This is a genomic window from Sulfitobacter sp. TCYB15 (assembly GCF_040435955.1).
In the GTDB taxonomy this organism is placed as follows: domain Bacteria; phylum Pseudomonadota; class Alphaproteobacteria; order Rhodobacterales; family Rhodobacteraceae; genus Sulfitobacter; species Sulfitobacter pontiacus.
This window is the reverse complement of record NZ_CP159193.1, coordinates 573731-629338: the sequence shown is the minus strand read 5'-3', so window position 1 is coordinate 629338 and position 55608 is coordinate 573731. Positions and strand designations below refer to the sequence as shown.

The following is a 55608-nucleotide window of genomic DNA, read 5'->3' as shown; positions in this document are numbered from 1 at the left end:
CGGGCCCGCAAGCTGACCGAGACGACCAAACGCATGATCGCCTCCCCCGCCTATTTCGAGAAATACGGCCGCCCCGAAAAGATCGACGATCTGAACGATCACAAGCTGCTGCATTATTCCAACCAGTCCAGCGGAAATATGTGGAAGCTGACCTCGCCGTCGGGCGAAAAGCGTCAGGTGCGCACCGCTGGCTGGCTGTCGGTGAACGATGGGCAATCGCTGCTGAACGCCGCCATCTCTGGCCTTGGCATCGCCTACCTGCCGAGCTTTCTGTATGCCGACGCGATGGAAAAAGGGCTGGTCGAAGACGCGATCCCCGATCTCCCGCTTGAGACCCAAGGCATCTACGCCGTCTATCCTCCGGGCCGGTTCACCCAGCCCAAGGTGCGCGCCTTCATTGATTTTCTAGCCCATACCTTTGCCGAAAAAGGTCCAACGGACTGGTAACACGAGATCACCAACTGCCCTCGGTGAACTGAGCCCATATGTGGCTGCCCCCGCTCCCTTTTCAGGGATGCGGGGATTTTTCTGTTCGGGGTCAGGGCGCGGGTAAAAGCACGGCCTCGACCCGTCGATTGGCGTCGCGCCCCGCTTTGGTCTGGTTAGACGCGATTGGCGACAGATAGCCCATGCCCTGCGCCTCGATCCTGTCGCCCGCGATGCCATGCGCCGTGATCAGCCGCCGCCGCACCGCCGCCGCGCGGCTTCGCGACAGGGCAATATTGTTTTGCAGCCCGCCGACGCTATCGGTGTGGCCCACCAGAACAATCCGCAGATCGGGCTGGTCTTTCAACACCGCCGCCAGATTGGCCAGCGCATCAAACTCCCCCTGCCCCAAGGCCGCGGTGCCGGTGCCGAAATCAAGCGCCGCCAGCACCACATGGCCGGTATTCTGCAACGCCGCAGCCATCTCTGACTGGCTTTGCGCGGGGGTATCGGGGGCCAAGGTCCGGGTGTCTTCCGCCACCTCTGGCACCGACGGGCTGGACGCCTGGCCTTGCGCATCCGCCTCAACGATCTGCAGATAGGCAGAGGTATCGGTTGTGCTGACCAGAAGGGTCGCAACGGCGTCAGGTGATTGCAGCGACCCTTTGACGGCGGTGACAAACTGGTACTGGCGCAGATCGACATACATGTTCGGCGCGGGCAGTGTTTCGATCGCAAAGCGGAAATCGAAACCGCCGCAGACCTCGGCGCTGCAATCCAGAACGATCCTGTAGCCTGCGTCCTCTAGCTGGGTGCGCAGGGGCCGCATAATCTGTAGGGGCGTGAGGCCCGGAGCCTCTAACCGCCAGGCAGAGCGCGCAACCGCGCCTTCGATCTTGACGCTGGCAAAGCCGCCGTCCTCAAAGGCAGAGGTCGGGGCAAGATAGCTGTCAGGGTCGGTATCGCGGGTCACGGTCTGCCGCGCCGCAGCGGGCAGCGACAGGTCCAGCGCTTGGGCCGTGCCCGCCAGTAAAAGCCAGATCAGCCCGGCACGCCAGAGGATCATCTGAATTGCGCGTGGTAAGCGTCGTTCGGTTTCATTTCGGTCGCGCTGGCGACGCGGTTGGTCATATTGAAGAAACCCGTGACCGACGCGATGTCAAAGATGTCGCGGTCGGAAAAGCCCACATCGCGCAGCGCCTGACGGTCCGCCTCGGTGGTTTTGGCGCTGGCGACGGTCAGACGTTCGGCAAAAGCCAGCATCGCCGTTTGCCGCGCATCCAGATCAGCCACGCGCCAATTCATCACCATCTGTTCCCCAAGGATCGGATTGCCCGACAGTTGCCGCACAGCCGCGCCATGGGCCGTCAGACAATAGTAGCATTTGTTCACGGAGGACACGACGACCGCAATCATTTCGCGTTCCAGCTTTGACAGGTTCGACGCGCCCAGCATCAGGTCGTTGTACATCGCGGTAAAGGCGTTCAGCTTGTCGATGTCAAAGGCATAGGCCTGCAGCACATTCGGCACCATCCCCAGCTTTTCCTGACAGACATCAAAGTATTTCTGCGTGTCCTCGGGCAGCGGATCGACCATCGGCAGGTTCAGGGCAGTGGGGGCATCATGCGCCATGGGGCGGCTCCTTCAGTCAGGGGATTGACGGTAATGATAGTGCCCTACCAGATCAAAGCCCAGACCCTGATACAGGCGGTTCGCAGCCGCGTTCGCCTTTGTGCAAAGAACCGCCACCTGCGTCGCCCCATGCGCCTGCGCCCAGAAACCGGCGCTGCGCATCAGCCATTTAGCGACACCCTGCCCGCGCTGGTGTTCCAGCACCTCGACCGCATGGACCATGCATACGCCATCATGCAGCGCGGCAAAGGCGACGCCACCGGGCATCTCGTTCCAGCGGGTCAGGATCGCGGTTTTGGTCGCGGCGCGGTGCATCACGTTGATCCGTTCAGGGCCCACGCCGCCCTTGGCCCAAATCTCTGTCATGATGGCCAGCGGCTCCCATATCTGGAAAGCGGTCACCCGCGGCATCGGCACATCGGTCAGCTTGCCGACCGGCGCGATATAGACATTCACCGGATCGACGATGTCATACCCGCGCGCGGCCAGTTCTGTATCCAGCGTGTCGTCGCCGTCGCGGATCATGAAGATTGGGCGCTGGTCCATGGCGTGCATCGCGGCCTCGGCCTGACCGATATCCGCATTGGGTTCGGCCATCGTCGCGGCAGAGACGCGTTTGCCCCCGCCCTGCCCGTCCCGCAGGGTCCAGCCGGTTTCGGTCCAGATTTTCACGGCGGGCCATGTGTGGTCGATGACCTGATAAAGCTGCGCCAGATCGGTCACGGGAACACCTGCGCGAGCTTTGCCATCGCCGCGTCGACCTCGGCCTGATCATTGCCACGGATCACGATATGCGCGCCGTATTTGCCGTCTTTCTGGAAAGGGTAGGACCCGATAGAGAGGTTGGGATAGCTATGCGCCAACTCTCCCAACGGTCCGGCGATGTCGCCCTCTCCCCGTTCGATGCGATGGGTGGCGCTGATCAGGGGAGCCCCGCCGGTCAGGGTTGGCAGAACGCTGGCGACCATTGCCTCGAACACGGCGGGGACACCGGCCATGACATAGACGTTTTCCAGCTTGAACCCCGGTGCCGCCGACACCGGATTGTCGATCAGCGTGGCATCATCGGGGATACGCGCCATGCGCAGACGGGCGGTGTTCAGCTCTGTCGCGCTTTTGGCGTAGTGGTCGGCCAAAATGGCGCGGGCATCCTCGCGCACGTCGATATGCTTGTTGAACGCAGCGGCGATGCAATCGGCAGTGATGTCATCATGGGTCGGCCCGATGCCGCCGCTGGTGAACACGCTGTCATAGACGCGCGACAGTTCCTGCACAGCGGCAATGATCGTGCCGTTTTCATCCCCCACCACACGGACTTCTTTCAGGTCGATCCCGACGCTGGTCAACTGCCCCGCCAGATGGTGCATGTTTGAATCGCGGGTGCGCCCCGACAGGATCTCATCGCCGATGACGATCATCGCAGCAGTGGGGTTGGGCATGGCTGTCTCCTTGAGGGGCCGTTGATTGAGGTATAGGTCACCCCCCATGCGCTTTCAAACCGAACTTGTCCCCGCCCGCCTGATCCGCCGCTACAAACGGTTTCTGGCCGACTGCCAGCTTGAGGACGGGACCGAGGTGACGGCTCATTGCGCCAACCCCGGGTCGATGATGGGGCTGGCCACACCGGGCATGAAAATCTGGCTTGAGCCGAACGACGACCCCAAACGCAAGCTGAATTACGGCTGGCGGCTGGTTGACCACGAGAACGGGCATTTCACCGGCGTCGATACCGCGCTGCCGAACCGTGCGATCAAGGCCGCGTTAATGGATCGGCAGATCGCCCCGTTCGCGGGCTACACGACCGTGCGGCCCGAAGTGAAATATGGTGAAAACTCGCGCATCGATTTTCTGCTGGCCGAGCCCGGCCTGCCCGACGCCTATGTCGAGGTGAAATCCGCCACCCTGTCGCGCCGCGAGGGGCTGGTCGAATTCCCCGATAGCGTGACCAAACGCGGCGCAAAGCATCTGGGAGAGCTGGCGCAGATGGCACGGGACGGGCACCGCGCCGTGCTGCTTTATCTGGTGCAGCGCACCGACTGCAGCGCCTTTAGCGTGGCGGCCGATATCGATCCCGCCTATGCCGCCGCTTTTGCCGACGCCCGCGCCGCGGGGCTGGAAACCCATGTCATCGGCACCCATATCAGCCCCCTCGGGGTCAGCGTTGCGGGCGCAATCCCCCTAATCGACCCGCCTGCACTGGCTCTTGGGGGCCAAGCGGGTTAGACAGCAGCAAATTCATATGACGGAGACAGCGGTGATGAACGAACACCGAGGACGCCAGACCAAAGATGGCATTCGCATTTACGACCCCTCGGATTTCGCGGGGATGCACGCGGCGGGCAAGCTGGCGGCGCAAATCCTTGATGACATCGCCGAACATGTGTTTGTCGGACAAACCACAGGTGCCATTGACGGTGTGATCACGCAGATGATCGAAGACGCCGGCGCGAAGTCTGCCACCATCGGGTATAAGGGCTATCAACACGCCAGCTGTATCTCGCTGAACCATGTCGTCTGCCACGGCATCCCCGGTGACAAAAAGCTGAAGGATGGCGACATCCTGAACATCGACGTCACCGTAATTGTCGATGGCTGGTACGGAGATAACTCGCGCATGTATGTCGCGGGCAAGCTGTCGCGCAAGGCAGAGCGGTTGATCAACGTGACCCATGACGCGCTGATGCGCGGGATCGAGGTCGTGAAGCCCGGCAATACCTTTGGCGACATCGGCCACGCGATCCAGACTTTCGCGGAATCCCACCGGATGAGCGTTGTGACAGATTTTTGCGGTCATGGGCTGGGCCGCGTGTTCCACGCACCGCCAAACGTGCTGCACTATGGCCGCCCCGGCACCGGTGCCGTGCTGGAACCCGGCATGTTCTTTACCATTGAACCGATGGTCAATCTGGGCCGCGCAGAGACCAAGGTCTTGGCCGATGACTGGACAGCGGTCACCCGCGACAAATCCCTGTCAGCGCAGTTTGAACACTCTATCGGCGTGACCGAAACCGGATACGAGATCTTTACCGAATCCCCCGCCGGTATGTTCCACCCGACCTATAGCCAGGGCTGATCCTCAGCCCCGGCGCTTGGCCAGCTTCAGCTCGATCACGGCCCACAGCACGCTGCCTGCATAGGCAAAGCAGCAGATCACCAATGTGGCCCAGGGGAAGCTGACCAGGCAGGCGATAAAGCCGGTAAAGAAGATCAGGAAATAGGTCACGTTGGCGCGCGAGAAGCTGACCGATTTGAACGACCACGTGGGGATGCGGCTGACCATGACCCAGCCGACCAGCACGATATAAAGGCTGGATACCACGTCGGGCAGCGCGGCACCGGGGCCGAAGGCATAGGGCAGATAGATCGGCAGCATCACCAGCATCGCACCTGCGGGCGACGGCACGCCGGTGAAATAGCCGCCATCGTCCAGCGGGTCTTTGGTCCGGGAATCAACGTTGAACCGCGCCAGCCGCATGACGCAGCAGATCGCAAAGACCAGCACCGCCAGCCAGCCCGCGCGGTAGGAATCCTGCAGCCCCCAGAAATACACCACCAAAGGCGGGGCAACGCCGAAGTTCACAAAATCCGCAAGACTGTCGAGCTCGGCCCCGATCTTGCTGTTGAAGCCCAGATAGCGCGCGGTGCGCCCGTCCATCCCGTCAAGGATACTCGCCAGGGTGATCAGCGCCACAGCCAGCGCGATATTCCCCTCGGCGGCGAAACGGATCGCGGAAATACCGGCACAGATCGCGGCAATGGTCAGCATGTTGGGCAACAGCTGCAGCAACGAGAATTCGGTTTTCGTCTTATCCGGCGCGACGGGGGGCTGATCGGTCATCTCAGGAAAGCTCTGCCAGCACGGTTTCGCCTGCGACCATCGTCTGGCCGATGCTGACGCGCGGGGTGACCCCCTCGGGCAGGTAGACATCGACGCGCGACCCAAAGCGGATCAGACCAAAGCGTTGACCCGCCTGCGTATGCGCGCCCTTCTTGGTGAAACACACGATACGACGCGCCACCAGACCGGCGATCTGGACGGCGGCGACCTCGCGGCCGTCGGCCATCTTGATGCGCAGGCTGTTGCGTTCGTTATCCTCGCTCGCCTTGTCCAGCGAGGCGTTGAAAAACTTGCCGGGGCGGTAAGCGATTTCGGTGATCTCGCCCGCGACGGGGGCGCGATTCACGTGGCAGTTAAATACGTTCATGAACACGCTGACCCGTGTTAGCGGCGTGTCGGGCATCCCCAACTCTGCGGGGGGTACGGCAGGTTCGATCAGCGATACGATGCCATCGGCAGGGCTGATGACAAGGTTATCGCCCTTGGGTGTCACCCGCTCAGGGTCACGGAAAAAGTAGTAGCACCAGACGGTTGCGCCGACACCCAGCCATCCCAGTGGTTCAGCGATGATAAAAAGCACCAGCGTGATCGCGGCAAAGATCGCCACAAACTTGCGCCCCTCGGGGTGCATCGGCTTGATGAAGGTGCTGGTCATGCTCAGGCTCATGGCGGTCTACTTTCCTTTACGTCTTTGTTAGCACATAGGCCGCAGCGCAACGAATGCAAAGCGGCAACTGGTGATGGCCAATGGGCTAGTCTTGGCGCAGCAGGGTGATCCAGGTGTCGCCATACTTGCGCTTGTCCTCGCGCGTGAAGCCTTGGGGCGGATCAAGCGGGGCGTTTTCCTCGCAGACGATCATGGCATCGGGTGTCAGCCAGCCGCCCGCGCGCGCCTTGACCAAGGCGGTCTGGCCCATCCCCTTGCCATAAGGCGGGTCGAGAAAGACCAGATCGAACGGCGCCGCGATCCACCCCCCAAGGGCCGTCGCGTCGGAGCGCATCAGCGTGGTCGCGCCCTCGGCCCGCAGCTTCTTGATGTTCTCGGTGATCAGCTTTTGCCCGACGCGCCCGTTCTCGATGAACACCACCTCGCGTGCACCGCGCGACAACGCCTCTAGCCCAAGGGCACCGGTGCCCGCGAACAGGTCAAGCACCCGCGCGCCGTTGATCACATTGTGATGGGTCAGCATGGAAAACAGGCTCTCGCGTACGCGGTCAGAGGTAGGACGTAAATGCGCATCCGCATCGCCCTTGCCCACGTCGGCCAGTTGGGTGCCACGGTGTTTGCCAGCGATGATCCTCATGACTTCAGCAGCGCCTTCAGGTCTGTGTTCGGGTCTTCGATCAGCGCAGGCGCGGGGGATTTGCCCGCCTCGATCAACCGGCGCCCGATCATAAAGCCGCGCGGATCGTTCATCGCGTCCACCGCCAGCAGTTCGTCCCCGCGATAGTACCAGAAGGCCACGCTATCGGCGTCGCTGCGTCGGGTGATAACGCGATCATAGCCCATGTTCAGCCCCGCGATCTGCAGTTTCACGTCATACTGGTCCGACCAGAACCACGGCTTGGCGACATATTCCTTATCCGCACCCATGATATTTTCCGCGACCAGCTCGGCCTGATCAATGGCGTTTGGCACAGATTCCAACCGGATGCGCCCGCCGCGATAAGGGAAGGACGCGCAATCGCCTGCTGCCCAGACATGCGGCGCAGAGGTGCGCCCGTGGCTGTCGGTCATAATGCCGTTGTCATTCACGATCTCCGCCGCATCGGCCAGCGCCGTCGCCGCCCCGATGCCAACGCCGACGATCACGAAATCCACGTCCAGCGTGGTGCCGTCCGACAGTTCAGCGCCGGTGACATGCGTGTCGCCTGTCAAACGCTCAAGCCCGACGCCTTCGCGGATGGTGACGCCATGCGCCTCGTGCAGCGCGCGGAAAAAGTCAGAGGTCTGCGGGGCCGCGACCCGTTGCAGGATGCGGTCGCCCATCTCTACCAGTGTCACCTGCAACCCCAGCTTGGCCGCGACCGAGGCGGCCTCTAGCCCGATATAGCCACCACCGACGATCAGCACCCGCGCGCCTTTGGTAAAGCGCGGGCCCATCGTATCGACGTCCATCAGGTCGCGCACCACATGCACGCCCGCCAGATCGCCACCGATATGCGCGGGCAGCCGACGCGGGAAAGATCCGGTGGTCAGCACCAGATCGTCATAGGCCATATCCCCGCCGTTCACCCGCACGGTCTGCGCTGCCGGATCGATGCTGTCGACCGTGGTGCCCAGCATCAGGTCAATCCTGTGGTCGGCGTAAAAACTCTCGGGCCGCAGATAGAGCCGCTCAAGCGCCATGTCGCCCAGCAGATAGGCCTTGGACAAGGGCGGGCGCTGGTAGGGGGGCACGGTTTCGGCCCCGATCAACGTGATCTTACCCTCAAAGCCGGAGTTGCGCAGCTTGGCCACACAGGATGACCCCGCCTGCCCTGCCCCGATCACCACCACATGACCCATCCTTGCCCCTTTCGAAAAAACCGTGTTCCTGCCTGCGTGCAAAGCCTATATCTTCCGTGAAGACAAACGCAATGACACGAAAGGTCACGCATATGACGATTTCCCAAGGCGACACGCTGCCCGATGCAACGCTGGTGCAAATGGGGCCGGACGGCCCGCAGCCTGTGCAGATGGCTGACAAGCTAAAGGGCCGCAAGGTCGTCGTCTTTGCCGTGCCCGGTGCCTATACGCCCACCTGCGATTCCGCCCACGTGCCCAGCTTTGTGCGCACCAAGGACCAGTTCGACGCCAAAGGCGTGGACGAGATCATCTGCGTGTCCTGCAATGACCCCTTTGTTATGGCCGCTTGGGGTGAATCGACAGGCGCGACGGCGGCTGGCATCACCATGCTCGCCGATGCCAACAGCGCCTTTACCAAAGCCATCGGCATGGAATTCTCGGCCGAGCCCGCGGGGCTGATCTCGCGCTCCAAACGCTATGCGATGCTGGTGGATGACGGCAAGGTCACGCTATTCCAGGCCGAGGTACAGCCCGGCGTCTGCGACATGTCGGGCGGCGAGGCGCTGCTGGACAACATGTAATCCTGCACAACCCTTAAAAAGAAAAACGCAGCCGCGGGGGCACCGCGGCTGCGTTTTTCTTTGAATAATTCGACGATCAATGGTGCCCTAGCCCGCTTTGACTTCGCCCATCAATCCATCCATTTTGCGCGCCAGCTTGGCATCAAGCGAGCTTAGGCCGTCCACGTCATGGGTCGTCAGGGTAACGATCACCTTGTTATAGACGTTCTCCCACTCTGGATGGTGGTTCCATTTCTCGGCCCAGATCGCCGCGCGGGTCATCCAGCCGAAAGCATCCGCGAAATCATTGAACTTGAAGGTTTTGACGATCGCATCCCGGTCCTCCACCATAGCCCAGCCTGTGCTGAACAAGGGGGCCAATACGGTTTTGCGCGTCTCTTCGCTTAATCTTTCGCTCATTCCTGTTCCTCAACCTCGACCCTTTTGAATGGGCCGTAATCTGTCAAAATGTCTATCTCTTCGTCAACGGCTGCCCGTTCCTGTACAAGATAGTCTTCAACAGCGCGCATAAAACCCTCGTCCCGCATCCAATGCAGCGACCACGTCGCCTGTGGCAGGTAACCGCGCGCGAGCTTGTGTTCCCCTTGCGCACCTGCCTCGACGGTAGAGAGGCCCAGTTTGATCGCGATATCGATGGCCTGATAATAGCACAATTCAAAGTGCAAGAACGGATGATGTTCAGTGCAGCCCCAATAGCGCCCATAAAGCGCATCGGCACCGATAAAGTTCAGCGCCCCCGCCACCCACTCACCATCCCGCCTGGCTAGCACCAGTGCCATGTCGTCGCGTAGCTGGTCCTGGGCGATGTCGAAGAATGCGCGTGTCAGATAGGGCGTGCCCCATTTGCGCGCGCCTGTGTCCTGATAGAATTGCCAGAACGCATCCCAATGTTCGCGCTTCAGATCGTCACCGGTGAATACCTCTATCTCTCCGCCAAAGGCCTGCGCCTGTTGGCGTTCCTTGCGGATGTTCTTGCGCTTGCGCGAGCTGAGCGTGGCAAGGAACCCGTCGAAGTCCTTAAAGCCCGCGTTGTGCCAGTGGAACTGCTGGCTTTTGCGGGCGAGCAGGCCCAGTTGCTCTGCGGCGCTGGCCTCGTCCTGGGTACAAAAGGTAATGTGCAAGGACGACAGCCCGTTTGAATCGGTCAGCTGAACCGCCCCCTGAATGAGGGCCGCGGTGCCTGTCTCTTCAAACCCCGGACGGGTCAGGAAACGGCGGCCCGTGGCAGGGGTATGGGGCACGGCGATCTGCAGCTTGGGGTAATAGCGCCCGCCCGCCCGTTCAAACGCATGGGCCCAGCTGTGGTCAAAGATGTATTCACCCTGACTGTGTGACTTGGCGTACATCGGCGCCACCGCGATGATCTGACCGTCAATGGCAGCGCTGAGGTATTGCGGCTGCCACCCCGTACCGGGGCCGACGCTGCCGCTTTCCTCTAGCGCTGAAAGGAAACGAAAGGTGGTGAAAGGGTCCGCGGGGCGCGCGCCCCCGGCGGCTTCGGGACAGGCACAGGCATCCCATTCCGCCTGACCGATGTGCGCGATGCGCGAGGCAATTCTTATTTCGACGTCGCGCGCGTTCATACTGGATGTCCCGTTGTCATAGGCCTTATCTGTGGCCGAAGCCGGACGGTTCAACCTTGCAGCGGCGCGTCATAGCCTTCGAAGGTGATATTATGCGCAAATTCGCGTGCGCCGTTTTCAACTGAAAGGCTGCGCACGGTCCAGCAGCAGATCATCGCGCCTGCCTCGCGCAGCTCTGCCACACGGGGGCGGGGCAGATCGTCGACCTCGTGGCTGATGAAACACGCGCCGGTGCGATCGTAATCGGGGATCTCGCGCAGGCGGTCGCAGGTGGCTTTGGGCAGCGGCCATTCGACATAGCGATAGGCGCTGGTCACCAATCCACGCGGCACATCCGGCAGCAGCTCTGCCATCCGCGCGACGCTGTTGGGGTTGAACGACATGATAGCCACATCGCCCACATAGTCGCGCAGGGCTTCTGCCACCGCATCTTCCAGCGGTCCGATGTCCGTGCCCATTGCACCGTCCTGATCCTTGATCTCGACCAGCAGCGGCACGCGTCCTGCGATCAGTTCCAGTACCTGCGGCAGGGTGGGAATAGTGTCGTTGCCGCCGGTGAGCGTAATCTGGCACAGGTCATCCGCATCGCGTTGCCGGATGGCACCGGTCTGGCCTGTCAGGCGATCCAGCGCATAGTCGTGAAACACCAGCGCCACACCATCGCGTGACAGTTGCACATCAAGCTCGATGCCATAGCCCCGATCAATCGCGGCCTGAAAGGCGGCAAAGCTGTTTTCGGGCCGACCGGCATCGCGGTGATGAAAACCGCGATGCGCAATAGGGGTCGTATAAAACGCCTGTGGTAGGGTCATTCGATTTCGAAAATGCCTTCGATCTCGACCGCGACACCCAGCGGCAAGGAAGCGGCAGAAACGGCCGAGCGCGCGTGACGCCCCGCATCCCCCAAAGCTTCGACAAGGAAGTCAGAGGCCCCGTTAACCACTTTGGGCTGGTCGGTGAAATCGGCGGTGGAGTTCACAAAGGCCGTCAGCTTCACCACCCGCTTGAGCCGTTCGATATCGCCGTCACATGCGGCTTTGACTTGCGCCAGCAAGCTGATCGCGCAGGTCTTGGCGGCTTCGGCACCCGCGGCGACATCCATATCCGCGCCCAGTTTTCCAGTGATGAACCCGTCCGGCCCGTTCGAGATCTGGCCCGAAACATAGACCGTGTTGCCGGTTTTCACGAAGGGCACATAGTTCGCCGCAGGGGCAGGTGCGTCAGGCAGGGTGACGCCAAGATCGTTCAGACGGCTGGTGATGCTCATGGGGGACTTCCTTGGAATGAATGGCTTTGGCGGGACGATAGCGATGCGATGCCGAAACGAAAAGACCCAAGAGGGAGGAACTGCAACACCTGCCACCAACGCGAGATGCCCAAGGAAACTCATGTTGCGTATTTCGGGGACGCTGCGCATAACAAACCATGTTTTTCACGCGTTTTCGGGATTTATACCATGTTCAAGGCCACGACCCTCTCCACATCGCTGCGCGCCCTTGTGGGTGTCACTTTGGTTGCAGGTCTTGCCGCCTGTAGCGGTGCATCGCGCCCCCAGCCCGCAGGGGTCAATGACCCGCACGAGGTCGGTAACCGCAAGGTCCACGCCTTCAATCAGAAGATCGGCGGATCGGGCAAACCCAACCGCGTGCTGGGGGCGGTGCCGATCGAATTCCAGACGGTCGTGCATAACGTCTCCGAGAACCTGTCGATGCCGCAAGCTGCCGTCAACAGCGCCTTGCAGGCCGATGTCGCGGGCTTTGGCCTGTCTACCTACCGCTTCTTGGTAAACAGCACGCTTGGGATGGGCGGCCTGTTCGACGTCGCGAGCGAATTCAAAGTGCCCGAGCATGATACCGACTTTGGCGAAACGCTGTATGTCTGGGGTGTGGGCGAAGGCCCGTATATCGAACTTCCGCTGATCGGCCCATCGACCCGCCGCGACACCGCCGGCCGCGTGGTGGACCTGTTCACCAACCCGCTGTCCTATACGCTTGATAGCCCCGAAAGCTATGTCGGCACCGTCACCGGCTATGCCGATAGCGCATTCGAGAAAAACCGCCGCATCGTGAATGGCAAGCAAGTGCCGATGTCCGCATCGGGCGACAGCTATGCCCAGGCACGTCAGGACTATCTGCAAAAGCGCCGTGCCGATCTGGCGCGCCCCACCAGCATCGCCGCCACCACCGGCCCGCGCATGGTTGACTAAGCATCAAATAACACGCGCCTCCCTTCCGGTCTCTTTCGGATAGGGGCGCGCGATTCAGGTCAGGGCAGCTTGGCAACGGGCCTGCGGAGGATCATTATCAGGGCATGGATATCACCCTGATCAAAACCTTTATCGAAGTCGCCAACACCGGCTCTTTTGTCGCTGCTTCCGAACGGCTGTTTGTCACCCAATCCGCTGTCAGCCTGCGCGTGCAACGACTGGAAGACAGCCTGGGCCACCCGCTGTTCAAACGATCAAAAGCGGGGGCGGTGCTGACCTCGGAAGGCGAACAATTCACCTCATACGCGCTAAGCCTTCTTAAGATATGGGAAGAAGCCCGGCAGCAGATCGCGATCCCGGAAGGATATAGCCGCAGCTTTTCTTTCGGCGCACAGCACGCCCTGTGGCACAAGCTTGGCTTTCGCTGGATCGACGCGATGCAAGCGATGATGCCCGAACTGAGTATTCACGCCGAAATGGGTATGTCCGACCGGCTAACGCGGTTTCTGGTCGAAGGGGTTATTCAGGCCGCCTTGCTTTACACCCCGCAGCTGCGCCCCGGTTTGCGCGTCGAACCCGTGCTGGAGGAAGAACTGATTCTCGTCGCGTCCTTTGAAACGGACGTCAAAGATCTTGGCAAAGAATATGTCGCGGTCGACTGGGGGCCGGAGTTTACACATATGCACGCCAGCGCCCTGCCCCATCTGACCAATTCGGGGCGATCATTGGCCCTTGGCGGGCTTGCGGCCGATTATATCGTCAACCGTCGCGCCGCTGCTTACCTGCCCGCACGGGCAGTGCAACGGTATCTCGACGTTGGAAAACTGCATGTTGTGGCAAATTCCCCACGCTTTGCGTACCCCGCATGGGTGGTCTGGCGCGAAGATCTGGACCCCGAGATGCTGTCGATCGCACGGCGTAGTTTGATGGACCTCGCTCAAGCGGCTGAAAATCAACAGAATATTCTGATCGAGAGCTTGGACAACGGGCAAAACACGCCTTAATCCCGCTTCAAGGGCAGTTAACACGAGTAATACTTGCTTCATGCACGATTTATTCGAATTTCACTTATCTGACCCCCTGTCTTAAATCCATTCTCAGCAGAGATGCTCTCGCCTCAACCAACGAGGCGGGTCACTTCTAAGGGAAAGGATTCCCCAATGAATACAGTACTTAAAGCGTCCGCGGTTTCCGTAATCGCACTCTTGGCTGCTGCTCCCGTTTTCGCGCAGCAACGTGCGCTTGGCATTGAAACGCTGAACGACCAGATCGACGACATCACCGATGACGTGAACACCGACCTGGCCCGCGGCACCGACGCAGAACGTTATGGCGCCAATGGCGTTGCCCAAGGTTGGCGCGGGTCTTTCGCCCTGTCCGCATCGGGCACCAGCGGCAACACAGACAACGGCGAAGTATCGGGCGCTGGCCGCCTGACATACGGTGTCGGCGACTGGAACCACCTGGTTGGTTTTGCGGTAGAATACGGCGAAGCAAACGGCACCAAGAGCGAAGAGAAGTTCTTTGGTACCTATGAAGGTAGCCGCTACTTCACGCCCGAGTTCTATGCGTTCGGCCTGGCCCGTTACCAATATGACGGTTACCTGACCGACACATCCGGTGCAGCCGTTGACGGTTCCGAAACAGACGCATTCTTGGGCTTTGGTCCGGGTTACCGCGCGATCAATAAAGAAGACAACACATGGCGCGTTCAAGCGGGCCCCGGTGTACGCTACTTTAAAGACGCAACCGGCACCTCCGAAACCGAAGTCGGCTTCATCGCCTCGTCGCGCTACTTCTACGCGTTCAACGACATCGTATCCTTCACCATGGACACCGACATTGTTGGCTCTGACGTGAACACCATCGTGTCGAACGACGCTGGCATCAACTACAAGATGTCCGACAACCTGTCGACACGCGTAAGCTACCGTACCGACTACAACACCGATCCGGTTGCGGGCCTGAAATCCACTGACAACACCCTGGGTGTGTCGCTGGTTCTGGGCTTCTAAGCCAGACCGTCAAACCCCACGGGGGCGGGTCTCCTCGTACCGCTCTCGGGGATGCGACAAAAGGAAGGGAGGCCGGAATAATCCGGCCTCCCTTCTTTCGTTTCCGAAGCGCTGTGCTGCGGCAGAGGCAGGGCCTTTACCCGCCAAAGATATCGCGCAGCACCCTGTCGATGACGCCCAGTGGGTTGTCCTGACGCGGTACCCGCTGCGGCTGCGCCGGTTGCTGAGGCTGCGGCGGGGCTTGCACCACTGGCGGTTCCGGCACGATCATCGGCAGCGGCGTATTCGGCAGCCCTTCGTGAACGCGCATCATGACCTGCTGCCAGATCTCGGTGGGCAACCCGCCCCCCGATACACCGGTCAACGGCGTGTTGTCGTCATAGCCCATCCAGACACCGGCCACGTAGTCGGCGGAAAAACCGATGAACCACGCGTCGCGGTTGGCCTGTGTCGTGCCCGTTTTACCGGCCAGCTCACGGCCACCAAATTGCGCCCGCTGCCCCGTGCCTTCGGACACGACCTTTTCCATCATATAGACCAGTTGCAGCGCGGCATCTTCCTGAATGACCCGCTCGCCGATACCGCCGCCGGTGCCCATTACCGGATCAGTGTCGCCCTGCAACGTCAGATCAATCAGCCCATAGGGTTTAACGGATGACCCGCCGTTCAGGATGCCGGCATAGGCACCTGTCATTTCAAGCAACGTGCTTTCGGACGCCCCAAGAGCCAGCGCCGGACCGACGGCCAGATCACTTTTGATGCCGAACTGCTCGGCCACCTGGCTGACCACATCGCGCCCGACACTCTCCGAGACTTTGACCGCCGGAATGTTCAACGAATCCTTGAGCGCGGTGGTGAGCGTCACATTGCCCTTGAAGCTGTTGGTATAGTTCTTCGGGCACCATTGGCCCGACCCGGGCACGTTCAGACAATAGGGCGCATCTTCAATCAGATCGTTGGGCGAATACCCCAGATCCAGCGCCGCTGCATAGATAAACGGTTTGAAGGCAGAGCCGGTCTGACGCATCGCTTGTGTCGCGCGGTTAAAGGCCCCCGCGACCTTGGTCTTGCGCCCACCGACCATGCCACGCACGGCCCCGTCAGCAGACATGATCACCACAGCCGCCTGCGCTTTGGAGCCTTCGCGGACCTTGTTTTCGAACACCCAGCTCAGACCTTCCTCGGCGGCGCGCTGGATCTTTTGGTCAAGGGTGGTCTTGATCACCACATCCTCGGTCGTGTTGCGGGTAAAGAACTCCGGCCCCGACGACATCACCCAATCCGCGAAATAGCCACCCGCCTCGGCCTCTGCGGCTTCTGACAGCTCGGCGGGGTTGGCAATGGCGTTATCCGCTTCGGCTTTTGACAGATAGCCCTGATCCTCCATCAGGCGGATCACGGTTGCCGCACGGCTTTGCGACCGATCAAGATTATTGGTCGGTGACAGCGTGGTCGGTGCGGTCAACAGACCCGCCAGCATCGCGCCCTCGGCAGGCTTCAACGCGGCGGCCGGTTTGCCAAAGAAACGCTGCGACGCGGCTTCGGCCCCAAAGGCACCGCCGCCCATATAGGCGCGGTTGAGGTAGATCGACAGGATATCATCCTTGGAATACTTCGCTTCCATCGCCATGGAGAACAGGGCTTCCTTGCCCTTGCGCGACAGCGAGGACCGGCGACATTCGGCTTCGTATTCCTTTTCCGTCTGCCCCGACGACGCATCATAGGGTTCACCCAGACACAGCAGCTTGGCCACCTGCTGCGTGATCGTCGAACCACCGTGACCGGACAAGGGTCCGCGACCCTCGCTCAGGTTGATCTTGACCGCCGAAGCGATGCCGCGCGGGCTGACACCAAAGTGACGATAGAAGCGTTTGTCCTCTGTCGCGATCACCGCGTTCTTCAGAGCGGGGGATACGCTGTCTGCGGTGACGACGCCGCCGAACTGATCCCCGCGCCATGCAAAGACATCACCATAGCGATCCTTGAGCGTGACAGACCCTCGCGCGCGCCCATCCAGCAGCGCCTCGAGCGGCGGCAGCGTGGTGTAGAAATAGCCGACGGCCAACGCAACCATCAGCACCGCAACGGCAGTCACCCGCCAGACGATCGTCCAGATCAAACGGAAGACCCACCGCACCAGCGCGGCCAGCCAGCCAATAGGCCCCTTGGGGCGCGCAGGCGCACGACGTGCCGGCTTGCGCTTGGCCGGGGCCTTTTTCGCGACCGGCTTGCGGGGCGGTTTGCCGCCTTTGCCCGCGGTGCGTTTATCGGCAACCAAGGGCCGCTTCCGTTTGGATGAATCACTCATATGCTGCTCGCTGAACCATTCTTTTTTTTCGCACTCTATCCTGCACAGCGCGGTTTGTTTAGCGCAGACGCCCCGCTGCGCCGTCTAATTAATGCCCAATAATTAAGCACTCTTCCCACAGCGCCCAATAATCAGGCAAACACGCCTACCCAGAGAGGCACTAAGCGCGATGCACCCTTCCTTCAAGGGGCACCGGCCGCTCTTTTATCCAAGGCATAACGCAGGAAGTACCTGCCATCTGGAAGAGGGATTATAGGTGAAACTCATTATCGCAACAATCAAGCCATTCAAGCTCGAGGAGGTGCGCGAAGCACTGACCGAAGCGGGCGTGCGTGGCCTGATGGTGACCGAGATCAAGGGCTTCGGTGCCCAATCCGGCCATACCGAAATCTACCGCGGCGCTGAATATGTCGTGAACTTCGTACCCAAGGTGAAGCTTGAACTGGTGGTCGCAGATGCGCTGGCCGACCAGATGGTCGAGACGATCACCCGCACCGCACATACCGGCAAGATCGGCGACGGCAAAATCTTTGTCCTCGACGTTGAACAAGCCGTGCGCGTGCGCACCGGCGAAACCGGCGAAGACGCCATCTGACCCCCACGTCCGAGGAATTGACGACATGACATCACGACTTCTTATTCCCCTTGCCGCCGCAGCGACGCTGCTGCCGTCCTTGGGTTTCGCGCAGGAGGCCGAGTATGCAACCGCGGCTGACACTGCTTTCATTTTCAACACGATCCTGTTCCTGATCGGCGGCTTTCTGGTGTTCTGGATGGCAGCGGGTTTTGCCATGCTCGAAGCCGGTCTGGTGCGGTCCAAGAACGTGACCACCCAGCTGACCAAGAACATCGCGCTTTTCGCACTGGCCGCCATTCTCTACTGGCTGGTCGGCTATAACATCATGTACCCCGGCGACGCGTGGATCATCCCCGGCGTGTTCGGCACTTTTGCAACCAAGGACATCAAGACGGCGATTGACGCGGGCGGCTATTCCAACGCGTCGGATTTCTTCTTCCAGTTGATGTTCTGCGCGACCACCGCATCCATCGTTTCGGGCACATTGGCCGAGCGTATCAAACTGTGGCCCTTCCTGATCTTCACCATCGTGCTGACCGGCTTTATCTATCCGATCGAAGCAAGCTGGCAGTGGGGCGCAGGCTGGTTGTCTGACGCGGGCTTCAGCGACTTTGCGGGTTCCACTCTGGTCCACGCCGCGGGCGGCTTTGCGGCTCTGGCAGGTGCGCTGGTGCTTGGCCCCCGTATCGGCAAATACAAAGACGGTCGTGTGATCCCGATGCAGGGTTCGAACCTGCCGCTCGCCACTTTGGGCACGTTCATCCTGTGGCTGGGTTGGTTCGGCTTCAACGGCGGCTCGCAATTGGCCATGGGGTCGATGATCGACGCTGATGCTGTTGCGCAGATCTTTGCCAACACCAACATGGCTGCTGCTGCCGGTGCCATCGCCGCGCTGGTCCTGACCCAGATGCTGTACAAAAAGCCCGACCTGACAATGGTGCTGAACGGCGCGCTGGCCGGTCTGGTCTCTATCACAGCTGGCCCGCTTGACCCGACGCTCTTCGGTGCGCTTTGGATCGGTGCTGTGGGCGGTGCGATCGTGGTCTTCGCGGTGCCCTTCCTCGACAAGCTCAAGATCGATGACGTGGTCGGTGCGATCCCGGTTCACCTGATCGCAGGCTTCTGGGGCACGCTGGTTGTTCCCGTCTACACCGACGGCACATCCTTTGTGACACAGATCATCGGCTTTGCCTCAATCGGTGCCTTTGTCTTCATCGTGTCGCTGATTGTCTGGATGATCCTGAAAGCCACCACCGGCATCCGCGTCAGCGAAGAAGCCGAGATCGCTGGTCTGGACGTGTCCGAACTGGGCATGGAAGCCTACCCTGAGTTCTCCAAGAGCTAAGGTCTAAACTCCTGCAGGCAGGCAGAGGCCCGGGCGTTCGCGCCCGGGCTTTTTGCTGCGCGCGTGTTATGCTGGGCAGGACTGGCAATGCGCCCAAACAAAACCGCCGCGCCAGATGCCAGCGCGGCGGTTTGAGTATTTTTGAAAGGGTGAAGCGGCGGGTTAGATGCCGACCTCGATGATCGCCTTGGCGAGGATCGGCACGGTTTCGGCGTTCAGCCCCGCGATGTTCATGCGGCTGTCACCCACCATATAGATGCCGTGGTCTTCGCGCAGCTTGTCGACCATGTCAGACGAGGTTCCGAGGCGCGAGAACATGCCGCGGTGTTCGGCAAGGAATCCAAAACGGTCAGAGCCGGAGAGACGCTGAAGTTCGCCCGCGAGCTGGCTGCGCAGGCCCAGCATGGTGTTGCGGATGTCTTCGAGCTCGGCCATCCAGTCGCTGCGCAAGGCGTCATCGTTCAGGATGGTGGTGACGATGCGGGCCCCGTGATCGGGCGGGAAGCTGAAGTTCTGACGGTTGAGAAAGGCCAGCGTGCCCTGGTTCAGCTTTTGCGCCGAGGTGTCTGCCGACAGCGCCATCAGGATCCCGGTGCGTTCGCGGTAAATCCCGAAGTTCTTGGAGCAGCTTGCCGCGATCAGACATTCAGGCACCGCCGCCGCGACCTTGCGCGTGGCCGCCGCATCCGCGTCAAGCCCGTCGCCAAAGCCCTGGTAGGCGATATCGATCATCGGGGTGGCACCGGTGTCTTGCAACACTTTGATCACCGCGTCCCATTCGGCGGCGTTCAGGTTGGCCCCTGTCGGGTTGTGGCAGCAGCCGTGCAGCAGGACCACATCGCCTTTTTGCGCGGTCTTGAGGTCGGCGATCATGCCGTCAAAATCAACGCCACGGGTTTCATCGTCGAAATAGCGGTAGGGGACCATCTCCATCCCCAGATATTTCAGGATCGACAGATGGTTCGGCCATGTCGGGTTCGACACAAACACCCGCGCCTGCGGGCGGGCCATCTGGATCAGCTCGAACGCCTGACGGATCGCGCCGGTCCCGCCCGGGGTCGCGGCGGCGGCGACCTGTGCGCGGGGGACCGCATCGCCAAGCACCATCTGCACCATCGCATCGCCAAAGGCAGGGTCGCCCGCCAAACCGGTATAGGCCTTGCTGGTCTGGGCTTCCCACAGTTGGTGCTCAGCCGCCTTGACCGCGCGCATGACGGGCGTCAGCCCCGTGGCATCCTTGTACACGCCCACGCCAAGGTCGATCTTGGTCTCGCGGGGGTCATCCTTGTACATCTGCATCAAGGCAAGGATTTTATCGGCGGGCTGCGCCTGTAGGGTTTCGAACATTATGCGTCTCCGGTCGCAACGGGCACGGTGGGGAACATCCCCCATTCTGCCCAAGATCCATCGTAAAGGGACCAATCGGTATGGCCCATCCGTTCCAGTGCCAGCGCGAGTATCGCCGCGGTGATGCCGGACCCGCAGGTCGTGATCACAGGGTGCGACAGGTCAATGCCTGCCGCTTCAAAAGCCGCTTTGGTCTCGGCTACGGATTTCAGTGTTTTGTCGTCGTTCAACAGCTCTGTGTAGGGCAGGTTGCGCGACCCGGGGATGTGGCCAGCGCGCAGGCCTTCGCGGGGTTCGGGCGCGTCGCCGCGAAAGCGGGCCGCTGCGCGGGCATCAACGATCTGCGGTGCCTTGAGCTTGGACGCCTGAGCGACCTGCGTCACATCACGCACCAATTGGTTTTGGAAACGCACGGTCATGTGGCGGTCGCGGGGGATCGGGGGCATGTCTTCGGTGGGGCGACCTTCGGCGACCCATTTGGGCAGGCCCCCATCCAGCACGGCGACATTTTCCTGCCCCATCAGACGGAACAGCCACCACACACGCGCGGCCGACAGCAAGCCGGCCCCGTCATAGACAACCACCTGATGCCCGTCGCCCACACCCATAGCGCGCATCCGCGACATGAACTTTTCAGCAGGCGGGGCCATATGCGGCATATCCGACCGCCCATCAGAGATTTCGTCGATGTCGAAAAAGCGGGCGCCGGGGATATGCGCCTGATTATATTCGGCTTTGGGGTCGCGTCCCGCATCGGGCAGATACCATGACGCGTCCAGCAGACGCAGGTCGGGATCCTTGAGGTGCTGCGCCAGCCAATCGGTTGAAACAAGCGTTTTCGGGTTGTCAGCCATGGGTCCACCCCCTTTTAGAACAGGTTTTTCAATGCCTACCCGCGACGGCCCCCGCAAGCAAGAGCCCGCGACTGTGCACATGCAGCACAGGCCGGAAATGGGCATATTGTGTTCCGTTCAGACCCCGAGAGCGGGACGGGGCGTCAGCCGTGGTCTTTCAGCAGACGCTGCTTTTGGCGGGACCAGTCGCGCTTGGCGGCGGTTTCCCGTTTATCGTGCAGCTTTTTACCCTTGGCGATGCCGATCTTGATCTTGGCCATGCCACGGTGATTGAAATACATCACCATCGGGACCAGCGTCATGCCTTTGCGTTGGGTTTCATTCCACAGGTTCGACAGTTCCTTCTTGGACACCAAGAGCTTGCGGCGACGGCGTTCCTCGTGGGTGAAGGTCTTGGCCTGCGTGTAAGGCGCGACGTAGGAGTTCACCAACCACAGCTCGCCATCTTCCACGGCGGCATAGCTTTCGGCGATATTGGCACCGCCGTTGCGCAGGGATTTGACCTCGGACCCTTCAAGGATGATGCCGCATTCGACATCATCGTCGATCGCGTAATCGAACCGTGCGCGGCGGTTTTCGGCGATGACCTTGTAGTTCGGGTCGGATTTGGAAGATGATTTAACCTGTGACATGCCAAGGATGTAGGGCGTTGCGGCCCTGCGCGCAAGATGCCGCAGCGGGCATAACCGCATGGACCGTCAGGCGGGGCGCGCCGACCCTGCCCGCTTAGTCGCCCAGTTTGGCGTGCACCTCGGCAAGGTCGATCTCGCCCGTGGGCATCTTGTTTGCCGGATTGTCGAAATCGTATTTGAACAGCTCGAAATCCTTTTTGAAGATCTCGCGCATCAGATGCATCGACAGATCGTCGAAGTAATCCTCTACCGGATGGGCGCGCTTGGGGCCGTGGCCTTCGGATTCGTTAAACCGCGGAATGTCGGACAGGTTCACCGCATGGGGCGTGTCGATGGCATCCAGCACGCTTTGCATGCCGTCGTTGAACTTCTCTGTCCAGATGATCTTGTCATAGGTGCCGCCGTTCACGATGAACGTGCTGACATGCCCCGATTGCGCGGACCAGTGGATGTCCGGGTCCATCGGGCGACGCCAGCGGATGGTGTCGCGGGCAAACAGCAGGAAACGGCGGAAGCTGGCGATCTGGTCAAACTCTTGCTTGCCGTCATCGCCGCCGACCTCGATCCCGTATTTCTGCACGAGCAGCGGCACCAGATTGCCGCGATACCGCCGGCCATTGCGCTGGATGCCGCAGATCTTGTCGAAGAAAGAGCTGAGGATGCGGGTATATGGATTGCGCACGCAGGTGAAGGCGTAGGATTTGTGGTTTTCCACATTGCGCGTGATCAACGGCTGAGAGTCGTCATGCGCCCATTTGTGCATGCCCGATTTCGCGTCATGGATGTCGCCGTCAAAGAATTCTCCATGGTCCGAATAGAACATGATCTGCCCGATCGTCGAACAGGCGCATTTGGGCACCACGCGGTAGACCACGCTTTCGCTTTCTGTCATCCATGTCCCTGGGAAACCCATAATCGGCTCTGCCTCCTAAATTTTTTCGCACTTATGCTGCCATTTATGGCGACAGAATGGCCTGAAATATAGAAAAAGCAAATATTCGCGGTTTATTCAATCGCTGTTCGCCTTTATCTAACAAACTCGTCCAGAGCAGAGGGGATGCGTGTTTCGCGATGGCCAGAATTGCCTATATCCTTTTGTGTCACAAAGACCCCGTTGCAATCATCAAGCAGGCGGAGAGATTGACGGCGTCTGGCGACTACATGTCGATCCACTTTGACGCCTCGGCCAGCCCGACCGATTTCGCACAGATCACCCAAGCGCTTGGCAAGAACCCCAATGTGACCTTCGCAAGCAAACGCATCCGCTGCGGTTGGGGAGAATGGTCGCTGGTACAGGCGACGCTGAACGCCGTCGAAAGCGCGATTGATGCCTTTCCGCGTGCCACACACTTCTACATGCTGTCGGGCGATTGCATGGCAATCAAATCCGCCGAATACATCCACGACTACCTTGATGATAACGACGTCGATTTTATCGAAAGTTTTGACTACTTCGAAAGCGACTGGATCAAGACCGGCTGGAAGGAAGAGCGGCTGATCTACCGTCACTGGTTCAACGAGCGCACACAGAAAAAGCGGTTCTACGGCATGTTCGAGTTGCAGAAACGCCTTGGTCGGACGCGCGACATTCCTGCGGACCTGCAAATCCAGATCGGCAGCCAGTGGTGGTGCCTGCGCCGCCAGACCATAGAGGCGGTGATGGCCTTCACCCGCAAGCGCAAAGACGTGATGCGGTTTTTCAGGACCACCTGGATTCCGGACGAGACGTTTTTTCAGACCATCGTGCGCCATATCGTGCCCGACAATGAAATTCGTGCGCGCACGCTGACGTTCCTGATGTTTACCGACTACGGCATGCCGGTGACCTTCTATAACGACCACTACGATCTGCTGCTGGCCCAAGACTATCTGTTCGCACGCAAGATCAGCAGCGAGGCGACGGACCTCAAGCGCCGGTTGGGGTTGCTTTATTCGGCCAAGGATGTCGAACTGCAGATCAGCAACGAAGGGCGCAACCTGTTCAAGTTCCTGACCGGTCGGGGCCGGATCGGGCGGCGGTTCTCTACCCGTTTCTGGGAGACGGAGAGCACGCTGGGGCGCGAGCGCGAGCTGCTGATTGTCGTGTGCAAAAAGTGGCATGTCGCCAAACGCGTGCTAGAGCAGATGCGTCAGGTCACCAACCTGCCCGCGATCGAATATCTTTTCAGCGAACAGGACACCCCCCTGCCCGATCTTGGCGGCATCCAGAACAGTTTGGGCAAGCGCACCCGCCACCGGCGGTCCCTGATGCGGATGCTGTTCGACTATTACGAGGCCGACCGGCTGATCGTCTGCATGGACCCCGGCGATATCGACCTGCTGAACGACTTTGCCTCTGACCGGTCGATGACACGGGTTCTCGAGATCGAATGCCAGTTCTCGGATGACTACCTGATCGGCCATGCCATGCGCGTGGGGCTGGCGGGCGAACGCACCTCGGCTGACACGCTGGAACGGCTGCTGCCCACCATCCGGAACGACCTGACCCTTGAATCCGACCGCATCCGCGACGCGCAGTTTGAAAACTACGCCCGGATGCGCGAAACAGCCTCGGCGCAGGACAATGCCGAGGCGCTGGCCGCTTTCCTGCGCATCTCTCCGGAACAGGCGCAGCCCATTGCCGACACACATTATCTTTTCACCGATTAAGGACATTCCATGGCTTACAGCTACGACGACCAGAACATCTTTGCCAAAATCCTGCGCGGCGAAATCCCGAACAACACGGTATATGAATCCGACCACGCGCTTGCCTTTCGCGATATCGAACCCCAAGCGCCGACGCATGTGCTGGTGATCCCCAAGGGCCCCTACATCAGCTTTGACCACTTCGCGGCAGAGGCAAGCGATGCCGAAATCGTCGGCTATGTACGCGCCATCTCGGAAGTCTGCAAAGCCGAAGGTGTCACATTGGACGCGGGCGAAGGGTTTCGTATGATCGCCAATGCTGGCGCGCATGGGGTTCAGGAAGTCCCGCACCTGCATGTGCATATTCTGGGCGGTCGGCCCATGGGGCGCATGGTGGCGCGCCCCAGCTAACCCGTCAGGACATCAATCAGTGCGCAAAAGGCGCGGCGTGATCTTGCGCCGCGCTTATTTGTTCTTACGACCCGCCCGCCAGCGCGCGAAACGGCCCTGCTTTTCGGCGATGTCATCTTCCAGCCGCTCTAACGTCGGATCGATGCGCGCGCGTTTGAACCGACGCCAGCGGACCCAGATCGCATAGACCACCGCGGCAAACAGGGTCAGGATAATGATATTCAGGAACGGGATTCCCTTGCTGGCATCCGGCCCGTCCACCACGCGCACGGACACCGCGTTGGGGAAGATCGACAGGAACTCGTTGCGCCAGCCGTAATGCTTGACCGCGACATACTGCGGCGTACCGGCGGCGGACTTCAGATCAGATGCCTCGGCTTGCAGGTTGGTCGTGTCGAACTTGAAATACGGCGGCCAGCCCCAGCCGGTATCCTCGTTGCGGTAAACCATGACGTCGCCTTTGGCCCGACGCGTCTGGATGAAGAAAACATCGCGGTTGCCCAAGGCGGTGCTGTTGCCCACATCCGCATGCGACCAGAAGATCGAGTTCTCGCCAAAGTCGATGCGCTTTTCATAGGTGTCGGTGATCCGCACGATATCGACCTGAGGCAGCGTATAGTGAAAGAACGCGGCAATGATCAGCCAGATCACACCCCAGAAGGTCCATTTGATGATCGCCATCGGCGTTACCCCTTAGTTAAAGTTGGTGAGGTAGACGGTCAGGATGACCAGCCCCACCGGGACAATATAGACCCCAAGGATCAGCTTGCGACGGATCGACCCGTCATATCGTTTGAGCCCTCGTTGCACGAAAATGTCGCGATCCACAAGACGCGGCCCGTCCTCCCACTTCTGGTAGAGCTTGCCGCGCCGTACCCGACGCGAATAGATCGACAGGGCGATATAGATGATCGTTAGAACGACGAACCCGATGACGATCAACCTTAACAAAGCCAGCATAATCCCTGCGCCTCTCTTGTGTCCCGGGCCGGGTGTCAGTCGGTGACGGGCCAGACGATCTTGATCTCGCCGCCGCTTTCACGCTCTGGGGTTTCCAGCTCTCCGCCCAATTGCTGCGCGGCGGCAAGCAGGATGCGCATGCCGAGCCCCGTGCCCGTGGTCCGATCTTTGGGAATACCGGGGCCGTCGTCAATGCAGCTGAGGTGGTAGAAGCCGCCCTTGCGCTCGCCGCGCAGGTCGAGTGTCCCGCGCTTGCGGCCCTCGTAGGCGTATTTCGCAGCGTTGGTCATCGCCTCGTTCACGATCATCCCCACGGATGACGCAGAGCGGGACGACAGATGCGCCTGATCAACCTCTATGTTCACCTGCACCCCGTCGGGCAATTGTTCACTGGTGGAATGGGCGACCTTCTTCAGGAAGGCTGCGATATCCACCGCGGCACCGGTTTCAGTCAGGTACAACGCTTCATGCAGGCTGCTGATGGTCGACAGGCGGCCCTGAATGGTGTCCAGCGCGGCGCGGGCTTCGGGGGATTTTTCGCTGCGGATCTGGATGCGGATCAATGCCTCTAGGGACTGGAGCGAGTTTTTCACGCGGTGGTCGACCTCTTTGCGCAGCACCTCGGCATCGGCTAGGGCCTTGCGCAGCTCGATCTGCCGCATCGCCTGCCCCGCCAGCACCTTGAGCGCGCGACGCTGAAAATCATTCAGCTGATGCGGTTTCTTATCCAGCACGCAGAGCGTCCCGAGCGGCAGATTCTTGTCATCCTCCAGCAAGGCACCGGCATAGAACCGGATCGAATCCTCGCCGGTGACGAAATTATTGTCAGCGGTGCGCGGATCGGCGGTGGTGTCGTTCACCTCCAGGTAGTCATCGCCCGCGATGGCATGGGCGCAAATACTGTCGGTGATGTCGCTACCGTCAATTTCAAGCCCGACCTTGGATTTGAACCACTGGCGGTCTTCATCCACCAAAGAGATCAGCGCGATCGGCACCTCGCAAATCTCTGCCGCGAGGCGCGTGATGTCGTCGAACCCTTCTTCGGGGGCGGTATCCAGAATATTATATCCCCGCAGCAACGCGAGGCGCATTTCTTCTTGTTCTATCAAAGATGCTTTCATCGGGAACACTCACGAAACAGCGTGCGGAAAGCACTTTTAACCAAGACTAAGGATGCAGACGATAGGCACGGATATGGCCTGACACCCCCATCCCGCGACAGCGATGCGTCAAGATATCGACGTGACAGGGTACGTCAAGCCATATTCCCTGTTTGTACTCGCGGTCACCCCCAACCGCAAAAAGGGCGTTTGCCCCCCGTAATGGGGGGCAGCGCAATCAGCCTACGACGTTGAAATCAGGGCCATAAGGATAGCCGGTGATATTGTCGTTACCGTCTTCTGTGATCACGAGAATATCATGTTCGCGGTAGCCGCCCGCGCCGGGTTGACCTTCGGGAAGGGTCAGCATCGGCTCCATCGAGATGACCATGCCGGGTTCAAGCACCGTGTCGATGTCCTCGCGCAGCTCCAGCCCTGCTTCGCGGCCATAGAAATGCGACAGCACGCCGAACGAATGACCATAGCCAAAGGTGCGGTATTGCAGCAGGTCACGCTCTTCGAGGAAGGCGTTGATCTTGTGGGTGACATCGGCGCAGCTGACACCGGGCTTCAGCAGGCTCATCCCGTATTCATGGGCAGCGACATTTGCCTCCCAGATTTTCAGGCTTGCGGGGTCCACCTCTCCGGCGAACATGGTGCGTTCCAGCGCCACGTAATAGGCCGAGATCATCGGGAAGGTGTTCAGCGACAGGATATCGCCGCGCTCCAGCTGCCGGGCAGTGACCGGATTATGCGCACCATCGGTGTTGATGCCGGACTGGAACCACACCCAGGTGTCGCGGTATTCGGCGTCGGGGAACCGCTTGGCGATTTCAAGCTCCATCGCATCGCGGCCTGCCATTGCGATGTCGATCTCGCGCGCGCCGATCTTGACCGCATCGCGGATCGCATAACCGCCTACATCAGCAACCTGAGCGGCCTGACGGATCAACGCAATCTCTGCCGGAGACTTGTGCATCCGCTGGCGCATGGTCGTCTCGAAAAGGTCGATCATCACCACCGGCTCAAGGAAATCTTCCAGCTTGTCGCGCTGCATTAGCGTCAGGTGATCCCCCTCATAGCCGATCACCGCGCCCTTGCCCGTAACCGAGGCGACGGCGCGCCAGTAATTGTCGCGCTGCCAGTCGGTATAGGTGATGTTGTCGCAGAAGCTGCGGCGCCACGGCTGACCGGCGTCGATGCCTGCGGAAATCGTCACACAGTCTGTCTCGGTCACCACCAGCCCATAGGGGCGACCAAAGGCGCAATACAGAAAGCCCGAATAATAGGCGATATTGTGCATCGACGTGAAGACCGCCGCCGTCGCACCGGCTGCATCCATCCGTTCGCGCAGCTCTTCCAGACGCGCTTCGTATTCAGCGGTGTCAAACGGCAGCGGAGACTTTGTGCCGTTATGGAAACGGTACATATCGGGACGGGCGGTTTTGGATGTATTGGTCATATCAGACCCTCCTTCTCAGAAAGGTCCCGGCGTGCAGGACGCAAGGGCCGTGAAATGCAGGACGACGCCATCGTCCCAACCCGCCCCCTGTCTCGCCGATTTGCGCGGCCCGATCAAGGCTCACTTTATGCCAAGCAGCGCTTTCACCATATCGCTGTCGGGGTCTTCCAGCAGGTCGATAATGTCAAAGTGGTGCCGCCCCTCGACGACGAACTGCTTGGCCCCCCACACGCGCGAGAATTGTTCGGCCTGCTCCAGAAAGGCGGGGCGCTCATCGGCCCCGACCCAGATCGTGACGTTCACCCCATGGGGCGGCGTCATGTTCACGGGGCTTTCCGCCGTCGCTTCGGCTTCGTCCAGCTGAAGAATGTCGTTCATAGAGGTCTGCAACAGCGGCATCAGGTCTGCCACGGGCGAGATGGAAACGATATTCTCGATCCGGTCGCGGACATCGCCGGACAGGATCAGCGGGTCGGTCATGCGGGCAACCTGCTGCCCACCCGCGGAATGGCCGACAAGCGCCAGCGCACCTTGGGTGCGTTTGGCGATCTCGGAAATGGCGCGAGCGACTTGTCCGGTGATCTGGCTGATCCGCACATCGGGGCACAGGTCATAGCCGACCATCGCAACCGCATAGCCGCGCGCCAGGGGGCCAGCCGCCAGATGGGACCAATCGGCAGGAGCAAACGCTTTCCAATAGCCACCGTGGACAAAGATCACCGTGCCCCGCGACACGCCTTCGGGTTCAAACAGGTCATAGATTTCGCGGTCGGTCGGCCCGTAAGAGATATTCTTTTGCGCACGAAACCCCAGCTTCTTGCGGAATGCCGCTGCGGCGTCTTTCCAGCGGGGCGGATATGCCTCTGCGTTATCGATATAAGCGGCGTTGGCATAGGCGTCGTCTAGCTGCATGTGGTCCTCCGTCAGCGTCCCGATACGAACTGGAACTAGACAATCATAGCGTTTGTTGCTTTGGGTAACCACAGACAAAAGCGGAGAGATCAAAATGACTGACGCAAAGACTGACCTGAAATCAATGCTCAAGGATCCAAGCCTGCTAGAGACCCGCGCCTATATTGGTGGCGAATGGGTGGATGGCGACGATGGCACCTTTGATGTAGTGAACCCCGCCCGCGGCGATGTGATTGCCAAGGTCGCCAACCTCAGCCGTGCGCAGGTGGCCGGTGCCATCGCCCAGGCGGAAAAGGCACAGAAGGAATGGGCCAGCTGGACCGGCAAGGAGCGGGCCGGCGTCATGCGCAAATGGTTCGACCTGATGATGGAAAACCAAGACGATCTGGGGGCCATCCTGACCGCTGAACAGGGCAAGCCTCTGGGCGAGGCCAAAGGCGAAATCGCCTATGGCGCGTCCTTTATCGAATTCTTCGGCGAAGAGGCCAAGCGCGTCTACGGCGAGACCATCCCCGGCCACCAGCGCGACAAGCGGATCACCGTGATCAAGCAGCCCATCGGCGTGGCCGCGTCGATCACGCCCTGGAACTTCCCCAACGCGATGATCACCCGCAAGGCCGCGCCCGCGCTGGCCGCTGGCTGCGCCTTTGTGGCGCGCCCCGCTGCGGAAACACCGCTGTCGGCAATCGTGATGGGTGTGCTGGCCGAACGCGCGGGCATCCCCGCAGGCGTGTTCAACGTGCTGCCGTCGTCGTCCTCCTCTGCCGTGGGCAAGGAGTTCTGCGAAAACCCCGCCGTGCGCAAACTGACCTTTACCGGATCAACCGAAGTGGGCCGCATCCTGCTGAAACAGGCTGCCGATCAGGTCATGAAATGCTCGATGGAGCTGGGGGGCAACGCGCCGTTCATCGTCTTTGACGACGCCGATCTGGACGCCGCCGTCGAAGGCGCGATCCTGTGCAAGTTCCGCAACAACGGCCAGACCTGTGTTTGCGCGAACCGCATCTACGTGCAGGCCGGTGTTTATGACGCCTTCGCTGAAAAGCTGAAAGCCCGCGTCGAAAAGATGAAGGTCGGCGACGGCTTTGAAGACGGCGTAGAGCTGGGGCCGCTGATCAACGGCGATGCCTCCGAGAAGGTGAAAGAACATGTCGAGGACGCGGTGTCGAAAGGTGCCGAAATCCTGCTGGGCAGCAAAGAAGAGAAGATGGAGGGCAACTTCCTCGCGCCGACCATCATCACCGGTGTGACGCAGGATATGAAAGTCTCGAAAGAGGAAACCTTCGGCCCGCTCGCCCCGCTGTTCAAGTTCGATAACGAAGACGATGTGATCGAGATGGCCAATGACACGATCTTTGGTCTTGCGTCCTACTTCTACGCCAAAGACCTGAGCCGCGTGTACAAGGTCGCAGAGGCGCTGGAATATGGCATCGTGGGCGTGAACACCGGCATCATCTCGACCGAGGTCGCGCCGTTTGGCGGCGTCAAGCAGTCCGGTCTGGGCCGCGAAGGCAGCCACCACGGGATCGAGGATTACCTTGAGATGAAATACATCTGCATGTCGGTCTGACCTGCGGATCATCCGGGATTAGAAACGGGCGGCGGGATCATCCTGCCGCCCGTTTTCGTATCAGCCGTTCAGCGCGCGGGTGATCAACTGGCCCAAGCGCGCGATCCCTTCCGCGATCTTGCCTTCGGTCGAGGTGGAGTAGCTGAGCCGCAACGTATTGCGCCCCGACCCGTCCGCGAAAAACGCGTGCCCCGGTACAAAGGCGACCCGTTCGCTTTCCAGCGATTGTTTCAGCAGATCGGCCCCGTCCAGCGTGTCGGGCAGTGTCACCCAGATGAACATGCCGCCTTCGGGTTTGGTCCAGCTCACCCCATCGGGCATATGCGCCTGCAGCGCTTCCAGCATAGTATCGCGACGGGCACGGTAGGCGCTTCGGATCGTGTCGATGTGGCTGTCGAAATGCTGCTCCGCGACCGAGGCCACGGCAATCTGGTTCAATGTGGCACTGTGCAGATCCGCCGCCTGTTTCATCAACACAAGTTGCGAGATCACCGGCATCGCGGCGCAGACCCAGCCCACACGCAGCCCGGGCGACAGTGTTTTCGAAAAGCTGCCGCAATAGATCGTCCGACAGACTTCCAGATCACCGTTCCGGCGTTCGGCCTCAAGCGCGAGGATCGGCGGGATCGCGTCGCCGTCAAAGCGCAGCGACTGATAGGCCGCGTCTTCGATCACGGCAATGTCCATTTCCTCGGCCAGATCAATCACCCGCTCGCGCGCGGCGCGGCTGACGGTGGCCCCTGTCGGATTGGCAAAATCAACGGAAAGATAGGCGAATTTGGCCGCGCCGCCTGCCTCTTTCGCGGCGGCGGTATAATCCGCACCACTGCGGTTGCTCAGCGGGTCCAGCTTGTCGTAGCGCGGCTCGTAGGCGTTAAAGGCGCCCAAGGCCCCCAGGTAGGTCGGCCAGCCCACCAGCGCGGTATCCCCCGGCGACAGGAACAGCTTGCCCAGATAATCCAGCGCCTGCTGCGAGCCCGAGGTGATCAGGATGTTGTCCGGCGTCGCCGGAATACCGATCGCCTGCATCTGCGCGGCAATCCAGACGCGCAAAGGTTTGTGCCCCTCGCTGGTGGAATACTGCAACCCCTGCGCCGCCATCGGCCCGTTCAGCGCCTCGGCAAAAGCGTCCTGAAACGCCGCTTTTGGAAACAGATCAGGGTCAGGAATACCACCGGCGAAAGAGATGATATCCGGCTGGTCCAACAGCTTGAGCAGCTCGCGAATTTCCGACGCCTTCATGCGATTGGCGCGTGTGGCAAATATTTCCTGCAGTGACATCCGGCGTTCCTCCCCCGACTGGATCGGGGCACTGTGCCCATTGCGCTATTTTAAGTCAACAACTGTGACCTAGCCCCCCATGCGCGCATAAAAAAGCCCGGCGCAAATGCACCGGGCTTCGTCTGTCACAGAGGTGTCGCTTAGTTGACGGTATTCGCGTCAACCACATCCTTTTCAATCGCCTTTGGCGCACGTGCGATCTGGATCTGGCGCGGTTTAAGCGCTTCGGGCACCTGACGTTCCAGATCGATGTGCAGCATACCGTCGGCATGGGCCGCGCCGGTCACTTGCACGTGATCCGCCAGATGGAAGCGGCGTTCGAACGCGCGGGTCGCGATGCCACGATGCAGATAGGTCTTGTCCGTATCTTCATCAGCTTTGCGCGCCGAGACGATCAGCGATTTTTCACGGACTTCAACGCTCAGGTCGCCTTCGGTAAAGCCGGCGACGGCGATGCTGATACGATAGGAATCATCGTCCAGTTTTTCGATGTTGTAAGGGGGATAGCTTGGCTGCGGTGCGTCGTTGGCCATCACGCGATCCATCAGATTGGCAATCTGGTCAAAGCCGACAGTCGAACGGTGCAGCGGTGCAAAATCAAAACTACGCATAGGTATTCATCCTCGTTTGAGCGATAATCATTCAGGCCTTCCACCATGGACAGACCTTGGGTTGTCTGCCGGAACCCTCAACAGGCGTTCCGGTGACATGCATGTGGGGATGGATAAATCGCGTTTCAAGGGGACAAAATCACCCCTGATGACAAGGTCAGGGTTTGACGAATTTCGCGCCGGTGGTGCGGCGGCGATCCTCTGACGTGATGCGCTTGCTAACAACACCTCCGCCTTGGAAAACACCCTTGCCCGCCACCAGATCCGCCTGAAGCCGCGCCAGCGGCGCACCAAGCGCGGTACCAAGGGACACTTCCTTGTCCTCGACATGGGCCTTGGCGGACACGACAGACACGATCTGCGGCACCCCGTTTTCAAAGGTAAAGATCGGCGCACCACTGGCCCCGAAATCGACGGAGCATGTGGTCACCAGCACGCCTTCTTGGCGGGCCAGCACGCTGCAAACCTCTTGCAGGGACGGTGCCTCTGACCGGTCCTTGGCATAGCTCACCACCCCCAACTGGTCGCCGCGGCGCGGACGGCGGGCGGTGTCGAAGGGTTTGATCGTGGTATTGCGGATCGGCCGATCGAGTTCGAGCAGGGCCAAATCGTTGCGCACACGGTCCGAGGATACGACGCCGTCGTAGACATAGTCAGGATGCACCACCGCACGGCGCACATTGCGATAGGCCCCCGCCCGCCCGTTGCGCCAACCGGCAAGGAATTCTACCTCGCCATGATCAATGCGCTGCTTGCTTTCCCTGTCGTACAGACAATGCGCCGCCGTCAGCACCAAACGGGGCGCGATCAACGCGCCGGTGCAAAACCCCTTACCGCCGATATCCAGACGGCCCACGGCCTCCCACGCGCCGGCATCCACCCCCGTGTCCAGCCTGCGCAACCGCGCATCCTGAGCAAGCCCAGCCGTCGCGACGGTCAGGCACATGATAGAGATGGCTACCCAACGGCGCACGGATATCGCTCCTACTTCGGTGAGATCTGGTCTTTAGCCTCTCCTAGCCGCGAGATAAGGCGAAAATGCGGCGAAACCCTTAGCGGAGGCGAGGAATCTGCAAGTTTGTGCCTTTTTCTTGCGACAACGCCGGAGGCTTCGGCCCACCCGACGCCCAATCCAGCAACTCTACCGTGTGCACCACGGGCACGCCCGCCGCCGATCCGATCTGCATCATGCAGCCGATATTGCCCGCCGCGATCACATCGGGGCTCTTGGCCTGCAGGGTTTTGACCTTGCGGTCTTTCAATTGCTTAGAGATTTCGGGCTGCATCAGGTTATACGTCCCCGCCGACCCGCAGCACAGGTGTGAATCCGCAGGCTCGACCACGGTAAAGCCTGCGCGTTTCAGCAAATCCTTGGGGTAGCTTTTGATCTGCTGGCCGTGTTGCAAGGAACAAGCGGCATGATAGGCCACCGTCAGGCCGTGATGGGCGGGCGTGGGGGCCTTTGGCGCGTCGATGCCCGCGATATCCCCCTTGGCGGGGTTGGGCATGGCGTCTGGGTCTGCGTCTCCCGCAAGATCGTGCAGCACCTCGGACACATCCTTGGCGATCGCCGACACCCGCGCCGCATCTGCCGCCAGCGGGTCATTCCGGAACATATGGCCGTAGTCTTTCACCGTGGTGCCACAGCCCGAGGTGTTGATGACGATGGCGTCCAGCCCCTGCCCGTCCATCTCGGCGCACCATGCCTTGATGTTGCGCGCCGCGGTGGCGTGGCTTTCGCTGGTTTTGCCCATGTGATGGGTCAGCGCCCCACAGCAGCCCGCGCCCTCTGCCACGACCACCTCGCAGCCCTGCCGTGTCAGCAGGCGGATGGTGGCGTCGTTGATGTCGGTGTTCAGCGCCTTTTGCGCACAGCCCGTCATCAGCGCCACCCGTTTGCGCGGTGCCCCCTGCGCGGGGAAGCTTTGCGGGTCATCGTTGCGGCTGACCGGCGGGATCGTCGTGGGGGCCATTTCGATCATCGCACGCAATCGCGCGTCGGGCATCAACCGCGCGAAGGGCCGCCCGATCTTCGCCCCCAGAAGTGCCAACCGGAACCGCGCCGGATAGGGCAGGATACGCGCCAGAATCCACCGCAGGGCACGGTCGCTGAAGGGCCGTTTGTAGCGTTTTTCGATGTAATCGCGGGCGTGATCCACCAGATGCATATAATGCACGCCCGAGGGGCAGGTCGTCATACACGCCAGACAGGACAGGCAGCGGTCGATGTGTTTGACCGTCTTTTCATCCGGATCGCGGTCGTTTTCGAGCATGTCCTTGATCAGATAGATACGCCCGCGCGGGCTATCCAATTCGTCACCCAACACCTGATACGTGGGGCATGTGGCGGTGCAAAAGCCGCAATGCACACAGGCGCGCAGGATCTCGTTGCTGCGCGCCGTCGCGGGGTTTTTCAACTGTTCTGCGGTGAATGTGGTTTGCATGAAAGCTCCGGCGTTGCGGGCACGAGACCCTGACGAGGTAAAGAGTTAAGCGGCGACGGTGCTGGCCCAGATCAGGCCGAACCAGGGCAGCGTGGTGGCCAAGATCCCCAGCACATTGGTCCAGCGCTGCGTAACGGGGCCGGGATAGGCGCGGCGCAACACCTGCGCGACAAAGGCCAGAACGGCGATCCAGCCCAGCCAGATACAGGCAATCGCCCCCATCGACGCCAGCAGGTTTTCGCCCCAATACTGCGCCACGCCATAGCGTATCGCCATCCCCGCCACGGCACAGAGAAAAGCCAAGAGCACCAGCGCACGCAGGCTGCGCCGGTCAGGCTTGCCACGGGTCAAGAGGCGGAACACCAACGGCCCGCCGATAAAGACGACAAGGAAGACCGCAAGCAAGGTCATGCCGCACGGTCCAGCTGGCCCGCGTTGAAGATGCCCTTGGGGTCGAACTGCGCCCGCAGGGCCGCTGTCAGCCGCGCCACACCGGCGGGTTCGGGGTGGAACACGCCCAAGCGCGCCTTGGTCTGCGCATCGGCCCGCACCAGCGTTGCATGCCCATCCATCGGCCCGATGGCCGCGCGCAGATCATGGCCCGCGGCGCTGCGCAGCGAGATCAGCCCGCCCGCCCAGTCATAGGTCCAGCGCTCTGCCCCCGACCGCGCCGCGATCCCCGGCGCGTCAGAGGGTTTGCACGACACGCGCCACACATCACCCTGCCCGTCGTGAAACGCCGCCACATCACGGATGCCGGACCAAAGCGCCTGCGTCGCCGCTGCGTCGCGTTGCTCAATCTCTGCCCCCGCGCCGGCGAGCAACGATTGAAGCTGGCTCAGACGGTAGCTGACCGATGCCTCGAACCCTTCGATGCGCAGTGCGGTTTTGCGGGTGGCAGGGTCATGGGCGGCACCTGTCACCTCGAACGGGCTGCCAAGGGCGCGGGCCATCGCGGCCACAGCGGCCGCATCGTCCAGCCCGTGCAGCACCAAGGTCGCCTGCGTTTCAGGGCGTGGCAGCACCTTCATCGACACCTCGCTCAGCACACCCAAAGTGCCGTAAGACCCCGCCATCAGCTTGACCAGATCATAGCCGGTGACATTCTTCATCACGCGCCCGCCGTTCTTGACCACGGCACCGCGCCCGTCGACAAAGCGCACCCCCAGCAGAAAGTCCCGCGCCGCCCCGACCGAGATCCGCCGCGGCCCGCTGATATTACCTGCCATCACCCCACCGATCGTCGGCGTGCCGCTGGTGCCCAACAACCCGCGATGGTCCATCGGTTCGAACGCGAGACGCTGGTTTTCGGCGGCCAGCGCCTCTTCGATCTCGGCCACGGGGGTGCCGGGTTTCGCGACCAGCGTCAGCGCACCGGGTTCATACAGCGTGATCCCCTGCAGCCCCGCGACGCGCATGATCTGACCTGTCGCGGGCAGGCCGCGCGTGCCGCCCCCCTGAACCGAGATCGGGCCAGCGGCACCTTTGACCGCTTCGACCAGTGCCTCTTCGGATGTGATGGCCATATCTCGGCTCCTTCGTCGTGCGTGTCATCTGTTGAAGATCAGCAGTTAATCAGGCGCGGATTATTCCGCCGCCAGCGCCACGGCGCGGCGTGTCTCTGACGCGTCCAGCGGAAAGACCTTGGCGGGGTTCAGCAGCCATGCGGGGTCGAACACATCCTTCACCGCCATCTGCGCCTCCAGATCGTCGGGGGCGTATTGCACATGCATCAGATCGCGTTTCTCAATCCCGACGCCATGTTCGCCGGTCAGACAGCCGCCCACTTCGACGCAGAGCTTGAGGATCTCGGCCCCGAATGCCTCGCAAAGCTCCAGATCGCCCGGTTTGTTGGCATCAAACAGGATCAACGGGTGCATATTGCCGTCGCCTGCATGGAACACATTGCCGACCTTCAGCCCGAACTGATCGCTGAGTTCCTTGATACGTTTGAGCACGAAGGGCAGCGAGGACACAGGGATGGTGCCATCCAGACACATGTAGTCGTTGATCTGCCCCATCGCGCCAAAGGCCGATTTCCGACCCAGCCAGATCTTGGCGCTTTCCTCTGCGGATTTGGATTGCCGCAGCTCCACCGGATTGTGCCGCTGCGCGATGTCGGAAATCAGACCCAACTGGTGGTCAATCTCCGCGTCGGAGCCTTCGACCTCGATGATCAGCAATGCCTCGCACATGGGATAACCAGCCTTGGCGAAGGCCTCCGTCGCTTCGATACAGGGGCGGTCCATGAATTCGATGGCGACGGGCAAGACACCCGCCTTGATGATGTCAGAGACACATTCCCCCGCGACCTCGTTATCGTCGAACCCGATCAACACGGGCCGCGCGCCTTCGGGTTTGTGCAGGATGCGCAGCGTGGCTTCGGTGACGACCCCCAGCTGCCCTTCAGAGCCGCAGATCAACCCAAGCAGGTCCAGCCCGCCCGCATCCAGATGCGCGCCGCCGACCTCGATCACCTCGCCATCCATCAAGACCATCGTAACGCCCATGAGGTTGTTGGTCGTTACCCCGTATTTCAGACAATGCGCCCCGCCCGAATTCATCGCGATATTGCCCGCGATGGCACAGGCCAGCTGGCTTGAAGGGTCGGGCGCGTAAAAGAAACCGTCTTCCTCGACCGCGCCTGTGACGCTCAGGTTGGTACGCCCGGTTTGCACCTTGATGATGCGGTTGGGGTAATCGGTTTCGATCACCTCGTTCATACGCGCCACGCCAAGGATCACGCAGTCCGCCGTGGGCAGCGCGCCCCCCGCCAGCGATGTACCGGACCCGCGTGGCACGACGGGCACGCCCTCTTCGTGGCAGATGCGCAACACGTCCGACACCTGCTGTGTGGTATATGGCAACACCGCCACCATCGGCGCACATTTATAGGCGGTCAGCGCGTCACATTCATAGGCCCGCGTCTCACGCTCATCCGAGATGACAGCATCAGCCGGCAGAACCTGACGCAGCCGATCAACCACACGCGTCTTGCGCGCGATCACGGCTTGGCTGGGAATGGGCATTTCCATGGCGAACCTCCAGTTTGGTAAAATAATATGACCAATTAAAGACATTGGCAACATAGAACCCGTCGGCGTATGCAGCTTAGCATGACTTGGATGGATCGCATCGCCCTGTTTCAACCGCTGGATTATGCCGCTTTGGCGATAATCTTTTGCGCCTGGCTGGCCATTGGCTGGCGCATCGAACATCCGAACCCCGCGAAACCCTCTGTGTCGCTGATCATGGCGCAATACCGGCGCGAATGGATGACCCAGATGATCACCCGCCAGCCGCGTATCTTTGATTCGCAGATGATCAGCACCCTGCGGCAAAGCACGGCTTTCTTCGCCTCTACCAGCATGATCGCTTTGGGCGGGACACTGGCGCTTTTGGGCAACAGCGAGCGTCTGTCGACGGTGGTCGAAGACCTTGCCCTGACCGAGCTGCCCACCGTGGTGTGGGAATTCAAAATGCTGCTGCCACTGTTCTTTCTGACCAACGGTTTTCTGAAATTCGTCTGGTCAAACCGGCTGTTTGGCTATTGTTCGGTGCTCATGGCCGCCGTCCCAAATGACCCCGAGGACCGCCGCGCACCCCCGCTGGCGTCCAAGGCGGCAGAGATCAACATCACCGCCGCGCGCAGTTTCAATCGGGGGTTGCGATCGCTTTATTTTGCGCTGGCCAGTCTGGGCTGGATCGTCGGCCCAATCCCCCTCACCGTAGCGGCCATGGTCACCGTCATCATCATCTGGCGGCGCGAGTTCACGTCACTGTCACGGCGCATTCTATTGGAAAATGAGCAAGGCTAGTCTATATGTCTGTTTTCAGACATTGGTGTATTCATGTACAAATTGATCCTTTCCATTCCGCTGCTGGTTGCAGCACAGGTCGCTGCGGCAGACCCGACCTCCATCAACTCGGTGCGCGTGTCGAAAGAGGGCGGCCTTTATAAATTCGACGTGACAATCAGCCATAATGATACCGGCTGGGACCACTTTTCGGACGCGTGGCGCATTCTGGATGCCGATGGCAACCAGCTGGCGATCCGCGATTTGATCCACCCCCACGTGGACGAACAACCGCTAACCCGTTCCCTGTCCGGCGTTGAGCTGCCCGCAGGCACGACAGAGGTCGGCATTCAGGCCCGCGATACGCAGTCCGGTTGGGGGAAGGAGATCAAGAAGGTCCAGATCAAGTAAGGTTTGGGCCCTGCCGGACCCCAGAGCTGGCGGATTTATACGCGGTGGTATGGGCCGCCCGACAGGATCGAGGCGGCGCGATACAACTGTTCTGCCAGCATGACGCGCACCAGCATGTGCGGCCAGACCATCTTGCCGAATGACAGCGCATGATCCGCCTCCCGGCGTAGCTCTTTGTCGATGCCATCCGCGCCGCCGATGACAAAGCACAGATCCCCCCGCCCCTGATCGCGCCAGCCCCCTAGACGGTTGGCGAAATCCGGTGAGGTTTCGACCTTTCCTCGTTCGTCCATCACGCAGATCAACGACCCCGCAGGAATGGCACGGCGCAACAGCGCGGCTTCGGCGGGCATACCGCCATTTTTCTTATCCTCAACCTCGATCACGCGCGCGGGCCCAAGGCCCAGCGCGCGACCGGTTCGATCGAACCGATTCAGATAATCATCAATGAGGTCTTTTTCCGGTCCGGCGCGCAAACGCCCGACCGCACAGATGTGAACACGCATGAACCCTGCCTGAAAGGCAGCTTAATGCGGCATCACGGCTGGGGCTTCTGTGGTCATCCACATCTTCTCCAGCTGGTAGAATTCGCGGACTTCCGGACGGAACACGTGAACGATCACATCGCCTGTGTCGATCAGCACCCAGTCACCTGTTTCCTTGCCTTCGACTTTGGGCGAACGGCCATAGTCGTCCTTGACCATCTGGGCCAGTTTTTCAGCAATTGCCGAAACCTGACGCGAAGACCGGCCGGAGCACACAACCATATAGTCGCCGATCGCCGTTTTGCCGCGCAGATCGATCTGCACAACTTCTTCGGCTTTGTCGTCGTCAAGTTGGGAAAGGATTGAAGCCAGCAGAGCGTCGCTTGTGGCTGTGTTTTGTTCAGCAGTCATCAGGGCTGCCTGCGGGGTAGCAGTCGGAACTGCATTTGAAAGCGTTGACAGGACATTGTCCTCCTTTAGACGCGCCGACAGTCCCCCGGCGCTGGGGATGTCCTAGAATAGGCACGCCGAAGTGAAATTTCAATGACAAGCGGCCATGACCGGCATTTACCGGCGCGCGTTGGCCGGGTGCCCTCTGAGAGCCGCAACACCACCGCTTTGACGGGCCGCCCGTAACGCGGCCAGAGAATGGCATGCCCTGACGGGCAAACTCTTGTCCGCTGTGCATTTTTACTGACGGCACTGGCGTTGTCAGGGGGTACGACGACCACCCTCCTCGCAGCGCCATGAAGGTCTGGCCGATAGGCGCATATGCCATCTGTCCGGCTCGGGCTGGCAGTCGTGCCATTGCGTCGCAAAGCTGCCATGCGCCCGCGACAGGGGGATATGGCGGTTCGGGCGCAGTCACGACAGGCGCACGGCCCCGCTGATTCCCGCCGCTCATTCCTGTGTTGATCCGGCACCTGCACCGGCGCGGGACAGGGCGAGCTTGCTGTCGTCCAGAACCTTGACCTCGCGCTGCGGGAAGGGGATCGAAATGCCATGCTCCTTGAACGCATCCCAAAGCGCCAGATAAACATTGCCCCTGATATTGGTCAGACCGCCTGTCGGGTCCTTGATCCAGAAGCGCAGGATGTAATCGACGCTGCTGTCCCCAAAGCCCACGATATGACAGACCGGTGCCTTGAAGCTCAGCACCCTCTCGACCCCGCTTGCGGCCTCTACCGCTAACTTGCGCACCACATGGGGATCATCCCCGTAAGCCGTGCCGAAATAGATATCGAGCCGCACAAAATCGTTGGAGTGGGACCAGTTCACCACCTGACCGGTGATCAGGTCCTCGTTCGGGATCAAATATTCCTTCCCGTCCCGCGTCACGACAGAGGCATAGCGCGCGCCCAAGGTCTGGATCCAGCCAAAGGTATCGCCAAGGCTGATCACATCCCCCGGCTTGATCGACTTGTCGATGAGGATGATGATCCCCGACACAAGGTTCGACACGACCTTTTGCAGGCCGAAACCAAGGCCCACACCAATCGCCCCCGACAGCACCGCAAGCCCGGTAAGGTCAATCCCGACGGCCTTGACCCCCATAAAGAACGCGATGCCATAAAGCGTCAGTTGTACGCCCTTCACCGCCAGCACCTGCATAGAGGGGCTGATGTCTTCGTTCTTGCGGATCGTGGCAGCGCTGGTCTGGCTGATGATCCGTGCCACAGAGAAGAACAGACCGATCACCACCAGCGCGGTGATGACCGTCAGCAGCGAAAGCCGGAAATCCCCGATCGACAGCGCCACCGAATCCAGAAACGCCGAGACATCATCAACCACGTTCAACGCATAGAGCGTGGCGTAGATCCACAGCCCCCATGTCACCAGACGCCGCATAGGGCGGTTGCGCACCAGCCGCGCTGCAAAGGCGATACAGACCCAGACCGCCACCAGCGTTGCAAATATGCCGATCAAATAGGACCGCGACGGCCAGGTAATGTTCTGCATCACAAGATAGACCGTCCCTGCCAGCAGGGCGAACCACATCAGCCCCAGACGCCGCTTGACCTGCACCACCATGCGCAACTGCCACTTGGACCACCCCTCGCGCGAGCGGACCCAGTTTTGCAGCCAGTTGCCCGTGGCGTGATGCAGCCCCCATGATATCAGCGCAAGCCCGAGCAGGATGAACATCTGGTACTGACGCCAGCCGGGCTGCATCAGGCTTTCCGCCAATCCGATCCCCCCTGCGATCAACGCCTGGATACTCTCAAGGAAATGGGCAAAGGGGTCTGGGGTCATCATAAACTTTCAAGGCAAGAAACTTGTACAGAGCTTCAATGGTGGGACAATCCCGCGCACCGCGCAAGAAGGGATACCCGCGCCCACGCACAACCACGTGATCCGATGCAGCCGCGCCACCACCGCACACCGTCAGAATCCTTGATCACATGACCGAAAGCGTCTAGCTAAGCCGCTATGACACATGTTTCAGACGATCTGTTCAACATTTGCGACCGCGCCCGCTTGCGCGAACGCTTTTTCGGGGCAACCCACACCGTGCTGGCGCGACTATAAACGCCCGCCCGCGCCTTGGCGCTCGTCTTTCGTACACCCCTATACTTCGCTTACATAACATACGGGAGAGGACCACATGTCCCCCAAAACGCTCTATGATAAAATCTGGGATGCCCATGTCGCGCACGAGGCCGACGATGGCACCTGCCTTCTGTACATCGACCGTCACCTCGTCCACGAAGTGACCAGCCCGCAAGCCTTTGAAGGGCTGCGGATGACGGGCCGCACCGTGCGCCGCCCTGACCAGACCATCGCTGTGCCCGATCACAACGTGCCGACCACGCTGGACCGCGCCAACGCCGCGACAATGACCGAAGACAGCCGCGTTCAGGTGGCCGCCCTTGATACAAACGCCAAGGAATTCGGCCTGCACTACTACCCCGTGTCCGACGTGCGTCAGGGCATCGTGCATATCGTCGGCCCCGAGCAGGGCTGGACCCTGCCCGGCATGACCGTTGTCTGCGGCGACAGCCACACGGCGACACATGGTGCCTTCGGGTCGCTGGCCCACGGGATCGGCACCTCGGAGGTGGAACACGTGCTGGCGACGCAAACGCTGATCCAGAAGAAATCCAAGAACATGAAGGTCGAGATCACCGGCAAGCTTGCCCCCGGTGTGACCGCCAAGGACATCACCATGACCGTGATCGGTGAAACCGGCACGGCGGGCGGCACCGGCTATGTCATCGAATATTGCGGCGAGGCGATCCGTGACCTGTCGATGGAAGGCCGCATGACCGTCTGCAACATGGCCATCGAAGGCGGCGCGCGCGCTGGCCTGATCGCGCCGGACGACAAGACGTTCGAATACTGCAAAGGCCGCCCCCACGCGCCCAAGGGTGCCCAGTGGGAAGCCGCGATGGATTGGTGGAAAACACTGTATTCCGATGACGACGCCCATTGGGACAAGGTCATCACGATCAAGGGCGAAGACATCGCGCCAGCCGTCACCTGGGGCACCTCGCCCGAGGATGTTCTGCCCATCACCGCCAAAGTGCCCGCGGCATCCGACTTTACCGGCGGCAAGGTCGACGCGGCGAAACGCGCGATCGAATACATGGGCCTGACCGAAGGCATGGCACTGACGGATATCGAGATCGACACCGTGTTCATCGGGTCTTGCACCAACGGCCGCATCGAAGACCTGCGCGCTGCGGCGGCGGTTCTGAAGGGCAAGAAGATCAAGGACGGCATGCGCGCCATGATCGTCCCGGGCTCCGGCCTTGTGCGGGCGCAGGCCGAGGAAGAAGGGCTTGCCGATATCTTCAAGGATGCCGGTTTCGAATGGCGCCTTGCGGGGTGTTCCATGTGTTTGGCGATGAACCCCGACCAACTGGCACCGGGCGAACGCTGCGCATCGACATCGAACCGCAACTTCGAAGGCCGTCAGGGCTTTAAGGGGCGCACCCATTTGATGTCCCCCGCGATGGCTGCCGCTGCCGCTCTTACCGGACGTTTGACCGATATCCGCAAGCTCGACGCGTAAGCGGCCAGCAGATCAAAGGACAACAAAACCATGAACAAATTCGACAAACTTTCCGGGATCGCGGCCCCCATGCCGATGGTGAATATCGACACCGATATGATCATCCCCAAGCAGTTCCTGAAAACGATCAAACGGTCGGGCCTTGGCGTGAACCTGTTTGACGAGATGCGCTATGACCGCGACGGCAACGAAGTACCGGATTTCGTGCTCAACAAACCGCAATACCGTGACGCGCAGATTCTTGTAGCGGGCGATAACTTCGGATGTGGTTCTTCGCGGGAACACGCGCCTTGGGCCATCGCCGATTTCGGCATCACCTGTGTCATCGCGCCCAGCTTTGCGGACATCTTCTACAACAACTGTTTCAAGAACGGCATCCTGCCGATCGCCCTGCCGCAAGAGCAGGTGGACCTGTTGATGAAAGACGCTGAAAAAGGCTCTAACGCGCGGATCGAAGTGGATCTTGAGGCGCAGACGATCACCAGCTCTGACGGTGAAGTCATCAGCTTCCAGGTTGACGCGTTCAAGAAGCACTGTCTGATGAACGGGCTCGACGATATTGGTCTGACGCTGGAAAAAGCGGCCTCTATCGACAGCTTCGAATCTGCCGCTGCACAGGCACGCCCCTGGGTCTGACCCTCACGGGCCCGGCCCGACGGGCTGGCGCGCTTGACCTAACCACGGGTTGAGTTCTATACATGGTTGTGGGCACCGCTTTGTTGCCCACAACAGGCCGCGGGTTGCGTCATTTTCGCCGCAGCTATGATGCAATATCGCACCACACCTGCGCTCAAAATGTCTCAGATCCGCGCGCATCGTCAGGAACGGGCTTGAGGAATGTGGCGAAAGAAGACACAATTGAGGCAATTCTGAGGCAGGCCTTCGACACCCGAGGGCATCAAGTTGGAACAAGCACGCGGCAAAGAATCGTGGCTGGCCAGTTTGGAAGGGTAGTTTTGTGATTGCACGTATATCCGGCGCGGCAGCGCGTGGCATTCTGGTGGCATTGTTGATTGCAACGCCCGCCCTCATGTTACCCGATGCGTTGAACGATTCCAGCCAGATCACAATGCTGGTGGCGCTGATCGCCTGTTTCCTCACGTTCATCGAATACAACTCGAACTTCCCCAGCATCATCGAATTCCGCGATGCGGCCCCCTTCAACCGGCTGCGCTATGTCTGCTTGCTGGTCACGATCATCCTGCTGACGTTGATCCTGAAGCAAAAGGTCAGCCCCTCGGTTCTGGGCGGTGCCATGACCTCTATCGGGACGATCCTTGGCAATGCGATGGATTTCCCCTTTTCGCCGGTGCGCATGATTGTCCTGATGCTGCCCGAAAGCGCCAGCGATGCGCTGGTGACATCGGTCCGTACGTCCGCGGGCATGGCCTATCTGATCTCGCTGATCTCGATGGGGGCGTTTCTGGTGCTGGTGCGCATCATGAACTGGCCAGTGCGTCAGGGGGCCTTTAACGTCTGGGTGAACCTGCCGCTCTTCGACCCGACCGCGGGCGGCGATGTCATCTATCGTCTGCAACGGGACGCACGGATCAATATCGCGCTTGGCTTCCTTCTGCCCTTCCTGATCCCCGCAGTAGTCAAAGCGGCGGCCGATCTGCTAGACCCGATTACATTGCAGAACCCGCACACCCAGATCTGGACAGTCGCCGCATGGGCCTTCCTTCCTGCCAGCATCATCATGCGCGGCATTGCCATGGGCAAGATCGCCGAGATGATCGAAGAGAAACGCCGTCGCGCCTATGCCGACGAGGCGGAGAAAGATCACGGCTTGCAGCCAGCCTGATCGCAGGCGTCCTGCTGGCCGCATCCCCCGCGGTCGCAGAGCCCCTGCGCATCGCCACCTTCAACACCGAATTATCGCGGGCCGGACCGGGTCTGCTGCTGCGCGACATTGCCAAAGGGGCGGACCCGCAGATTACCGCTGTGACGCGCCTGCTGGAAAATGTTGCTGCCGATATCATCGTGCTGCAGGGGGTGGATTACGATCTTGGCGGCACAACGCTTGGCGCTTTGGCGGACAGGCTTGGCGAGGCTGGCCCCAGCTACCCCTACCGTTTCGCGCTGCCTCCGAATGCGGGACGGCCTACGGGTCTGGATATGGACGGCGACGGTAAAACGGGCGGCGCGCGCGATGGTCAGGGCTATGGCCGCTTCTTCGGCGCGGGCGCGATGGCGATCCTGTCGCGCTATCCCGTGCTGCGCACCGATGTTCAGGATTACAGCGATTTTCTGTGGCGTGACCTGCCCGATGCGCTGCTGCCGCAGACGGACGGTGCCCCCTTCCCCTCTGCCGCGGCGCAAGAGGTGCAGCGGCTTGCCTCGCACGGCGCATGGGTCGTGCCCCTCGACATCCCAGATCAAGCGCCCCTGACCCTGCTGACCTTCTATGCCACGCCCCCTGTGTTCGACGGACCAGAGGACCGCAACGGCAAACGCAACCATGATGAAATCCTGTTCTGGGATCACTATCTGGCGGGCAGCTTCGGCCCGCCGCCAACAGACCGTTTTATCCTGCTCGGGGATGCAAATCTTGATCCGGCGAAAGGCGAAGGGCTGCGCGCCGCGATCCAGACGCTGTTGGATCACCCCGCGCTCCACGACCCGCTGGCGGGCCAGCCCACCGTCACCTTCGACGGTTTGGGCGATATGCGTGTCGACTATCTACTGCCCTCAACCGACTGGCGCGTCGTCGCCGCTGGCGTGGCCCGCGACCCTGCTGCCAGCCGTCATGGCGTGGTCTGGGTCGATCTTGACCGCTAGCCGTTCTTGACCCCTCTGGCTCCCCGCGCTACCCCGCTATCAACGTATTTTTCAGGAGACATCGCATGGCCAACCCCACATTGCTAATCCTCGCCGGTGACGGCATCGGCCCCGAGGTCATGGGCCAGGTTGTTCGCATCATCGACTGGTTTGGCGACAAGCGCGATCTGGCCTTTGACGTGGATCACGATCTGGTCGGCGGTGCCGCCTATGACAAACACGGCACCCCCCTGCATGACGACACGATGGCCAAAGCGCTGGCGGCGGATGCTGTTCTGCTGGGTGCGGTTGGCGGGCCGAAATACGACGAGCTTGATTTCAGCGTCAAACCCGAACGCGGTCTGCTGCGCCTGCGCAAGGAAATGGACCTGTTTTCGAACCTGCGTCCGGCACAGTGTTTTGACGCGCTGGCGGATTTCTCCTCGCTGAAGAAAGACCTCGTTGCCGGGCTCGACATCATGATCGTGCGCGAACTGACATCGGGTGTCTACTTTGGCGAACCCCGCGGAATTTTCGAGGAAGGCAACGAACGCGTCGGCATCAATACTCAGCGCTACACCGAATCCGAGATCGACCGTGTCGCACGGTCTGCCTTTGAACTGGCGCGTCGTCGGGGCAACAAAGTCTGCTCGATGGAGAAAGCCAACGTCATGGAAAGCGGCATCCTGTGGCGCGAAGTCGTGCAGAAGGTGCATGACGAAGACTACCCCGATGTCGAGCTGTCCCACATGTACGCCGACAACGGCGCGATGCAACTGGTGCGCGCACCCAAGCAGTTCGACGTGATCGTCACCGACAACCTGTTCGGCGATATCCTGTCCGACTGCGCCGCGATGCTGACAGGCTCGCTGGGGATGCTGCCCTCTGCCTCGTTGGGTGCGCCCAATGCCGATGGCCGCCCCAAAGCGCTGTACGAGCCCGTCCACGGCTCTGCCCCCGATATCGCGGGTCAAGGCAAGGCGAACCCCATTGCCTGTATCCTCAGCTTTGCCATGGCGCTGCGCTATTCCTTCGACCAAGGCGATGAAGCCGCGCGTCTGGAAAAAGCCGTTGAGAAAGTGCTCGCCGATGGGGCACGCACCGCGGATCTGATGGGCCCCGAAGGCGGCTCCCCCATCTCGACCTCGGAAATGGGTGACGCGATCCTCGCCGCCCTGGACGCGAGCCTGTAAGATATAAAGCGCAGCCCTGCTGGATGACCGGCGGGGCTGCTTTGCTTTGGCCAGACGCATCAGACGCTGCCGCATGCCGCAGCCACGCCCCTACCCGCGCCCCTGCCGGCGCAGAAATAACATCGCCAGAGTGATCACCGTCGCCATCGCAATCACACCGAGATACCGTTCGTAAAGACCGTCGACATCGGTGGGTAGCATGAAAAAGACCGGTGCCGAGACGGTCCAGAGCGCGGAGAGACCGACAAGGATTCTGGCGTATATTGCACCGCAGCAGCGCGCCCCTTCTGACATGGACCACGGCAAGATCGCCATAAGAAGGCCAAGAGCATAGACCAGGTAGCTATGGATCACGACGCCATCGCTGTCGTTGTCGCCGTATTCATTCCGCGCGCCAACAAGGAAGACAATCAGCCCCAAGACGGTGAAGCCCACGATCCCGACGCTCCAGCGCCAATTGCCCAGATGAATATGCGCGGCAAGTAAAGCGACCGATATCAGTGAAGCCGAAAACGCATAGATGCCGATATCGACAATATATTCATATTCACCCGCACCAAGATCGCTGATGGTGTCGGCGATCCAGTCGTGGCCCGGAACAACAAAATCCGCGATCAGGATCATCACCGAAAACAGGATGCAGCCAAATATCGCGTACCACGCAAGGAGGCGCGCGAGCCCGGGCCTTTCTTGAACTGCTTCGTCGCCGATTTCGTTCTCCATGTACAATTTACCTTATAGAAATGAAAAATTCCGATCGTAAGCTTTTCGTAAGCTTACGCTGGTCATGAGCACGCATCTAAATCTGCGAAAGCTCTATTATGGCCTCTGTGAAGACCCTTTTATCCCGGCTAGCCGTTCTGCGTGAACGGATAAGCATCTCCCACGTGCTGCTGACCGTTCTTTCCATCGCATTCGTGTTCAGTGTCGATAATAGCACATTCTGGGGCATCTCAAGGGATGTCTTCTCGGGCCACCTATTGTCGCTCGCGGGCTTTATGGGGGCTGTGTTCTGTTTGACGTTGGCCGCCTTCAGCCTGTTCGCATACCCGTGGACGGTTAAACCGTTTCTGATCTCGATGCTCATACTGGCCGCCATGACGTCTTATTACGTCGATACACTTGGCATTATCGTTGACCGCGACATGATCCAGAATGTCATGGTGACCACCGTCGCGGAATCCCGGCATCTGATAACACCTGGCTACATCACCCATATTATTGCCTTCGGTGTGTTGCCCGCGCTCATCGTGATGTGGGTGCCCATTCGCCCCCAGACGCGGATCAGGGCGGCTGTAACGCCGATCGTGACCTTTGTTGTCAGCCTTGCATTGGCCGCAGGGTTGCTGATGTCAGACCTGAAATCCTATGCGTCGATCCTGCGCGAGCGGAAGGATTTCATGAGCAGCTACCAGCCCGGCGCCCCGTTGGTAGGCGCGATCCGATACGCCAAGATGATGTCGCGTTCGGCCAATCTGGTCCTCACCAGCACCGGAGCGGATGCAAGGGGCGGTTCTGCCTATGACGCGCCGCAAAAGCCTATGCTGACCGTTGTCGTTGCGGGGGAAACCGCGCGGGCGCAGAATTTCAGCTTGAACGGATACGGCGTCGACACGAACCCAGAGCTGTCCAAGCTGCCAATTATCAACTTCAGCAATATCCAGTCCTGTGGCACTGCCACGGCGGTGTCACTGCCTTGTATGTTCTCAAAATACAGCCGAGATGACTACAGCTTTGAAAAAGGCACCTCGACCGAGAATGTGCTAGATGTCTTCGGGCATGCCGGGCTGCAGGTCGAATGGTGGGACAATAACACCGGCGACAAAGCGATTGCCGCACGGTTCAAGACGCGCAGGTTCAACGATCTGACCGACCCGGAGTTCTGTGCAACGGGTGAATGTATCGACGGCATATTCCTTGAGCCGTTGAAAGACTACATCGCATCGATCAAGCAGGACACGGTCCTGGTTCTGCACCAGATCGGCAGTCACGGGCCGACCTATTATCAGCGCTATCCGGCGGCATTTGAACGCTTCACACCCGCATGCCGTACGGCGGAGTTCAAGAAATGCACCCCGCAGGAGATCACCAATGCCTATGATAACACCATCGCCTATACGGATCAGATCCTTGCCCAGACGATAAAAATGCTTGCCGCGAATGAAGCTTTGGCCACGTCACTGCTTTATGTGTCCGACCACGGTGAATCGCTTGGCGAACGCGGGCTGTATTTGCACGGGGCACCCTATTTCATGGCCCCGGACACGCAGACCCATGTCCCGATGCTCCTATGGATGTCAGACGCATTCCGAACCCGCTTTGGCATCGATGAAAGCTGTGTGGCGGAACAGAAGGACAAGCCGCTGTCACACGACAACCTGTTCCATTCCCTACTTGGGATGCTCGACATCAACACCGCAGAGCGTAACCCCGATCTGGATATCTTCGCTTCCTGCAAAATAAATACTGAGGTGGCCAAGATATGAAGCCGGAAATTATCAAACCGCTTGAGAAACCCGAACGCGTTACGGGGGTCGCCCATCTGTTTGCCGCTGCGGGCTATTCGATTGGCGGGCTGCGACGTCTTTGGATGGAAACCGCGTTCAGGCATATCATTGTGGCGCTGCCAATCGGTAGTGTTCTGCTCTACATCATGGATGCGGGTGTCGCTGATTTTCTGGTCTTTCTGGTCCTCTTTTCCGCTCTTGTCGCGGTCGAGGCTCTGAATACGGCGATCGAATGTATCGTCGACCACCTCGCTCCACAGTGGGAAGTGTTCGCCCGTGACGCCAAGGACCTTGGTTCGCTCGCGACCATGTGTTTGCTTTTCGCGAACGGTTTTTTCATGGCTGTGGTCGCTTTGCGCTATTTCGGGATGGCCTGAGATATGCCGATGAACCGCTCGCAGAAAATAGAATGCCCTAAGCCTGAAACTATGATCATGTCAGCATCAGCCGAATTGGCTAAGCCGCGTCTCGGAACTGGACAGTAACATTATGCGCATACTCTTGATCGAGGATGAAAAAGCTTTGGCGCGGCCGCTGAAAGAGCATCTGGAGGCGGATCGTCACATTGTCGAATGGTTCTGCACCCTGGACGAGGCAGACGCCGCGCTGCGTACGCTATCCTATGATGTGGTACTTCTGGACCTGCAGTTGCCTGATGGCGACGGGTTGGATTTTCTAAGCAAACTGCGGGCAAAGGCCATGCGCACGCCGATCCTCATTCTCACTGCCCGCGACAAGGTGTCGGACCGAATAGAGGGGTTGAACAGGGGGGCTGATGACTATGTGATTAAGCCTTTTGACCTAGATGAGGTCAAAGCGCGCATCCATACCGTCTGTCGACGCAGCGCCAACCAGTTTGCCCAAACGGTTCAGTTGCACGATGTGGTGGTCAATCTGTCCGATCACACCGTCATGCGCGCTGAACAGCCCGTACGTCTGACCGCTAAGGAATGGGGTGTCTTCGAAACGCTACTGCGCCGCAAACCCCAGATCGTGCCGAAGGAGAGCCTTGAAGCTGCCATCTATGACTACGGCGAAGAAGTCGAAAGCAACGCGATCGAGGCACATATCAGCCGTTTGCGCACGAAATTAGGCAAAGACCTTATCGCCACGCACCGTGGTTTAGGCTACGCCTTGACCTCATGACACGCCGCCACAAAAGTCTGGTTCAGTCGCTGCTTGGGTCGCTGCTTGTGCCCGGGCTGGCGGTGATGGTGATTGGCGTTTTGATCGTCCAGCATATCTTCAAGGACGAGTATGACGAGCTGCTTGATGCCAGCCTGATTGGCAAGGCGCATCTCTTGGTGGAGTTCATCGAAACGGCCCAAGGCGACGCGGGCTTTGACGTGGGCGGCTTGCTGGATTTTGAAAGCAAACTGCGTAAGCCGGATGAACGCGCGTTGATGTGGTATCTGGATCCGGATGGTCAGGTCTACGCGCAGTCAAAAAGCGTTGGTGCTTTTGCGCTTCCCACGCCATTGGCCACCGGGCTAAGCACCGCCGCCGGGCATCGCTTTATCATGCTCCGTTCAGATCAGCCCGAGACGGGCAGCGTCGTTGTGGCCGAGCCGATGGTGGAACGCAATGAGGCGATAACCGATGTGGTGATCGCTGTGGCGATCGGTTTTGGCCTGTTGGGGGCGCTTTTTGCGGTATCCTCCTTCTGGGCGGTTCGACGATCAGTCGCGATGATTGCCGAGCTCAGCCGGAACATCGCAGAAAAGAACGAACACAACCTTTCCCCGATTGAACGCGAGAATGTCTTTTCCGAAATAACCCCGGCGATTGATACGCTTGACGGGCTCATGGGGCGACTTGACCGCGCCATCACCGCAGAACGTGCCTTTGCCACGAATGCCGCGCATGAATTGCGCACCCCCGTTGCCATTTGTCTGGCGCAGGCGCAGCGGCTGCGGGCAAAGCTGAGCGACCCCGCAAAGATCGACAATATCGTCGAAATCGAAACAGGTCTGAAGCGGCTTGAGCGCTTGATCGAGCGCCTATTGCAATTATCAAGGGCGCAATCAGGACTGGGCCTCAATGCGGTCGCGACGGATGTTTCCCCGGTGATCACGCTTTTGATGTCCGAGATGCGCAGCCGAAGCCGCGCCCCGGAAAAGATCGAATTGAAGTTTCCCGAAACACATTTTTCAACGCGCGTTGATCCGGATGCCCTCGGGATCATCCTGAACAATATGTTCGACAACGCCCTGAAGCACGCTAGCGGCCCTGTGCCCACGGTTGTAGACGCCAGCCAATCGGGGAGAGTTGCCGTCGTGAACGATTGCGCCCCTCTCTCACCTGCGGACCTCGACCGCATAAAGCAGCGGTTCAACCGGCGTGGCGCGCTGTCAGACGGATACGGGCTGGGACTGTCGATCATACAAGATCTATGCGCCCAGTCCGGATGCCAACTTGAAATTTACGTACCCCGGGAACTGAGCCCGCGCGGTTTTGCCGCCGTCTTGCGCTTGCCCGAGACGACGAACGATCCAAGGTGACTTTCCCCAACAGTTCCGGAAGCACGCCCAAGCGGCCCAAGCGTTGTAAAATGCGTGTCAGGTCAGCCGCGCGTAAAGGCCATTGCGCGCGCGCAAGCTGTCGTGCGTTCCGGCTTCGACCTTGCGCCCTGCCTCCATGACGATGATCTGGTCGGCATGTTTCACCGTCTCAAGCCGATGCGCGATAATGAGCGTGGTGCGGCCCTTTGAAAGCCGCTCCAACGCCTGCTGGATGTCGCGCTCCGTCTCGCGATCCAGCGCCGATGTTGCCTCGTCCAGGATCAGGATCGGCGGGTTTTTCAGGAAAGCGCGGGCGATGGCGACGCGCTGTTTCTGCCCGCCCGACAGCATGACACCCCGCTCGCCCACAATGGTTTCCAGCCCCTCGGGCAGTGCGGAGACGAGCGCGCCCAACTGGGCATTCTCGACCGCGGCATCCAGTTCCGCCGCCGTGGCATCGAGTTTTCCGTACAGGATATTCTCGCGCAGGGTGGACCCGAATAGGAACACATCCTGAGAGACCAACCCGATCTGAGAGCGCAGACTGTTCAGGGTCATATCCGCAATGTCGATCCCATCAATCGTAATCCGCCCGCCGGAAGGGTCGTAAAACCGCGGGAGCAATGCCAGAAGCGTTGTCTTGCCTGCACCCGACGGCCCAACGAAAGCCACTGTCTCACCGGCTTTGGCGGTCAAGGTGACGTTATGCAGAACGGGCAACGGGCTGTCATAGGCAAACGACACATCTTCAAAAGCGACCTCGCCTTGCGTGACGGTCACTGCGACGGCATCCGGCCGATCGCTGACATCGCGGTCGGTCTGCAACAATTCGGTGTAGCGTTGGAAACCGGCGATACCGCGGGGATAGGTTTCGATCACAGCGGCAATTTTCTCCAGCGGGCGGAAAAAGACGCTGACCAGCAGCAGGAAGCCGACAAAGCCGCCCGTGGTCAGCGACCCTTCCAGCACAAAACCAGCACCCGCCACCATCACCACAACCTGCACGAAACGCAGGCCCATGTAATGGATCGCACTGGCCTTCGCCATGATCGCATAGGCCGACAGTTTGGTCCTGCGATAGGCTGCGTTGTCACGCGCGAACAACGTTTCTTCGTGATCTTCATTGGCAAAGGCCTGCACGACCCGGATGCCGCTGATGGCTTCCTCCAGGCGCACGTTAAAGGCCCCCACACGCGCATAGATATCGCGCCAAGAACGGGTCATGCGCGCGCCGTAGACGGCCACCACCCAGACCATCAGCGGCACGATCACGACCGTAATCAGGGCAAGCGTGACATGCAGATTGATCATCAACGCAAAGGCTCCGACAAAGGTGACCACCGCGATAAACAGATCTTCGGGACCGTGGTGCGCGACCTCGCCTATTTCTTCAAGGTCGCGGGTCACGCGGGCGACAAGCTTGCCGGTGCGCGCCCGGTCATACCAGCGCCAAGACAGCCGGGTCAGATGCGAAAAGGCGCGGCGGCGCATCTCGGTCTCGATCTCGATCCCCAGACGGTGCCCCCAATAGATCACCACCCCCATCAGGGCGGTATTGACCAAATACACCAGCAAAAGCCCAATCGCGGCTAATATGGTCAGCCTCAGATCGCCAAGCGGTAGCAGGTGATCTATGAAGGAGGTGATGGCGAGCGGGAAGGCAAGCTCCAGCAAGCCGGACAGCACGGCAGAGCCGAAGTCGACCCAGAACAGGCGCGTGTGGGGACGATAGTATTCGAAAAATTGGCGGAGCATAAGGCTGGCTTTCGGATGAATATGGTCGGGGTCAAATCGGGTGAACGACCGGGCTGGGCTTTGTGTCGATGACCTGCATGGGCAGTCCGTAGATCCGCTGAAGCGCGTCGGGGTCGAGCAAGGAGTGCGCCGCGCCGTCAAGCGCCACGCGCCCGGCATCCAGCGCGATAACATGATCGCAAAAGCGCACCGCCATATTCACGTCATGCAGCACCACCACGGCAGAAAGCGCACCGGCGTTGACCGTTTCACGCAGCAGCCCCAGCACGTCGATCTGATGGGCCACATCCAGCGCCGAGATCGGTTCATCCAGCAGCAAGCTACGCGCTCCCTGCGCCAGCATCATCGCTATCCACGACCGCTGTTTTTCCCCACCTGACATAGTGTCGACCATCTGGCCGCGCTTGTGCTCCAGACCACATTGAGCAATCGCCGTATCAATCATAAAGCGATCCTCGGGTCCCAATCGACCCAAGGCTCCGCGCCACGGGTATCGGCCAAGCGCGACCAGCTCCTCCAGCCACAGCCCTTCGGTCGGGGGGGTTACCTGCGGCAGAAATGCCAGATCGCGGGCAAAATCCCGCGGCTTCCAGTCCCTCAGATCTTGGCCGCCATATTGGATGGTTCCGGCGCTCGGCCGGGTTTGCGCGGCGAGCATTTTCAGCAGCGTTGATTTGCCCGACCCGTTGCGCCCGACAAGCGCCGTGATCCCCGGCTTGATCACCAAGGAAAGGTGATCGACCAGCCGCCGCTTGGGCACGTCAAAGCAGACATTTTCGAGCGTAAAGAGGGTCATGCGTGTCTCCGTCCGAGCAGGGCAATGAAAAGCCAGGGCGTGCCGATCAGCGTCGCGAAAAGCCCCAGCGGCAGGTCGTAGGGGTAGCTGGCGGTGCGCGCCCCAAAGGCCGCGAGGCTCATGAGCAACGCACCCAGACACCAGCTGGCAGCCAGA

59 protein-coding genes (2 of these 59 only partly in view) are annotated in these 55608 nt (G+C 60.3%); 23 read left to right on the top strand and 36 right to left on the bottom strand.

What is annotated here, in order from left to right; translation table 11 throughout:
• A protein-coding gene (locus tag ABM428_RS02950) for a LysR family transcriptional regulator (protein WP_005851116.1) crosses the window boundary here: on the top strand, nt 1-447 show its final stretch. The gene continues 459 nt to the left of window position 1, outside the view; the window shows 447 of its 906 coding nt (coding positions 460-906); the start codon falls outside the window, past its left edge; it ends in the stop codon at nt 445-447.
• Nucleotides 448-538: 91 nt separating this feature from the next.
• Here ABM428_RS02950 and ABM428_RS02945 read toward each other — a convergent pair whose 3' ends face one another.
• From ABM428_RS02945 to ABM428_RS02930, 4 genes are read right to left on the bottom strand one after another with little or no spacing between them, the layout of a single operon-like run.
• Nucleotides 539-1492 (bottom strand): OmpA family protein, encoded by a 954-nt coding sequence (locus ABM428_RS02945; RefSeq protein WP_353628154.1) that lies wholly within the window; start codon nt 1490-1492, stop codon nt 539-541.
• Nucleotides 1489-2058 carry a peroxidase-related enzyme gene (locus ABM428_RS02940; RefSeq protein WP_353628153.1) on the bottom strand — a complete coding sequence of 190 codons (570 nt, stop codon included), beginning with the start codon at nt 2056-2058 and terminating at the stop codon, nt 1489-1491. Before ABM428_RS02940 ends, ABM428_RS02945 begins: the two co-directional genes overlap by 4 nt.
• Before the next feature lie 12 nt (nt 2059-2070).
• Nucleotides 2071-2781: a GNAT family N-acetyltransferase gene (locus ABM428_RS02935; protein WP_353628152.1), complete on the bottom strand. Its 711-nt coding sequence runs from the start codon at nt 2779-2781 to the stop codon at nt 2071-2073.
• Nucleotides 2778-3497: a molybdopterin-binding protein gene (locus ABM428_RS02930; RefSeq protein WP_132997486.1), complete on the bottom strand. Its 720-nt coding sequence runs from the start codon at nt 3495-3497 to the stop codon at nt 2778-2780. Before ABM428_RS02930 ends, ABM428_RS02935 begins: the two co-directional genes overlap by 4 nt.
• Before the next feature lie 46 nt (nt 3498-3543).
• Here ABM428_RS02930 and sfsA point away from each other — a divergent pair, with 46 nt between their 5' ends.
• On the top strand, nt 3544-4281 hold the full coding sequence (gene sfsA, locus ABM428_RS02925; RefSeq protein ID WP_353628151.1) for a DNA/RNA nuclease SfsA: 738 nt from the start codon (nt 3544-3546) through the stop codon (nt 4279-4281).
• A gap of 34 nt (nt 4282-4315) precedes the next feature.
• Nucleotides 4316-5131, top strand: a complete 816-nt coding sequence (map, locus tag ABM428_RS02920) for a type I methionyl aminopeptidase (RefSeq protein WP_037944888.1) — start codon at nt 4316-4318, stop codon at nt 5129-5131.
• Between the two features lie 3 nt (nt 5132-5134).
• On the opposite strand, the gene pssA is transcribed toward map, so the two are convergent.
• The 4 genes from pssA to ABM428_RS02900 form a co-directional block, all read right to left on the bottom strand.
• Nucleotides 5135-5896, bottom strand: a complete 762-nt coding sequence (gene pssA / locus ABM428_RS02915; protein ID WP_005851102.1) for a CDP-diacylglycerol--serine O-phosphatidyltransferase — start codon at nt 5894-5896, stop codon at nt 5135-5137.
• A gap of 1 nt (nt 5897) precedes the next feature.
• On the bottom strand, nt 5898-6557 hold the full coding sequence (locus ABM428_RS02910) for a phosphatidylserine decarboxylase (protein WP_174226618.1): 660 nt from the start codon (nt 6555-6557) through the stop codon (nt 5898-5900).
• A 91-nt stretch (nt 6558-6648) separates the two neighbouring features.
• Nucleotides 6649-7200, bottom strand: a complete 552-nt coding sequence (gene rsmD, locus ABM428_RS02905; protein WP_005851097.1) for a 16S rRNA (guanine(966)-N(2))-methyltransferase RsmD — start codon at nt 7198-7200, stop codon at nt 6649-6651.
• Nucleotides 7197-8405 carry an FAD-dependent oxidoreductase gene (locus ABM428_RS02900; RefSeq protein ID WP_353628150.1) on the bottom strand — a complete coding sequence of 403 codons (1209 nt, stop codon included), beginning with the start codon at nt 8403-8405 and terminating at the stop codon, nt 7197-7199. The genes rsmD and ABM428_RS02900 overlap by 4 nt, the downstream gene beginning before the upstream one ends.
• Nucleotides 8406-8497: 92 nt before the next feature.
• On the opposite strand from ABM428_RS02900, the gene ABM428_RS02895 reads away from it, so the two are divergent.
• The gene (locus ABM428_RS02895) at nt 8498-8986 is read left to right on the top strand and encodes a peroxiredoxin (RefSeq protein ID WP_005851093.1); all 489 of its coding nucleotides are present in this window, start codon (nt 8498-8500) and stop codon (nt 8984-8986) included.
• Between the two features lie 87 nt (nt 8987-9073).
• On the opposite strand, the gene ABM428_RS02890 is transcribed toward ABM428_RS02895, so the two are convergent.
• Genes ABM428_RS02890 through ABM428_RS02875 form a run of 4 tightly spaced genes read right to left on the bottom strand, consistent with a single transcriptional unit; the run spans nt 9074 to nt 11836 of the window.
• Nucleotides 9074-9385, bottom strand: a complete 312-nt coding sequence (locus ABM428_RS02890) for a 4a-hydroxytetrahydrobiopterin dehydratase (protein WP_005851091.1) — start codon at nt 9383-9385, stop codon at nt 9074-9076.
• Nucleotides 9382-10569 carry a GNAT family N-acetyltransferase gene (locus ABM428_RS02885; RefSeq protein ID WP_353628149.1) on the bottom strand — a complete coding sequence of 396 codons (1188 nt, stop codon included), beginning with the start codon at nt 10567-10569 and terminating at the stop codon, nt 9382-9384. The genes ABM428_RS02890 and ABM428_RS02885 overlap by 4 nt, the downstream gene beginning before the upstream one ends.
• A gap of 50 nt (nt 10570-10619) precedes the next feature.
• The gene (locus ABM428_RS02880; protein ID WP_340244486.1) at nt 10620-11381 is read right to left on the bottom strand and encodes a glycerophosphodiester phosphodiesterase family protein; all 762 of its coding nucleotides are present in this window, start codon (nt 11379-11381) and stop codon (nt 10620-10622) included.
• Nucleotides 11378-11836, bottom strand: coding sequence for a RidA family protein (locus tag ABM428_RS02875; protein ID WP_009825875.1), 459 nt, complete (start codon nt 11834-11836; stop codon nt 11378-11380). Before ABM428_RS02875 ends, ABM428_RS02880 begins: the two co-directional genes overlap by 4 nt.
• 189 nt (nt 11837-12025) lie before the next feature.
• Here ABM428_RS02875 and ABM428_RS02870 point away from each other — a divergent pair, with 189 nt between their 5' ends.
• The 3 genes from ABM428_RS02870 (at nt 12026) to ABM428_RS02860 (ending at nt 14790) form a co-directional block, all read left to right on the top strand.
• A complete protein-coding gene (locus ABM428_RS02870) occupies nt 12026-12775 on the top strand; it encodes a VacJ family lipoprotein (RefSeq protein ID WP_353628148.1) in 750 nt (249 codons plus the stop codon).
• A gap of 104 nt (nt 12776-12879) precedes the next feature.
• Complete coding sequence (locus tag ABM428_RS02865; RefSeq protein WP_005851083.1) at nt 12880-13779, top strand: LysR family transcriptional regulator; 900 nt, start codon at nt 12880-12882, stop codon at nt 13777-13779.
• Nucleotides 13780-13935: 156 nt separating this feature from the next.
• Nucleotides 13936-14790 (top strand): YdiY family protein, encoded by an 855-nt coding sequence (locus ABM428_RS02860; RefSeq protein ID WP_005851082.1) that lies wholly within the window; start codon nt 13936-13938, stop codon nt 14788-14790.
• A gap of 136 nt (nt 14791-14926) precedes the next feature.
• Here ABM428_RS02860 and ABM428_RS02855 read toward each other — a convergent pair whose 3' ends face one another.
• Nucleotides 14927-17098: a transglycosylase domain-containing protein gene (locus ABM428_RS02855; protein WP_206338403.1), complete on the bottom strand. Its 2172-nt coding sequence runs from the start codon at nt 17096-17098 to the stop codon at nt 14927-14929.
• A gap of 256 nt (nt 17099-17354) precedes the next feature.
• On the opposite strand from ABM428_RS02855, the gene ABM428_RS02850 reads away from it, so the two are divergent.
• Together ABM428_RS02850 and ABM428_RS02845 are read left to right on the top strand one after the other, a co-directional pair.
• Nucleotides 17355-17693, top strand: a complete 339-nt coding sequence (locus ABM428_RS02850) for a P-II family nitrogen regulator (RefSeq protein ID WP_005851080.1) — start codon at nt 17355-17357, stop codon at nt 17691-17693.
• A gap of 25 nt (nt 17694-17718) precedes the next feature.
• A complete protein-coding gene (locus tag ABM428_RS02845; RefSeq protein WP_005851078.1) occupies nt 17719-19020 on the top strand; it encodes an ammonium transporter in 1302 nt (433 codons plus the stop codon).
• Nucleotides 19021-19182: 162 nt separating this feature from the next.
• Here ABM428_RS02845 and ABM428_RS02840 read toward each other — a convergent pair whose 3' ends face one another.
• The 4 genes from ABM428_RS02840 to ABM428_RS02825 form a co-directional block, all read right to left on the bottom strand.
• On the bottom strand, nt 19183-20367 hold the full coding sequence (locus tag ABM428_RS02840; RefSeq protein ID WP_064216295.1) for an amino acid aminotransferase: 1185 nt from the start codon (nt 20365-20367) through the stop codon (nt 19183-19185).
• The gene (gene sseA, locus ABM428_RS02835; RefSeq protein WP_009825869.1) at nt 20367-21221 is read right to left on the bottom strand and encodes a 3-mercaptopyruvate sulfurtransferase; all 855 of its coding nucleotides are present in this window, start codon (nt 21219-21221) and stop codon (nt 20367-20369) included. Before sseA ends, ABM428_RS02840 begins: the two co-directional genes overlap by 1 nt.
• Nucleotides 21222-21364: 143 nt before the next feature.
• Nucleotides 21365-21853: an SsrA-binding protein SmpB gene (smpB, locus tag ABM428_RS02830; RefSeq protein WP_009825868.1), complete on the bottom strand. Its 489-nt coding sequence runs from the start codon at nt 21851-21853 to the stop codon at nt 21365-21367.
• A 94-nt stretch (nt 21854-21947) separates the two neighbouring features.
• Nucleotides 21948-22766 carry a sulfotransferase family protein gene (locus tag ABM428_RS02825; protein WP_037943017.1) on the bottom strand — a complete coding sequence of 273 codons (819 nt, stop codon included), beginning with the start codon at nt 22764-22766 and terminating at the stop codon, nt 21948-21950.
• Between the two features lie 158 nt (nt 22767-22924).
• Between ABM428_RS02825 and ABM428_RS02820 the strand changes: the two genes are divergently transcribed.
• Together ABM428_RS02820 and ABM428_RS02815 are read left to right on the top strand one after the other, a co-directional pair.
• Entirely contained in the window at nt 22925-24502 is a 1578-nt protein-coding gene (locus ABM428_RS02820; RefSeq protein ID WP_132997479.1) for a DUF5928 domain-containing protein, read from the top strand.
• A gap of 9 nt (nt 24503-24511) precedes the next feature.
• Nucleotides 24512-24892, top strand: coding sequence for a histidine triad nucleotide-binding protein (locus ABM428_RS02815; protein ID WP_005851062.1), 381 nt, complete (start codon nt 24512-24514; stop codon nt 24890-24892).
• A 54-nt stretch (nt 24893-24946) separates the two neighbouring features.
• On the opposite strand, the gene ABM428_RS02810 is transcribed toward ABM428_RS02815, so the two are convergent.
• The 5 genes from ABM428_RS02810 to ABM428_RS02790 all read right to left on the bottom strand — a co-directional run bounded on the left by ABM428_RS02810 (nt 24947) and on the right by ABM428_RS02790 (nt 29326).
• On the bottom strand, nt 24947-25573 hold the full coding sequence (locus ABM428_RS02810) for a DUF1523 family protein (protein ID WP_009825865.1): 627 nt from the start codon (nt 25571-25573) through the stop codon (nt 24947-24949).
• 12 nt (nt 25574-25585) lie between these two features.
• A complete protein-coding gene (locus tag ABM428_RS02805; RefSeq protein ID WP_132997478.1) occupies nt 25586-25852 on the bottom strand; it encodes a hypothetical protein in 267 nt (88 codons plus the stop codon).
• Nucleotides 25853-25887: 35 nt separating this feature from the next.
• Nucleotides 25888-26943: a histidine kinase dimerization/phosphoacceptor domain -containing protein gene (locus ABM428_RS02800; RefSeq protein WP_240790830.1), complete on the bottom strand. Its 1056-nt coding sequence runs from the start codon at nt 26941-26943 to the stop codon at nt 25888-25890.
• Between the two features lie 247 nt (nt 26944-27190).
• Nucleotides 27191-28414, bottom strand: coding sequence for an aminopeptidase P family protein (locus ABM428_RS02795; RefSeq protein ID WP_009825862.1), 1224 nt, complete (start codon nt 28412-28414; stop codon nt 27191-27193).
• Between the two features lie 120 nt (nt 28415-28534).
• On the bottom strand, nt 28535-29326 hold the full coding sequence (locus ABM428_RS02790; protein ID WP_037943008.1) for an alpha/beta hydrolase: 792 nt from the start codon (nt 29324-29326) through the stop codon (nt 28535-28537).
• Between the two features lie 94 nt (nt 29327-29420).
• On the opposite strand from ABM428_RS02790, the gene ABM428_RS02785 reads away from it, so the two are divergent.
• Nucleotides 29421-30896, top strand: a complete 1476-nt coding sequence (locus ABM428_RS02785) for an NAD-dependent succinate-semialdehyde dehydrogenase (RefSeq protein WP_037964723.1) — start codon at nt 29421-29423, stop codon at nt 30894-30896.
• 60 nt (nt 30897-30956) lie between these two features.
• On the opposite strand, the gene ABM428_RS02780 is transcribed toward ABM428_RS02785, so the two are convergent.
• From ABM428_RS02780 to ABM428_RS02750, 7 genes are all read right to left on the bottom strand, one after another.
• Nucleotides 30957-32177 carry a PLP-dependent aminotransferase family protein gene (locus ABM428_RS02780; protein ID WP_353628147.1) on the bottom strand — a complete coding sequence of 407 codons (1221 nt, stop codon included), beginning with the start codon at nt 32175-32177 and terminating at the stop codon, nt 30957-30959.
• A 140-nt stretch (nt 32178-32317) separates the two neighbouring features.
• Nucleotides 32318-32788, bottom strand: a complete 471-nt coding sequence (locus ABM428_RS02775) for an Hsp20 family protein (protein WP_005851048.1) — start codon at nt 32786-32788, stop codon at nt 32318-32320.
• A 157-nt stretch (nt 32789-32945) separates the two neighbouring features.
• A complete protein-coding gene (locus ABM428_RS02770) occupies nt 32946-33734 on the bottom strand; it encodes a serine protease (RefSeq protein WP_037944884.1) in 789 nt (262 codons plus the stop codon).
• A gap of 106 nt (nt 33735-33840) precedes the next feature.
• Nucleotides 33841-35232, bottom strand: a complete 1392-nt coding sequence (gene glcF / locus ABM428_RS02765; RefSeq protein ID WP_353628146.1) for a glycolate oxidase subunit GlcF — start codon at nt 35230-35232, stop codon at nt 33841-33843.
• A 45-nt stretch (nt 35233-35277) separates the two neighbouring features.
• Entirely contained in the window at nt 35278-35643 is a 366-nt protein-coding gene (locus ABM428_RS02760; RefSeq protein ID WP_348000709.1) for a hypothetical protein, read from the bottom strand.
• The gene (locus ABM428_RS02755; RefSeq protein WP_353628145.1) at nt 35640-36758 is read right to left on the bottom strand and encodes an FAD-binding protein; all 1119 of its coding nucleotides are present in this window, start codon (nt 36756-36758) and stop codon (nt 35640-35642) included. The genes ABM428_RS02760 and ABM428_RS02755 overlap by 4 nt, the downstream gene beginning before the upstream one ends.
• Before the next feature lie 60 nt (nt 36759-36818).
• The gene (locus tag ABM428_RS02750) at nt 36819-38267 is read right to left on the bottom strand and encodes an FAD-linked oxidase C-terminal domain-containing protein (protein WP_132997470.1); all 1449 of its coding nucleotides are present in this window, start codon (nt 38265-38267) and stop codon (nt 36819-36821) included.
• An 81-nt stretch (nt 38268-38348) separates the two neighbouring features.
• Here ABM428_RS02750 and ABM428_RS02745 point away from each other — a divergent pair, with 81 nt between their 5' ends.
• Both ABM428_RS02745 and ABM428_RS02740 read left to right on the top strand, forming a co-directional pair.
• The gene (locus tag ABM428_RS02745) at nt 38349-39050 is read left to right on the top strand and encodes a DUF599 domain-containing protein (RefSeq protein ID WP_037944882.1); all 702 of its coding nucleotides are present in this window, start codon (nt 38349-38351) and stop codon (nt 39048-39050) included.
• A gap of 33 nt (nt 39051-39083) precedes the next feature.
• Nucleotides 39084-39440: a hypothetical protein gene (locus ABM428_RS02740; RefSeq protein ID WP_353628144.1), complete on the top strand. Its 357-nt coding sequence runs from the start codon at nt 39084-39086 to the stop codon at nt 39438-39440.
• Nucleotides 39441-39475: 35 nt separating this feature from the next.
• On the opposite strand, the gene rlmH is transcribed toward ABM428_RS02740, so the two are convergent.
• The 3 genes from rlmH to ABM428_RS02725 all read right to left on the bottom strand — a co-directional run bounded on the left by rlmH (nt 39476) and on the right by ABM428_RS02725 (nt 42181).
• A complete protein-coding gene (gene rlmH, locus ABM428_RS02735; protein ID WP_009825853.1) occupies nt 39476-39946 on the bottom strand; it encodes a 23S rRNA (pseudouridine(1915)-N(3))-methyltransferase RlmH in 471 nt (156 codons plus the stop codon).
• Between the two features lie 21 nt (nt 39947-39967).
• A complete protein-coding gene (gene rsfS / locus ABM428_RS02730) occupies nt 39968-40336 on the bottom strand; it encodes a ribosome silencing factor (RefSeq protein ID WP_005851034.1) in 369 nt (122 codons plus the stop codon).
• Nucleotides 40337-40825: 489 nt separating this feature from the next.
• On the bottom strand, nt 40826-42181 hold the full coding sequence (locus tag ABM428_RS02725; protein WP_005851033.1) for a mechanosensitive ion channel family protein: 1356 nt from the start codon (nt 42179-42181) through the stop codon (nt 40826-40828).
• 349 nt (nt 42182-42530) lie between these two features.
• Between ABM428_RS02725 and leuC the strand changes: the two genes are divergently transcribed.
• The 5 genes from leuC (at nt 42531) to leuB (ending at nt 47893) form a co-directional block, all read left to right on the top strand.
• Entirely contained in the window at nt 42531-43940 is a 1410-nt protein-coding gene (leuC, locus tag ABM428_RS02720; RefSeq protein WP_037942994.1) for a 3-isopropylmalate dehydratase large subunit, read from the top strand.
• Nucleotides 43941-43970: 30 nt separating this feature from the next.
• On the top strand, nt 43971-44576 hold the full coding sequence (gene leuD, locus ABM428_RS02715; RefSeq protein ID WP_005851028.1) for a 3-isopropylmalate dehydratase small subunit: 606 nt from the start codon (nt 43971-43973) through the stop codon (nt 44574-44576).
• 322 nt (nt 44577-44898) lie between these two features.
• A complete protein-coding gene (locus ABM428_RS02710; protein ID WP_005851026.1) occupies nt 44899-45744 on the top strand; it encodes a hypothetical protein in 846 nt (281 codons plus the stop codon).
• A gap of 11 nt (nt 45745-45755) precedes the next feature.
• On the top strand, nt 45756-46721 hold the full coding sequence (locus ABM428_RS02705) for an endonuclease/exonuclease/phosphatase family protein (protein WP_353628334.1): 966 nt from the start codon (nt 45756-45758) through the stop codon (nt 46719-46721).
• Nucleotides 46722-46786: 65 nt separating this feature from the next.
• Nucleotides 46787-47893 carry a 3-isopropylmalate dehydrogenase gene (gene leuB, locus ABM428_RS02700; protein ID WP_009825849.1) on the top strand — a complete coding sequence of 369 codons (1107 nt, stop codon included), beginning with the start codon at nt 46787-46789 and terminating at the stop codon, nt 47891-47893.
• Nucleotides 47894-47983: 90 nt separating this feature from the next.
• Here leuB and ABM428_RS02695 read toward each other — a convergent pair whose 3' ends face one another.
• Nucleotides 47984-48616 (bottom strand): DUF998 domain-containing protein, encoded by a 633-nt coding sequence (locus ABM428_RS02695; RefSeq protein WP_353628143.1) that lies wholly within the window; start codon nt 48614-48616, stop codon nt 47984-47986.
• A gap of 164 nt (nt 48617-48780) precedes the next feature.
• Here ABM428_RS02695 and ABM428_RS02690 point away from each other — a divergent pair, with 164 nt between their 5' ends.
• The 4 genes from ABM428_RS02690 (at nt 48781) to ABM428_RS02675 (ending at nt 52901) form a co-directional block, all read left to right on the top strand.
• The gene (locus ABM428_RS02690; RefSeq protein WP_353628142.1) at nt 48781-50379 is read left to right on the top strand and encodes a phosphoethanolamine--lipid A transferase; all 1599 of its coding nucleotides are present in this window, start codon (nt 48781-48783) and stop codon (nt 50377-50379) included.
• Nucleotides 50376-50777, top strand: a complete 402-nt coding sequence (locus tag ABM428_RS02685) for a diacylglycerol kinase (RefSeq protein ID WP_009825846.1) — start codon at nt 50376-50378, stop codon at nt 50775-50777. The genes ABM428_RS02690 and ABM428_RS02685 overlap by 4 nt, the downstream gene beginning before the upstream one ends.
• Before the next feature lie 112 nt (nt 50778-50889).
• Nucleotides 50890-51546, top strand: a complete 657-nt coding sequence (locus tag ABM428_RS02680; protein WP_184583366.1) for a response regulator transcription factor — start codon at nt 50890-50892, stop codon at nt 51544-51546.
• Entirely contained in the window at nt 51543-52901 is a 1359-nt protein-coding gene (locus ABM428_RS02675) for a HAMP domain-containing sensor histidine kinase (RefSeq protein WP_353628141.1), read from the top strand. The genes ABM428_RS02680 and ABM428_RS02675 overlap by 4 nt, the downstream gene beginning before the upstream one ends.
• Nucleotides 52902-52958: 57 nt before the next feature.
• Here the strand turns inward: ABM428_RS02675 and ABM428_RS02670 are convergent, their stop codons facing one another.
• The 3 genes in view from ABM428_RS02670 to fhuB are tightly spaced (at most 31 nt apart) and all read right to left on the bottom strand, a layout consistent with a single transcriptional unit that may run on beyond the window.
• The gene (locus ABM428_RS02670; RefSeq protein ID WP_132997464.1) at nt 52959-54656 is read right to left on the bottom strand and encodes an ABC transporter ATP-binding protein; all 1698 of its coding nucleotides are present in this window, start codon (nt 54654-54656) and stop codon (nt 52959-52961) included.
• Between the two features lie 31 nt (nt 54657-54687).
• Complete coding sequence (locus ABM428_RS02665; protein WP_132997463.1) at nt 54688-55452, bottom strand: ABC transporter ATP-binding protein; 765 nt, start codon at nt 55450-55452, stop codon at nt 54688-54690.
• On the bottom strand, nt 55449-55608 hold the end of the coding sequence (gene fhuB, locus ABM428_RS02660; RefSeq protein ID WP_132997462.1) for a Fe(3+)-hydroxamate ABC transporter permease FhuB. Its footprint extends 1823 nt past the window's final position; only the last 160 of its 1983 coding nucleotides appear in the window; its start codon lies off the right edge, out of view — the gene reads right to left on this strand; its stop codon occupies nt 55449-55451. Before fhuB ends, ABM428_RS02665 begins: the two co-directional genes overlap by 4 nt.

Excerpts from the sequence above, each read along its gene's own strand:
- ABM428_RS02945 (WP_353628154.1), bottom strand. The coding sequence starts at position 1,492 with ATGATCCTCTGGCGTGCCGGGCTGATCTGGCTTTTACTGGCGGGCACG.
- ABM428_RS02940 (WP_353628153.1), bottom strand. The coding sequence starts at position 2,058 with ATGGCGCATGATGCCCCCACTGCCCTGAACCTGCCGATGGTCGATCCG.
- ABM428_RS02930 (WP_132997486.1), bottom strand. The coding sequence starts at position 3,497 with ATGCCCAACCCCACTGCTGCGATGATCGTCATCGGCGATGAGATCCTG.
- sfsA (WP_353628151.1), top strand. The coding sequence starts at position 3,544 with ATGCGCTTTCAAACCGAACTTGTCCCCGCCCGCCTGATCCGCCGCTAC.
- map (WP_037944888.1), top strand. The coding sequence starts at position 4,316 with ATGAACGAACACCGAGGACGCCAGACCAAAGATGGCATTCGCATTTAC.
- pssA (WP_005851102.1), bottom strand. The coding sequence starts at position 5,896 with ATGACCGATCAGCCCCCCGTCGCGCCGGATAAGACGAAAACCGAATTC.
- rsmD (WP_005851097.1), bottom strand. The coding sequence starts at position 7,200 with ATGAGGATCATCGCTGGCAAACACCGTGGCACCCAACTGGCCGACGTG.
- ABM428_RS02900 (WP_353628150.1), bottom strand. The coding sequence starts at position 8,405 with ATGGGTCATGTGGTGGTGATCGGGGCAGGGCAGGCGGGGTCATCCTGT.
- ABM428_RS02895 (WP_005851093.1), top strand. The coding sequence starts at position 8,498 with ATGACGATTTCCCAAGGCGACACGCTGCCCGATGCAACGCTGGTGCAA.
- ABM428_RS02890 (WP_005851091.1), bottom strand. The coding sequence starts at position 9,385 with ATGAGCGAAAGATTAAGCGAAGAGACGCGCAAAACCGTATTGGCCCCC.
- ABM428_RS02885 (WP_353628149.1), bottom strand. The coding sequence starts at position 10,569 with ATGAACGCGCGCGACGTCGAAATAAGAATTGCCTCGCGCATCGCGCAC.
- ABM428_RS02880 (WP_340244486.1), bottom strand. The coding sequence starts at position 11,381 with ATGACCCTACCACAGGCGTTTTATACGACCCCTATTGCGCATCGCGGT.
- ABM428_RS02875 (WP_009825875.1), bottom strand. The coding sequence starts at position 11,836 with ATGAGCATCACCAGCCGTCTGAACGATCTTGGCGTCACCCTGCCTGAC.
- ABM428_RS02870 (WP_353628148.1), top strand. The coding sequence starts at position 12,026 with ATGTTCAAGGCCACGACCCTCTCCACATCGCTGCGCGCCCTTGTGGGT.
- ABM428_RS02865 (WP_005851083.1), top strand. The coding sequence starts at position 12,880 with ATGGATATCACCCTGATCAAAACCTTTATCGAAGTCGCCAACACCGGC.
- ABM428_RS02860 (WP_005851082.1), top strand. The coding sequence starts at position 13,936 with ATGAATACAGTACTTAAAGCGTCCGCGGTTTCCGTAATCGCACTCTTG.
- ABM428_RS02855 (WP_206338403.1), bottom strand. The coding sequence starts at position 17,098 with ATGAGTGATTCATCCAAACGGAAGCGGCCCTTGGTTGCCGATAAACGC.
- ABM428_RS02845 (WP_005851078.1), top strand. The coding sequence starts at position 17,719 with ATGACATCACGACTTCTTATTCCCCTTGCCGCCGCAGCGACGCTGCTG.
- ABM428_RS02840 (WP_064216295.1), bottom strand. The coding sequence starts at position 20,367 with ATGTTCGAAACCCTACAGGCGCAGCCCGCCGATAAAATCCTTGCCTTG.
- sseA (WP_009825869.1), bottom strand. The coding sequence starts at position 21,221 with ATGGCTGACAACCCGAAAACGCTTGTTTCAACCGATTGGCTGGCGCAG.
- smpB (WP_009825868.1), bottom strand. The coding sequence starts at position 21,853 with ATGTCACAGGTTAAATCATCTTCCAAATCCGACCCGAACTACAAGGTC.
- ABM428_RS02825 (WP_037943017.1), bottom strand. The coding sequence starts at position 22,766 with ATGGGTTTCCCAGGGACATGGATGACAGAAAGCGAAAGCGTGGTCTAC.
- ABM428_RS02820 (WP_132997479.1), top strand. The coding sequence starts at position 22,925 with ATGGCCAGAATTGCCTATATCCTTTTGTGTCACAAAGACCCCGTTGCA.
- ABM428_RS02815 (WP_005851062.1), top strand. The coding sequence starts at position 24,512 with ATGGCTTACAGCTACGACGACCAGAACATCTTTGCCAAAATCCTGCGC.
- ABM428_RS02810 (WP_009825865.1), bottom strand. The coding sequence starts at position 25,573 with ATGGCGATCATCAAATGGACCTTCTGGGGTGTGATCTGGCTGATCATT.
- ABM428_RS02805 (WP_132997478.1), bottom strand. The coding sequence starts at position 25,852 with ATGCTGGCTTTGTTAAGGTTGATCGTCATCGGGTTCGTCGTTCTAACG.
- ABM428_RS02800 (WP_240790830.1), bottom strand. The coding sequence starts at position 26,943 with ATGCGCCTCGCGTTGCTGCGGGGATATAATATTCTGGATACCGCCCCC.
- ABM428_RS02795 (WP_009825862.1), bottom strand. The coding sequence starts at position 28,414 with ATGACCAATACATCCAAAACCGCCCGTCCCGATATGTACCGTTTCCAT.
- ABM428_RS02790 (WP_037943008.1), bottom strand. The coding sequence starts at position 29,326 with ATGCAGCTAGACGACGCCTATGCCAACGCCGCTTATATCGATAACGCA.
- ABM428_RS02785 (WP_037964723.1), top strand. The coding sequence starts at position 29,421 with ATGACTGACGCAAAGACTGACCTGAAATCAATGCTCAAGGATCCAAGC.
- ABM428_RS02780 (WP_353628147.1), bottom strand. The coding sequence starts at position 32,177 with ATGTCACTGCAGGAAATATTTGCCACACGCGCCAATCGCATGAAGGCG.
- ABM428_RS02775 (WP_005851048.1), bottom strand. The coding sequence starts at position 32,788 with ATGCGTAGTTTTGATTTTGCACCGCTGCACCGTTCGACTGTCGGCTTT.
- ABM428_RS02770 (WP_037944884.1), bottom strand. The coding sequence starts at position 33,734 with ATGTGCCTGACCGTCGCGACGGCTGGGCTTGCTCAGGATGCGCGGTTG.
- glcF (WP_353628146.1), bottom strand. The coding sequence starts at position 35,232 with ATGCAAACCACATTCACCGCAGAACAGTTGAAAAACCCCGCGACGGCG.
- ABM428_RS02760 (WP_348000709.1), bottom strand. The coding sequence starts at position 35,643 with ATGACCTTGCTTGCGGTCTTCCTTGTCGTCTTTATCGGCGGGCCGTTG.
- ABM428_RS02755 (WP_353628145.1), bottom strand. The coding sequence starts at position 36,758 with ATGGCCATCACATCCGAAGAGGCACTGGTCGAAGCGGTCAAAGGTGCC.
- ABM428_RS02750 (WP_132997470.1), bottom strand. The coding sequence starts at position 38,267 with ATGGAAATGCCCATTCCCAGCCAAGCCGTGATCGCGCGCAAGACGCGT.
- ABM428_RS02745 (WP_037944882.1), top strand. The coding sequence starts at position 38,349 with ATGACTTGGATGGATCGCATCGCCCTGTTTCAACCGCTGGATTATGCC.
- ABM428_RS02740 (WP_353628144.1), top strand. The coding sequence starts at position 39,084 with ATGTACAAATTGATCCTTTCCATTCCGCTGCTGGTTGCAGCACAGGTC.
- rlmH (WP_009825853.1), bottom strand. The coding sequence starts at position 39,946 with ATGCGTGTTCACATCTGTGCGGTCGGGCGTTTGCGCGCCGGACCGGAA.
- rsfS (WP_005851034.1), bottom strand. The coding sequence starts at position 40,336 with ATGACTGCTGAACAAAACACAGCCACAAGCGACGCTCTGCTGGCTTCA.
- ABM428_RS02725 (WP_005851033.1), bottom strand. The coding sequence starts at position 42,181 with ATGATGACCCCAGACCCCTTTGCCCATTTCCTTGAGAGTATCCAGGCG.
- leuC (WP_037942994.1), top strand. The coding sequence starts at position 42,531 with ATGTCCCCCAAAACGCTCTATGATAAAATCTGGGATGCCCATGTCGCG.
- leuD (WP_005851028.1), top strand. The coding sequence starts at position 43,971 with ATGAACAAATTCGACAAACTTTCCGGGATCGCGGCCCCCATGCCGATG.
- leuB (WP_009825849.1), top strand. The coding sequence starts at position 46,787 with ATGGCCAACCCCACATTGCTAATCCTCGCCGGTGACGGCATCGGCCCC.
- ABM428_RS02695 (WP_353628143.1), bottom strand. The coding sequence starts at position 48,616 with ATGGAGAACGAAATCGGCGACGAAGCAGTTCAAGAAAGGCCCGGGCTC.
- ABM428_RS02685 (WP_009825846.1), top strand. The coding sequence starts at position 50,376 with ATGAAGCCGGAAATTATCAAACCGCTTGAGAAACCCGAACGCGTTACG.
- ABM428_RS02680 (WP_184583366.1), top strand. The coding sequence starts at position 50,890 with ATGCGCATACTCTTGATCGAGGATGAAAAAGCTTTGGCGCGGCCGCTG.
- ABM428_RS02675 (WP_353628141.1), top strand. The coding sequence starts at position 51,543 with ATGACACGCCGCCACAAAAGTCTGGTTCAGTCGCTGCTTGGGTCGCTG.
- ABM428_RS02670 (WP_132997464.1), bottom strand. The coding sequence starts at position 54,656 with ATGCTCCGCCAATTTTTCGAATACTATCGTCCCCACACGCGCCTGTTC.
- ABM428_RS02665 (WP_132997463.1), bottom strand. The coding sequence starts at position 55,452 with ATGACCCTCTTTACGCTCGAAAATGTCTGCTTTGACGTGCCCAAGCGG.